The 57,671-nt window shown below is 63.6% G+C and carries 45 protein-coding genes (2 of these 45 cut by a window edge); 22 read left to right on the top strand and 23 right to left on the bottom strand.

Going from position 1 to position 57,671, the window contains the following annotated elements; all coding sequences use genetic code 11:
- Both pqqE and C2H86_RS14050 read left to right on the top strand, forming a co-directional pair.
- Positions 1-489, top strand: the 3' end of a protein-coding gene (pqqE, locus tag C2H86_RS14055; RefSeq protein ID WP_159408629.1) for a pyrroloquinoline quinone biosynthesis protein PqqE. Its footprint begins 660 nt before the window's first position; 489 of the gene's 1,149 nt are visible here — the last part of the coding sequence; the start codon falls outside the window, past its left edge; it ends in the stop codon at positions 487-489.
- The gene (locus C2H86_RS14050; RefSeq protein ID WP_159408628.1) at positions 455-2,278 is read left to right on the top strand and encodes a S9 family peptidase; all 1,824 of its coding nucleotides are present in this window, start codon (positions 455-457) and stop codon (positions 2,276-2,278) included. The genes pqqE and C2H86_RS14050 overlap by 35 nt, the downstream gene beginning before the upstream one ends.
- 33 nt (positions 2,279-2,311) lie before the next feature.
- On the opposite strand, the gene C2H86_RS14045 is transcribed toward C2H86_RS14050, so the two are convergent.
- Both C2H86_RS14045 and C2H86_RS14040 read right to left on the bottom strand, forming a co-directional pair.
- Positions 2,312-2,470, bottom strand: a complete 159-nt coding sequence (locus C2H86_RS14045; RefSeq protein ID WP_009681539.1) for a YqaE/Pmp3 family membrane protein — start codon at positions 2,468-2,470, stop codon at positions 2,312-2,314.
- Between the two features lie 140 nt (positions 2,471-2,610).
- Positions 2,611-3,891 carry an aspartate aminotransferase family protein gene (locus tag C2H86_RS14040; protein WP_159408627.1) on the bottom strand — a complete coding sequence of 427 codons (1,281 nt, stop codon included), beginning with the start codon at positions 3,889-3,891 and terminating at the stop codon, positions 2,611-2,613.
- A gap of 212 nt (positions 3,892-4,103) precedes the next feature.
- Here C2H86_RS14040 and C2H86_RS14035 point away from each other — a divergent pair, with 212 nt between their 5' ends.
- A complete protein-coding gene (locus tag C2H86_RS14035; protein ID WP_159408626.1) occupies positions 4,104-5,027 on the top strand; it encodes a LysR family transcriptional regulator in 924 nt (307 codons plus the stop codon).
- A gap of 239 nt (positions 5,028-5,266) precedes the next feature.
- Here the strand turns inward: C2H86_RS14035 and C2H86_RS14030 are convergent, their stop codons facing one another.
- The 10 genes from C2H86_RS14030 to bioB all read right to left on the bottom strand — a co-directional run bounded on the left by C2H86_RS14030 (position 5,267) and on the right by bioB (position 18,377).
- On the bottom strand, positions 5,267-7,045 hold the full coding sequence (locus C2H86_RS14030) for an acyl-CoA dehydrogenase C-terminal domain-containing protein (protein ID WP_159408625.1): 1,779 nt from the start codon (positions 7,043-7,045) through the stop codon (positions 5,267-5,269).
- Between the two features lie 122 nt (positions 7,046-7,167).
- Entirely contained in the window at positions 7,168-8,451 is a 1,284-nt protein-coding gene (locus C2H86_RS14025) for a GGDEF domain-containing protein (RefSeq protein ID WP_159408624.1), read from the bottom strand.
- 278 nt (positions 8,452-8,729) lie between these two features.
- Positions 8,730-10,859 (bottom strand): cytochrome-c peroxidase, encoded by a 2,130-nt coding sequence (locus C2H86_RS14020; protein WP_205524547.1) that lies wholly within the window; start codon positions 10,857-10,859, stop codon positions 8,730-8,732.
- A gap of 530 nt (positions 10,860-11,389) precedes the next feature.
- Positions 11,390-13,195 (bottom strand): phenylacyl-CoA dehydrogenase, encoded by a 1,806-nt coding sequence (locus tag C2H86_RS14015; RefSeq protein ID WP_110639226.1) that lies wholly within the window; start codon positions 13,193-13,195, stop codon positions 11,390-11,392.
- A 302-nt stretch (positions 13,196-13,497) separates the two neighbouring features.
- Positions 13,498-13,794: a pyrroloquinoline quinone biosynthesis protein PqqE gene (locus C2H86_RS14010; protein WP_103448697.1), complete on the bottom strand. Its 297-nt coding sequence runs from the start codon at positions 13,792-13,794 to the stop codon at positions 13,498-13,500.
- Between the two features lie 124 nt (positions 13,795-13,918).
- Positions 13,919-14,599, bottom strand: a complete 681-nt coding sequence (gene bioD / locus C2H86_RS14005; protein WP_159408623.1) for a dethiobiotin synthase — start codon at positions 14,597-14,599, stop codon at positions 13,919-13,921.
- Between the two features lie 10 nt (positions 14,600-14,609).
- Positions 14,610-15,428 carry a malonyl-ACP O-methyltransferase BioC gene (bioC, locus tag C2H86_RS14000; protein ID WP_159408622.1) on the bottom strand — a complete coding sequence of 273 codons (819 nt, stop codon included), beginning with the start codon at positions 15,426-15,428 and terminating at the stop codon, positions 14,610-14,612.
- Complete coding sequence (locus tag C2H86_RS13995; protein ID WP_159408621.1) at positions 15,421-16,152, bottom strand: alpha/beta fold hydrolase; 732 nt, start codon at positions 16,150-16,152, stop codon at positions 15,421-15,423. Before C2H86_RS13995 ends, bioC begins: the two co-directional genes overlap by 8 nt.
- Complete coding sequence (bioF, locus tag C2H86_RS13990) at positions 16,145-17,317, bottom strand: 8-amino-7-oxononanoate synthase (protein ID WP_159408620.1); 1,173 nt, start codon at positions 17,315-17,317, stop codon at positions 16,145-16,147. Before bioF ends, C2H86_RS13995 begins: the two co-directional genes overlap by 8 nt.
- 1 nt (position 17,318) lies before the next feature.
- Positions 17,319-18,377, bottom strand: coding sequence for a biotin synthase BioB (gene bioB / locus C2H86_RS13985; protein WP_159408619.1), 1,059 nt, complete (start codon positions 18,375-18,377; stop codon positions 17,319-17,321).
- Between the two features lie 89 nt (positions 18,378-18,466).
- On the opposite strand from bioB, the gene C2H86_RS13980 reads away from it, so the two are divergent.
- The 4 genes from C2H86_RS13980 (at position 18,467) to rarD (ending at position 22,040) form a co-directional block, all read left to right on the top strand.
- Positions 18,467-19,204 carry a ComF family protein gene (locus C2H86_RS13980; protein ID WP_159408618.1) on the top strand — a complete coding sequence of 246 codons (738 nt, stop codon included), beginning with the start codon at positions 18,467-18,469 and terminating at the stop codon, positions 19,202-19,204.
- Positions 19,205-19,230: 26 nt separating this feature from the next.
- Complete coding sequence (locus tag C2H86_RS13975; protein WP_159408617.1) at positions 19,231-19,995, top strand: TOBE domain-containing protein; 765 nt, start codon at positions 19,231-19,233, stop codon at positions 19,993-19,995.
- 118 nt (positions 19,996-20,113) lie between these two features.
- On the top strand, positions 20,114-21,088 hold the full coding sequence (locus C2H86_RS13970; protein WP_159408616.1) for a serine/threonine protein kinase: 975 nt from the start codon (positions 20,114-20,116) through the stop codon (positions 21,086-21,088).
- Positions 21,089-21,152: 64 nt separating this feature from the next.
- Positions 21,153-22,040, top strand: coding sequence for an EamA family transporter RarD (gene rarD / locus C2H86_RS13965; protein ID WP_159408615.1), 888 nt, complete (start codon positions 21,153-21,155; stop codon positions 22,038-22,040).
- A gap of 248 nt (positions 22,041-22,288) precedes the next feature.
- On the opposite strand, the gene C2H86_RS13960 is transcribed toward rarD, so the two are convergent.
- A complete protein-coding gene (locus C2H86_RS13960) occupies positions 22,289-22,807 on the bottom strand; it encodes a glycine cleavage system protein R (RefSeq protein WP_054885257.1) in 519 nt (172 codons plus the stop codon).
- A gap of 451 nt (positions 22,808-23,258) precedes the next feature.
- Between C2H86_RS13960 and C2H86_RS13955 the strand changes: the two genes are divergently transcribed.
- Positions 23,259-25,436 (top strand): malate synthase G, encoded by a 2,178-nt coding sequence (locus tag C2H86_RS13955; protein WP_159408614.1) that lies wholly within the window; start codon positions 23,259-23,261, stop codon positions 25,434-25,436.
- 42 nt (positions 25,437-25,478) lie between these two features.
- Here the strand turns inward: C2H86_RS13955 and C2H86_RS13950 are convergent, their stop codons facing one another.
- Positions 25,479-25,922 (bottom strand): response regulator, encoded by a 444-nt coding sequence (locus C2H86_RS13950; protein ID WP_159408613.1) that lies wholly within the window; start codon positions 25,920-25,922, stop codon positions 25,479-25,481.
- 213 nt (positions 25,923-26,135) lie between these two features.
- On the opposite strand from C2H86_RS13950, the gene C2H86_RS13945 reads away from it, so the two are divergent.
- The 8 genes from C2H86_RS13945 (at position 26,136) to C2H86_RS13910 (ending at position 37,331) form a co-directional block, all read left to right on the top strand.
- Complete coding sequence (locus tag C2H86_RS13945) at positions 26,136-28,073, top strand: DUF294 nucleotidyltransferase-like domain-containing protein (protein ID WP_159408612.1); 1,938 nt, start codon at positions 26,136-26,138, stop codon at positions 28,071-28,073.
- Positions 28,070-28,780 carry a 3'-5' exonuclease gene (locus C2H86_RS13940; RefSeq protein ID WP_159408611.1) on the top strand — a complete coding sequence of 237 codons (711 nt, stop codon included), beginning with the start codon at positions 28,070-28,072 and terminating at the stop codon, positions 28,778-28,780. Before C2H86_RS13945 ends, C2H86_RS13940 begins: the two co-directional genes overlap by 4 nt.
- A 140-nt stretch (positions 28,781-28,920) precedes the next feature.
- The gene (locus tag C2H86_RS13935; protein WP_159408610.1) at positions 28,921-29,439 is read left to right on the top strand and encodes an RNA polymerase sigma factor; all 519 of its coding nucleotides are present in this window, start codon (positions 28,921-28,923) and stop codon (positions 29,437-29,439) included.
- Positions 29,436-30,392: a FecR domain-containing protein gene (locus C2H86_RS13930; RefSeq protein ID WP_159408609.1), complete on the top strand. Its 957-nt coding sequence runs from the start codon at positions 29,436-29,438 to the stop codon at positions 30,390-30,392. The genes C2H86_RS13935 and C2H86_RS13930 overlap by 4 nt, the downstream gene beginning before the upstream one ends.
- 227 nt (positions 30,393-30,619) lie before the next feature.
- Positions 30,620-33,052 (top strand): TonB-dependent siderophore receptor, encoded by a 2,433-nt coding sequence (locus tag C2H86_RS13925; protein ID WP_159408608.1) that lies wholly within the window; start codon positions 30,620-30,622, stop codon positions 33,050-33,052.
- Between the two features lie 83 nt (positions 33,053-33,135).
- The gene (locus C2H86_RS13920; RefSeq protein ID WP_159408607.1) at positions 33,136-34,248 is read left to right on the top strand and encodes a PepSY-associated TM helix domain-containing protein; all 1,113 of its coding nucleotides are present in this window, start codon (positions 33,136-33,138) and stop codon (positions 34,246-34,248) included.
- Positions 34,245-34,430, top strand: coding sequence for a hypothetical protein (locus C2H86_RS13915; protein WP_159408606.1), 186 nt, complete (start codon positions 34,245-34,247; stop codon positions 34,428-34,430). Before C2H86_RS13920 ends, C2H86_RS13915 begins: the two co-directional genes overlap by 4 nt.
- A gap of 63 nt (positions 34,431-34,493) precedes the next feature.
- Positions 34,494-37,331, top strand: coding sequence for a dermonecrotic toxin domain-containing protein (locus C2H86_RS13910; RefSeq protein ID WP_159408605.1), 2,838 nt, complete (start codon positions 34,494-34,496; stop codon positions 37,329-37,331).
- Here C2H86_RS13910 and C2H86_RS13905 read toward each other — a convergent pair.
- From C2H86_RS13905 to glnE, 8 genes are all read right to left on the bottom strand, one after another.
- Positions 37,292-38,734 carry a lipopolysaccharide kinase InaA family protein gene (locus C2H86_RS13905; RefSeq protein WP_159408604.1) on the bottom strand — a complete coding sequence of 481 codons (1,443 nt, stop codon included), beginning with the start codon at positions 38,732-38,734 and terminating at the stop codon, positions 37,292-37,294. The genes C2H86_RS13910 and C2H86_RS13905 overlap by 40 nt on opposite strands.
- On the bottom strand, positions 38,734-39,486 hold the full coding sequence (locus C2H86_RS13900) for a lipopolysaccharide kinase InaA family protein (RefSeq protein WP_159408603.1): 753 nt from the start codon (positions 39,484-39,486) through the stop codon (positions 38,734-38,736). Before C2H86_RS13900 ends, C2H86_RS13905 begins: the two co-directional genes overlap by 1 nt.
- Positions 39,483-40,217, bottom strand: coding sequence for a lipopolysaccharide kinase InaA family protein (locus C2H86_RS13895; RefSeq protein ID WP_159408602.1), 735 nt, complete (start codon positions 40,215-40,217; stop codon positions 39,483-39,485). The genes C2H86_RS13900 and C2H86_RS13895 overlap by 4 nt, the downstream gene beginning before the upstream one ends.
- A complete protein-coding gene (gene rfaP / locus C2H86_RS13890) occupies positions 40,217-41,023 on the bottom strand; it encodes a lipopolysaccharide core heptose(I) kinase RfaP (RefSeq protein ID WP_159408601.1) in 807 nt (268 codons plus the stop codon). Before rfaP ends, C2H86_RS13895 begins: the two co-directional genes overlap by 1 nt.
- Positions 41,020-42,144 carry a glycosyltransferase family 4 protein gene (locus tag C2H86_RS13885; RefSeq protein ID WP_159408600.1) on the bottom strand — a complete coding sequence of 375 codons (1,125 nt, stop codon included), beginning with the start codon at positions 42,142-42,144 and terminating at the stop codon, positions 41,020-41,022. The genes rfaP and C2H86_RS13885 overlap by 4 nt, the downstream gene beginning before the upstream one ends.
- Entirely contained in the window at positions 42,144-43,202 is a 1,059-nt protein-coding gene (waaC, locus tag C2H86_RS13880) for a lipopolysaccharide heptosyltransferase I (protein WP_159408599.1), read from the bottom strand. The genes C2H86_RS13885 and waaC overlap by 1 nt, the downstream gene beginning before the upstream one ends.
- Positions 43,203-44,252: a lipopolysaccharide heptosyltransferase II gene (gene waaF / locus C2H86_RS13875; RefSeq protein WP_159408598.1), complete on the bottom strand. Its 1,050-nt coding sequence runs from the start codon at positions 44,250-44,252 to the stop codon at positions 43,203-43,205.
- Positions 44,253-44,363: 111 nt separating this feature from the next.
- Entirely contained in the window at positions 44,364-47,297 is a 2,934-nt protein-coding gene (glnE, locus tag C2H86_RS13870; protein ID WP_159408597.1) for a bifunctional [glutamate--ammonia ligase]-adenylyl-L-tyrosine phosphorylase/[glutamate--ammonia-ligase] adenylyltransferase, read from the bottom strand.
- Between the two features lie 383 nt (positions 47,298-47,680).
- Here glnE and aceE point away from each other — a divergent pair, with 383 nt between their 5' ends.
- The 5 genes from aceE (at position 47,681) to C2H86_RS13845 (ending at position 56,361) form a co-directional block, all read left to right on the top strand.
- The gene (gene aceE / locus C2H86_RS13865; RefSeq protein WP_060512192.1) at positions 47,681-50,326 is read left to right on the top strand and encodes a pyruvate dehydrogenase (acetyl-transferring), homodimeric type; all 2,646 of its coding nucleotides are present in this window, start codon (positions 47,681-47,683) and stop codon (positions 50,324-50,326) included.
- A gap of 13 nt (positions 50,327-50,339) precedes the next feature.
- A complete protein-coding gene (gene aceF / locus C2H86_RS13860) occupies positions 50,340-51,977 on the top strand; it encodes a dihydrolipoyllysine-residue acetyltransferase (protein WP_159408596.1) in 1,638 nt (545 codons plus the stop codon).
- A 259-nt stretch (positions 51,978-52,236) separates the two neighbouring features.
- A complete protein-coding gene (locus C2H86_RS13855; RefSeq protein ID WP_159408595.1) occupies positions 52,237-54,921 on the top strand; it encodes a putative bifunctional diguanylate cyclase/phosphodiesterase in 2,685 nt (894 codons plus the stop codon).
- Between the two features lie 144 nt (positions 54,922-55,065).
- A complete protein-coding gene (msrA, locus tag C2H86_RS13850) occupies positions 55,066-55,734 on the top strand; it encodes a peptide-methionine (S)-S-oxide reductase MsrA (protein WP_159408594.1) in 669 nt (222 codons plus the stop codon).
- 3 nt (positions 55,735-55,737) lie between these two features.
- The gene (locus C2H86_RS13845) at positions 55,738-56,361 is read left to right on the top strand and encodes a glutathione S-transferase (RefSeq protein ID WP_159408593.1); all 624 of its coding nucleotides are present in this window, start codon (positions 55,738-55,740) and stop codon (positions 56,359-56,361) included.
- Positions 56,362-56,459: 98 nt separating this feature from the next.
- On the opposite strand, the gene C2H86_RS13840 is transcribed toward C2H86_RS13845, so the two are convergent.
- A complete protein-coding gene (locus tag C2H86_RS13840) occupies positions 56,460-56,960 on the bottom strand; it encodes an ATP-dependent zinc protease family protein (protein ID WP_159408592.1) in 501 nt (166 codons plus the stop codon).
- A 182-nt stretch (positions 56,961-57,142) separates the two neighbouring features.
- On the opposite strand from C2H86_RS13840, the gene C2H86_RS13835 reads away from it, so the two are divergent.
- Positions 57,143-57,671: the 5' portion of an acyltransferase gene (locus C2H86_RS13835; protein ID WP_159408591.1), read on the top strand. Its footprint extends 359 nt past the window's final position; 529 of the gene's 888 nt are visible here — the first part of the coding sequence; its start codon is at positions 57,143-57,145; its stop codon lies beyond the right edge, outside the window.

The following is a 57,671-nucleotide window of genomic DNA, read 5'->3' as shown; positions in this document are numbered from 1 at the left end:
GAGTACCGGGCAAAGCTCAAGGCCGCGGGCAGCCCGTGCAAGCTGATTTTCGTCACCCCGGACTATTACGAGGAACGCCCCAAGGCCTGCATGAACGGCTGGGGCAGCCTGTTCCTGACCATCACACCGGACGGCACAGCCCTGCCCTGCCACGGCGCCCGGCAATTGCCGGTGCAGTTCCCCAACGTGCGCGACCATGACCTGCACCACATCTGGTACGACTCGTTCGGCTTCAACCGCTTCCGCGGTTACGACTGGATGCCCGAGCCGTGCCGTTCGTGCGACGAAAAGGAAAAGGACTTCGGCGGCTGCCGTTGCCAGGCCTTCATGCTGACCGGCGATGCCAGCAAGGCCGACCCGGTGTGCGCCAAGTCGGCCGACCACGGCATCATCCTCAAGGCCCGCGAAGAGGCGGAGACCGCCCAACTCGCCATCGAAGAGATGACCTTCCGCAATGAGCGCAACTCTCGTGTCATCGTCCGCGGCTGACTTCAGCGCTGCCCAGGCCGTTGCCGCCGGCACAGACTTTGCCGAACTCAAAGTCAGTGCCGAGGGGTTGTTCTGGAACGAATTCCGCCCGGCCGATGGTGCCTGCCGCATCTGGCAGTGGCGTGACCAGCAGGCGCGCTGCCTCACGCCCGATGGTTTCAGCGTGCGTAGCCGGGTTTACGAGTACGGTGGTGGCAGTTTCTGCCTGGGTGGCGATGGGCTGCTGTTCGTCAACGAAAAGGATCAGCAGGTCTATACCCAGCGCCTCGAAGGTGACGCACCACGCGCCCTGACCGACCAGGCCGATTGCCGCTATGGCGATGTGCAGTGGCACGACGGCAAGGTGCTGGCAGTCGAAGAACGTCATGGCGAAAGCGTCGAACATCGCCTGGTGGCACTGGACGGTACCACCCGCGAGGTGCTCGCCGAAGGCGCCGACTTCTATGCTTCACCTACGATCAGCGCGGATGGACAACGCCTGGCCTGGGTCGAATGGGACCGCCCGGCACAGCCCTGGACCATCACCCGGCTGATGTGCCGAGAACGCTGCCCCAGCGGCAACTGGGGAACGGTACGCTGCATGGCGGCCGATGACGAATCACTGCAACAGCCCCGCTTCGATGCTCAAGACCGGTTGTATTGCCTGTCCGACCGCAATGGCTTCTGGCAACCGTGGGGCGAAATCGACGGCCGCTGGCAAGCCCTGCCAGCAGAGCCTGCGGACCACGCCGCCGCGCCCTGGCAACTGGGCACCAGCACTTGGCTGCCCATGGGGCCGCAGAGCTACCTGGCCAGCTGGTTCGAAGGTGGCTTCGGGCAATTGGGCCTGCGCTCGGACGATGGACGGGTGGAGCGATTCGCCAGCGCCTATACCCGCTTCCGCAGTCTGGCCATGGATACCGAATACCTGTATGCCGTCGCGGCCTCGCCGATCAGCCCACCAGCAGTGATTGCCATTGCCCGGGCAAACCATGAGGTCATCGTGCTGGCCGGTGGCGCAGAAGTGCTTCCTGCGGCGCACATCAGCCTGCCGCAATCGATTCGTTACGAGAGCGGCGACGCGTTTGCCCATGGCTTCTTCTATCCAGCAAGCAGCACCAAAGGCCCTGCGCCTTTGCTGGTGTTCATCCACGGCGGCCCGACCTCGGCCTGCTACCCGGTGCTCGACCCGCGCATCCAGTACTGGACCCATCGCGGTTTCGCCGTGGCCGACCTGAACTATCGGGGCAGCACCGGTTATGGCCGGGCATACCGCCAGGCGCTGCACCTGCGTTGGGGCGAAAGCGATGTGCAGGATGCCTGTGCCGCCGTCGAGTATCTGGCCGGGCAAGGCCTGATCGACCCTGGCAAGGCCTTCATTCGCGGCGGCAGTGCCGGTGGCTACACCACGCTGTGCGCCCTGGCTTTCCACGAAGTGTTCCGCGCGGGTGCCAGCCTTTACGGGGTCAGTGATCCGATTGCCCTGGGCCAGGCCACGCACAAGTTCGAAAGTGATTACCTGGACTGGCTGATCGGTGACCCGCAGCAGGATGCCGAACGTTATCGCCAGCGCACGCCGCTGCTGCATGCCACGCAGATCAAGGTGCCAGTTATCTTCTTCCAGGGCGACCTGGATGCAGTGGTGGTGCCGGAGCAGACGCGCTCGATGCTGGCCGCGTTGCAAGCCAATGGCATTGAGGCTGAAGGGCATTTCTATGCAGGGGAACGGCACGGATTCCGCAAGGCCGAGAATCTGGCGCATGCGCTGGAGGAAGAGTGGAAATTCTATTGCCGTGTGTTGGAGAACTGACAGCCTGGGGCCGCCGTGCGGCCCCAGGCATCCTCAGCGCTTGGCGATGATATACACCGCATGCACGATCCCCGGGATGTAGCCCAACAGGGTCAGCAGTATGTTCAGCCAGAACGCCCCGCCAAACCCCACCTGCAGAAATACACCCAGCGGCGGCAGGATGATGGCGATGATGATGCGAATGAAGTCCATGCGGGTCTCTCCTGAAGGGGTTACAAGGAAGACCCGTTGCGCTTGCTGGAGGTTCCACAGGCAAAAAAAAACGCCCCGGGCCAAATGAAACAGGCACGGGGCGATGCGCAGAAACGCCAGACGGTTCGTAGAATTCTTGATCAGGCCGGCATTTCGCGGTGGGCCTGTTGTTGCGCATGCAAGCGGGCAAAGGCCCGGGTCAGGCGCAGGAGCATTTCGTCGATATTGCCCTTGCTCACGGTCAGCGCCGGCGAGAAGCGCACGACATCGGCCTGCGGCGCGTTCAGCAGCAAACCTTCATTCAAGGCAGCCTCGACCAGTTCCTTGGCCAGGTTTTCCTGCAACTGCAACGCCCACAGAAGCCCCTGGCCGCGCACTTCGCCCTGGCCATAGCGGCCGGCCAAGCGGCTCAGGCCATCACGCAGATGACGACCACTGTCCTGCACCTGCCCGAAGAAGCCCGGTTCCAGCACGGTTTCCAGTACGGCCAGACCCGCAGCGCTCATCAGTGCATTGCCGTGATGGCTGCCCTCCAGCTCGCCCGTTTCGGCGCAGCAGGCTGTCCCGCGGGCGAGCAGAGCCGCCAGGGGCACACCGCCACCCAGGCCCTTGCCCAGCGTGATGATGTCGGCACGTACACCGTAGGTCTCTTCCGCCAGCAATGCCCCACAACGGCCAATACCCGTCTGCACTTCGTCGAGAATCAGCAGGATGCCCAGTTCCCGGCAGAGCTTTTCCACACCCTGCAGGTACTCACGTGTCGCCGGGATCACCCCCGCCTCGCCCTGGATCGGCTCGAGCATGATCGCCACGGTGCGCGAATCGACCTCGGCATGCAGCGCCGCCAGGTCGTTGAACGGCACTTTGCTGAACCCCGGCAGGCCCGGCTCGCAGCGGTTGCACGGTAGCGGGTCGGAGGCCGACAGAGCGCCCAGGCTGCGGCCATGGCAGGCCTGACTGGCAGTAATGATGTGGTAGGCGCCGTTGCGGTGCAGCTGGCCCCACTTGCGCGCCAGCTTGATCGCCCCTTCGCAGGCCTCGGCACCGCTGTTGAGCAAGTAAGCCTGGTCGCTACCCGTGCTCTGGCACAGGCGGTTGACCAACGCCAGCAGGCCACGGCTGTGGTAGCCCGCACCCGGGTTGATCAGCGCCTGGGCCTGGTTGCCCAGCGCCTTGACCAGCGCCGTCGGGCTGTGCCCGAGGCTGTTGACCGCGCCGCCCTGGGTGAAGTCCAGATAGGCATGCCCTTCGTTATCCCACAACCAGGAGCCCTGGCCACGCACGAACACTTGCTCCGCACGTTCGGTGCTCGGCATCAGGCGCTCGCGCGACAACTGCGGCGCATCCGCCACGATCACCGGCGCACGCTTGGGCTCGGCAACCGCGGCAGGGGCCGAACGGCGCAGGTTGAACAGGTTCATCGGGGCTCCAACCAATCACGGTAAAGGGCGGCCAGGGGTCCGGTCTTGCTGCCGGCGCTGGATAATTTTGCCTTGCCTATCAAAAGTGTTTTTCAAACGCGGTAACAATGAGCTGATTGATCGCTGTAACCCGTTGGAATACGGCGATAGACTAGGCCTCGGCGGCGTTCGCGGCCATTTCGTTTTCCCAGCTTTTTCGATAAGTGTTACTTATGGATTTTCGCCAACTGCGTTATTTCGTCGCGGTGTATGAAGAAGGCCACGTTGGCCGCGCCGCCGAACGCCTGTCGCTGTCGCAACCGGCTCTGTCACAACAGATTCGCCAGCTTGAGCACAGCCTCGACCTCAGCCTGTTCGAACGCAGCAACAAGCGCCTGCTGCCGACCCTGGCGGCACACACCCTGTACAACCATGCCTTGCCGCTGCTGGATGGCCTGCAACGTGCCCATGAGGCCATGCGCAACTTCAAGGGCCAGTCACTGCGCACCTTGGCCATCGGGGTGCTGCAGACCGTGCGGCCAAGCCTGGTGCCACAGCTGCTGGAGCGTGTGCGCAAGGCCCAGCCGCATCTCGTGGTGCAGATCTACGAACTGTCGGGGCTGGAAATCGAACGGCGGCTGCTCAATGGCAATCTGGACATCGGCATCAGCTACCTGCCACCGCGCCAGCCAGGGCTGCACGGCTCGCTTCTGTACGAAGACGAATTGCAGGTTGTCATCCCGGATACCCACCCTCTGAAGGACTTCAAGAAAGTCTCCATTAAGCAGGCTGCCGAATTGCCCATGCTGATGCTCGGCGAGGAATTCCAGATCCGCCAAATCTGGAAGGAGCAGCTGGCCGCACAGGGCCGCAGGCCGCAGGTGCAAGCCGAGATGAACAACATGGCGGGGATTCTCGACAGCCTGGCGCACACCGCGCTGGCGACCATCCTGCCTGGGCGGGCCAAGGATGCTGCCGAGGATGACCAGGGTTTGCTGTGGAAACCCTTGAGTGAGCCGCGCGTGCCGCTCAAGGTCGGCCTGGTGTTCCGTGATGCCCAGCGCCAACAGGCGTCGGTGGAACTGCTGCGCACGTTGCTGGAGGAAGAGGCTGACGCCCGGCAATTGGGTGCCACGCCGCTGGATGTGCTTGGCTGAAAAACACGCAGACGAAGAAAACCCCGCCGAAGCGGGGTTCTCTAGACTGTTTCCCTGTGACATCCCTATCGCCCCGCCATCCTGGCAGGAAATCCTTCGTTGTCCCTGTTCTGTCCTTTGCGCTTCCTGCGCAACGTCCATGTAGAAAGATTAACTGTGGATCCAATCTGACGCCAGTGGCGAAAAGTCACCACGTCATGTAGGAAAAGGCTTACAAGAAGTAATATCTCGCAAACACTTCAAAACTGTTCGGCATCCAGCAGGTACAGCGACTCACTGCCCGCCTTCACCGAGGCCACCAACGAATTCACCCGTGGCAGCAAGCGCGCGAAGTAGAACCGCGCCGTGCCCAGCTTGGCTGCATAGAAGGCCTCGTCGCCCTCACCGGCCTTGGCCGCCCGCGCCATCAGTGCCCACATGTAGGCATAGGCCACATAGCCAAAGGCCTGCAGGTACTCGACCGAAGCGGCACCGATCTCATTCGGATTACCCTTGGCCTGCGCCAGCACCCACTCGGTCAACCCGTCGAGCTGATCCAGGTAGGCGCCCAGCGGCTTGGTAAATTCGCCCAGCTGGCCATCAGCACTGGCAATGAACTGGCGAATCTCGTCAGAGAAGAGCTTGTAGTACGCACCACCGCTGGCCACCACCTTGCGCCCCATGAGGTCCAGCGCCTGGATACCGTTGGTGCCTTCGTAGATCTGGGTGATACGCACATCGCGCACCAGTTGCTCCTGGCCCCACTCGCGAATGTAGCCGTGGCCACCGAATACCTGCTGCCCGTGCACCGTGCACTCAAGGCCAAGGTCGGTGAGGAAGGCCTTGGCCACCGGAGTCAGCAGTGCCACCAGCTCTTCGCTGCGTTTGCGCGTGACCGGGTCTTCGCTGTACTTGGCGCTGTCGAGCTGCATCGCCACATAAGTAGAGAAGGCACGACCGCCCTCGATCAGCGCCTTCATGGTCAGCAGCATGCGCCGCACATCAGGGTGGACGATGATCGGGTCGGCGGCCTTGTCCTTGGCTTGCGGCCCGGTCGGGGCGCGGCTCTGCAGGCGATCACGGGCATATTCCACAGCGTTCTGGTAGGAACGCTCGGCCGACGCCAGGCCCTGGATACCTACGCCCAGGCGTTCGTAGTTCATCATGGTGAACATGGCCGCCAGGCCCTTGTTCGGCTCGCCGACGATGTAGCCGACGGCCTCGTCGAAGTTCATCACGCAGGTCGCCGAAGCCTGGATGCCCATCTTGTGCTCGATCGAGCCACAGGTGGCCGGGTTGCGTGCGCCGAGGCTGCCATCTTGGTTGACCAGGAACTTCGGCACCAGGAACAGCGAGATGCCTTTGGGCCCCGCCGGTGCTTCCGGCAGCTTGGCCAGCACCAGGTGGACGATGTTCTCGGTCAGATCATGCTCACCGCCGGTAATGAAGATCTTGGTGCCGCTGACCTTATAGCTGCCATCGGCCTGGGGCTCGGCCTTGGTGCGGATGATGCCCAGGTCGGTACCGGCATGCGGTTCGGTCAGGCACATGGAGCCGGCCCAGACGCCGGCGTACATGTTCGGCAGGTACTGTTCCTTCAGCGCTTCACTGGCGTGGGCGTTGATCGACAGGCAGGCACCGGCGGTCAGCATCGGGTACAGGCCGAACGCCAGGCTCGAGGCGTTGACCATTTCCTCGACCTGGGCCGAGATTGCCTTGGGCATGCCCATGCCACCGAATTGCGGGTCACCGCCCACGCCCACCCAACCGCCTTCGGCGTAGGTGTTGTAGGCCTCGATGAAGCCGGCTGGCGTACGCACGGCACCATTGTCCCAGTGGCAGCCTTCTTCGTCGGCGGCGCGGCTGAGGGGGGCAATGGTCTTGCTGGTGACCTTGCCGGCTTCCTCCAGCACAGCCATGGCGGTATCCGCATCGACTGCCTCGGCCAGTTCGGGCAACTGCGCCCACAGCTCGGCCACGTTGAAGACTTCATTCAATACGAAGCGCATGTCGCGCAGGGGCGCTTTATAGTCAGCCATGACAACCTCTCGCTGGTCGGGTCGGGGCGGCTCGTGAAAAAGCAACCCGGGGTTGAATCCAGTGTAACCGAACAACTTTTGCGAGACATAGGGTCATCACGCGACCATGTAGTCTGTTCCAGTCACGCCATCCGCACTGCCCCGCGCTGAGATTGTTGACCATAAACCATGACACAGTTGCGCCCTGCACCCTTGGCGCTGTAAAGCGCCTGATCGGCGGACTTGAGCACTTCCTCCGGGTTGCGATGATCGACCAGCCGCTCGGCGACGCCGATGCTGATGGTTACCGAGACCGTACCACCGGCGCTGCCGCTACGGCGCTGACGCCCGGCGGAATCGTCCTGCGGGCGGCTGTTCTGGTCACGCAGGTGCATGGTGTAGTTGGCGATCAGCTCGCGTACCGCTTCCACGTGCGGTACGCACTCTTCGGCAGTCTTGCCGGCAAACACCAGGGCGAATTCTTCGCCACCGTAACGATAGGCGCGGCCACCGCCGGTGACCTTGGACAACCGGCTGGCGACCAGCCGCAGCACCTGGTCACCGACATCATGGCCGTGGGTGTCGTTGAATTTCTTGAAGTGGTCGACGTCGGTCATCGCGATCACGTAATTGCGACCCAGGCGTTGCATGCGCTCGTTCAACGCACGGCGCCCAGGCAAACCGGTCAGTTCGTCACGGAAGGCCATCTGATAGGCCTCGTGCGAGACCGCGGCGGCAATCATCAGCATCACCTGGCTGCACATGATGTTCAGGGTAAAGGGCAGGATGAAGGTCTTGGGCAGCATCCAGAAGATACCGACCAGGCCGATCAGCTGCGCCGCATGCAAGGGCCGGGGCTCGCGCAGGTATTGCACGACCAGCAAGACAAACACCACGAAGAACACCGGGTAGACCATCTGGATCAGGCTCATCCACTGGCCATGCAGCGACGGCCAGCGGATTTCCGCCAACCAGGCCAGCAGCGCTTGCGGGAAGCTTTGTTCCAGGGCCACGGCCACGCTGCCGACGGCAAACAGCACGGCGAAGCGGGCCAGCAGGTCCTGGGCCAGATGGGTACGTTCCTGCCAGGCGCCGAACAGCCCGTATAAGGCAGGTAACAACAGACACACCAGGTGGAAGATCACGGCCGCATCCTCGCGCACGCGGCCGTTGTCACGATAGAAGTCGGTCTGGGTATCGAGCAGGAAATAGGCGATGTACACCGTGACCATGAGGAACAGCTCACGCTGGCGGCGATACACGGCGCAGTAGGCACCGCCCAGCAGCAGGACCAGGGTGGGGAGGACGTTGAACAGTGATGTGAAGAAGACGCTGAGGTCTCTCACATAGGCCGCCGCAAGCCCAGCCAACAGCAAAAACAGCGAAGGCAGGAAATGGCTCGCGCGAACAGCGTTTAGACGAAACAAGGGCAATCTCCGACCCGGCAGATCAATAATAGCATTGTGCCTTCACTTCATCGGCAGCACACGTGAATAGATGAGTACACCGGTGGGGTTAACGGCAGCGGGGGTCGAAGGCTTGAGCTTTTCTTGTAACTGAAAGCCACCGCGATCGTTGTGTAGGAGCGGCCTTGCGTCGCGAAAGGGCTGCGTAGCAGCCCCAGCGATCTATGCATGCACTCTGAAACCTCGGGGCCGCTGTGCGGCCCTTTCGCGACACAAGGCCGCTCCCACAGGGGGTAGCGTTACAGGTCGTTGTTGAACGGCAGCAGTGCCCCCTGCGCAGTGGAGCGCCCTGAGGCACCCACGGCATTGAGCTGGAAATCGGCGTCCAACGCTTGCCGTGAGGTACTGCCCGGCTTTTGCGTAACCGCGTTCTCATCGCCCTTCTCACCCTGCGGCAGTATCAGTGACGGGTGATCGAACGGTGCCCGCTCCCAGGCGACGCGCGGGTCGGTCAAGCCGACTTCCATGAACTTGACCAGTGCATCCACTTCATCCGGGGTCAAGTTCAGCGCGGTCATGTCCGGATCAAGGTTGGAGCCGTTGTGCTGATTGACTGCCGGGTGCTCGAAGCCGCTGGTGTTGCTGGCGTCCTCGCCACGCCGGTCACCGCCGCGGTTGTAGAACTCCATCACCTGCTGCAGCGTTGCCCGGCTGCCGTTGTGGAAGTACGGCCCGGTCAAGGCAATGTTACGCAGGGTCGGGGTCTTGAAGGCGCCATCGACCGAGTCGCGGAAACCGACACTGGGCTTGAGGGTCGGGTCGCAGGGAACCGCTGCGCTCAGCGGCGCCTCGAAGGTGCACACATCGACTTCCAGTGGGTCAGGAATATTCCCACCTTGCAGCTGGGTGTTGTACTCGCGGGTGAAGGACAGAGGATTGCCCCAGGCGTCCGAGCCACCCAGCGCCAGGTCCTCGGAGGTCGGGCGCACACCGGTGTTGTAGAACCCGTTGTCGTAGAGCGTGGTCAGGCCGTCGGCCATGACCATGCGCTCGATGCGCTCATGAGGCTGGAACAACAGCCGGCTTCCCGCGTTGGTCAACTCGGCGCCCCCATGGCAGGCGACACACTTGCCCTTGCCCAGGAACAGCTCCATGCCCTGCACCTGCTGGGCATTCATGGCGGTGTGGTCGCCCTGCAAATAGGCATCGAGTGGCGCCTGGTCGGAGATCAGCGTGGCCTCGTACATCTGGATCGCCAGCCCGAAGAACAGCGGGAAGTTCGCTTCCATCTGGGAGTAGGGCTCACTGCCCAGCAGAACCTGCTGCGTGGCATTCCACAGGCGGGGCTGGAAGGCGTTCTTGATCAGCTCGCGATAGGTCGGCCGACGGGCACTGGAGACAGGCCCGAGTACCGAATCGGTCGGCGAGATCTTCTGCCCCTTGAGCATCATGGTGTCTAGCATGCGCCGGCCAATGTCGGCGAAGGTGCGCCCGCCACAGGACATTTCCACCGCACTGCCGGGAGGCCCGACGGCTTGCGAGGCGGCCGAGGCATCCTTGAGGGCCAGCCGCACCTTGGCCGCCACGCCACTGCCATCCTTGGTCACGAAGATCCCCGCGTCAGGGTCGCGATTACCGAACGGCGAGAAGCCGTTGAACACGTTGTTGGCCCGCCCATCCCAGAAGTTGCGTACGTTGAAGGCTGCATTGATCACCGACGGCGCATTGCGACCGGTGCTCCGGCGCACGTTGATGCCACCCACCTGGAAGATGCCGTCCGGTTGCTGGGTGCATTTGTCGTAGCGCGATTGACGGGGTTTGACGAAGTTGGCATCGAACACACCTTGCGAGCCGATGACGTCATCACTCGAATAGACGATCGCCGAGTTGCGATCCAGGGGGTTGGCCAGCACGTGGGTGGGGAAGTCGCCCTTTTTCAACGTGTAGTTCGGGCCGCCCTTGCCACCGGAACGCATGGCGTAGCTCGGCACGTCGCCGGGAATATCAGCGGCCGTGAACGGCTTGTTGAAGATCGACGCGACGTTGGCATTGGTATTGGCTTGGCCGGGGTTGATCTGGTTGGTGACCCGGTGATCGACACCCGCGTGGTAGTGGCAGGAAGCGCAGGCGGTGGCCCCGTCACTGCCGATCGCCATGTCCCAGAACAGGGCCTTGCCCAACAGCACCACCGCCCCGCGATTGATCACATAATCGGACATCAGGTCGACCTTGCGGCCACCTTCGGTACCCGAGGGGTCCGGCGGCGTCATGCCACGCAGTGACTGCAGGGTAGGCACTTCCGGCGTCACCGGCTCGGTCTCGGCCGGGTCCGCGGCCCGAGCGCAGGTCAAAGGAAGGCCGGCGGCGAGTGTCATCGCTATCGCACAGGCCAGACGAGGGATTCGCAAGTTACTCAGATAGTCGACCATGATGGACTTCCCGACGGCTCAGGTTTTTCAGGCTGATCGTTCACGCAACTAAGTGCGCTTAATGCCACCATAGCTGTAACAAAGTATTTCGGTGCGAAACATTCAGTGATTTTTTATATCGGTTTATTTACGTGTTCATACCAATAAATACTGATCACCCAACTTACTCAGTTCCGGTGCAAATTCGCCCCCACTAGTGGGTGGCATTCCCCATGTTGCGTTCACGAAGCGTTCACAGACGCCAGAATTCCCAGCTCGCAGGCATCCTGCGCTTAGGTAAAACCTGGCAACGTATTTGCTATCTCATACAGAACGGCTGACCAATAGTTGGAGAAGTGTGGAATAAAACCAAGCTAATACGTGAAGAAGAACGAAAGCAGCACGCGCACGAAAGTTGCGCTGCGCCAGCTATGCTTATTTAAACGTATTGAAACAATGCAGACAGGCCCGATTAGGTCTAATTAAAATTTAAAGCCAAAAAAAAACGCCGATCACTAGGAGCGGCGTTTTTTTCAGTACCTCACCCGGGCTTAGTAACCCAGCGAGAAGTCTTCTTCTTTCATGTCCATCAGGTTGTTGGCACCCGACAGCATGGTGGCCACGTGAGCACGGGTGCGCGGCAGGATGCGCTGGAAGTAGAAGCGCGCGGTCTGCAGCTTGGCGGTGTAGAAGCCTTCTTCGCTGGTGCCGGCTGCCAGTTTTTCAGCCGCCAGGCGGGCGATGTCAGCCCAGAAGTAGGCCAGGCACGCGTAACCGGAATACATCAGGTAATCCACCGATGCAGCACCGACTTCCTCGCGGTCCTTCATCGCGGCCATGCCCACTTTCATGGTCAGCTCGCCCCACTCCTTGTTCAGCGCAGCCAATGGCTCGACGAACTCCTTGACCGCGTCATTGCCTTCCTGCGCCTGGCAGAACTTGTGCACGATCTTGGTGAAGCCCTTGAGCGCTTCGCCCTGGGTCATCAGCACCTTGCGGCCCAGCAGGTCGAGGGCCTGGATGCCGGTGGTGCCTTCGTACAGCATGGAGATGCGGCTGTCGCGCACGTTCTGCTCCATGCCCCACTCGGCGATGAAGCCGTGGCCACCGTAGATCTGCACACCGTGGTTGGCAGCCTCGAAGCCGACCTCGGTCATGAATGCCTTGGCGATCGGGGTCAGGAACGCCAGCAGGGCGTCGGCCTTCTTGCGCTCTTCCTCGTCCTGGCTGTACTTGACGATGTCCACCTGCTTGGCGGTGAAGTACACCATCGCGCGGTTGCCTTCAGCGAAGGCCTTCATAGTCAGCAGCATGCGACGCACGTCCGGGTGGACGATGATCGGGTCAGCGGCTTTGTCCGGTGCTTTCGGGCCGGTCAGAGAACGCATCTGCAGGCGTTCACGGGCATATTTCAGGCCACCCTGGAAGGCCACTTCGGCGTGGGCCAGGCCCTGCAGCGCAGTACCCAGGCGTGCGGTGTTCATGAAGGTGAACATGCAGTTCAGGCCTTTGTTGGCCGGGCCGATCAGGTAGCCGGTGGCAGCGTCGAAGTTCATCACGCAGGTGGCGTTGCCGTGGATGCCCATCTTGTGCTCGATCGAGCCACAGCTCACGCCGTTGCGCTCACCCACGCCGCCTTCGGCGTTGGGCAGGAACTTCGGCACGATGAACAGCGAGATACCTTTGGTGCCAGCCGGAGCATCCGGCAGACGCGCCAGCACGATGTGGACGATGTTGTCGGCCATGTCGTGTTCGCCGGCCGAAATGAAGATCTTGGTGCCGGAGACTTTGTAGCTGCCGTCGGCCTGTGGCTCGGCCTTGGTGCGCAGCATGCCCAGGTCGGTACCGCAGTGTGGCTCGGTCAGGCACATGGTGCCGGTCCACTCGCCGGACACCAGTTTGGTCAGGTAGGTGTGCTGTTGCTCGGCGGTGCCGTGCGCGGAGATGGTGTTCATCGCGCCGTGGGACAGGCCTGGGTACATGCCCCACGACCAGTTGGAACCGCCGACCATTTCGCTCAGGGCCAGGCCCAGCGACTCTGGCAGGCCCTGGCCGCCGTGCTCGACGTCATGCGCCAGGCTCGGCCAGCCACCTTCCACGAACTGCTCGTAGGCAGCCTTGAAACCGGTCGGGGTCTTCACGCCCGACTCGCTCCAGGTGCAGCCTTCCTGGTCACCGACACGGTTCAGCGGCGACAGCACCTGCTCACAGAACTTCGCGCCTTCTTCCAGGATCGCGTCGACCATGTCCGGTGTGGCGTCCTGGCAACCCGGCAGGCTCTGATAGTGCGCCTCGTAGCCGAGCAGCTCGTCGCGAACGAAACGAATATCACGCAAGGGGGCTTTGTAATCAGGCATTGCGATGAACCTCTGTGATGAGTTCGGTAGGGGACCGCTGATACCGACCAGCTCTTGTCGGCTTTCGGTCAAACAGTTGTTTGAAACTTACGTTTAGGACCGCCCGATGTCAAGGAGGGACTATAGTGCCATTTACGCCGCGAAAGATGGCGTTTATGCCATTGTGCAAAAATGCCCTCAGAAACGACTGTGGGAGCGGGCTTGACCCGCGAAAGCGCCAGCCCAGACAGGATAGGTTGTCTGTTCTGCCGCATTCGCGGGGCAAGCCCGCTCCCACAGAGGTAGCTGTCGGTCTGTCGGAATCAGGCGTAGGTATCGATGAACCGCCCAAGCATTTCGTCGGAAGCCTTGGCCACCTTTGCACCGAGTTCGACCTCGGTCTTGCCCAGGTTCAATTGCACGGTGCTGGTTGCCAGGTCCATCTGCTGGCTGCGGTCGACCCCGCGCAGGCGCTCGGCCTGGAAGTCGCTGGACTGGCTGGTGGCGGCGCGCTCGACCGAGGCATTGGCGATCTGGCCGGCGGCCTGATCGACGCGGTTCTGGCCGTTGTAGATGGCGTTGAGGCCGGCGTAGTACGCGGTGCTGCCGGTGATTTCCATGTCAGAACTCCAATGACGCTGGATATGAACAGGGCTAATTAAAGCAGGCCAGGCGCGAAAAGGCCCGTTTAAATCCCTAATGGCCCAGTGCTACTTGATAGGCCCTGGGCATACCTGCCAGCTCTCAATCCAGCAAGTCGAGTTGCAGGTGCTCCGCCACGGCATCCGCCGTAGCCTGCTTGAGCTTCGGCACCCGCCCCAGGCACGGCGCAGGCAAACGCTCCGCCAGGCTGGCGAGGTTTTCCTCCAGCCGCGAAGTCCGCGGTTCGATGATGTTCGCCACCCAGCCCGCCAGCTGCAGCCCGTCCCGAGCAATGGCTTCAGCACTGAGCAGCGCGTGGTTGATGCAGCCCAGGCGCACCCCGACCACCAGAATCACCGGCAGCTTGAGGGCAATTGCCAGGTCCGACAGGTTGGCGTGGTTGGACAATGGTACCCGCCAACCGCCCGCACCTTCGACCAGGGTGAAGTCTGCCCCCTGGTCCAGCACATGGCGCATGGCCCTGGACAACACGGCGACTTCCAGCGCAACACCCGCCTCCCGGGCCGCCACGTGCGGTGCAATGGCCGGCTCGAAGGCATACGGGTTGACCTCTTCGTAGGCGAGCTTGACCGAGCTTTCGTCGATCAGCGCCTGGGCATCACTATTGCGCAGGCCCTTAGGCGTCATCGTGCAACCTGAAGCCACCGGCTTCGCGCCCAAGGTACTCAGCCCCTGCAACCGTGCCGCATGCAGCAGCCCCGCCGCGATGGTGGTCTTGCCGACATCGGTGTCGGTCCCGGCTATGAAATAGGCCTGGCTCATGTCGCTCCTCTCATGCCTGTGGCTTGCGCATCACACCATAGACCACCTGATAGGTGGCCGGCAGCCCCTGGGGCTGGCGAAACGCTTCATAGGCCTGCAACAGGCCTTGCATGCGCGCACGACCGGTCAGGCCAGAAGGCCGCCCAGGGTTGAGATTGTGAGCGCCGAGCGCCTTGAGTTCGTGAGTCAGGCTGCGCACATCGGGGTAGTGCAGCACATGGGCCTGACGCTGCAGGCTGACCTGGACGAGGCCACTGGCTGCACAAAGGCGCTGATAGTCTTCAAACCTGCGGAAACGGTTGACATGCACCATGCCATCCACCGCCTGCCAGCTGGCACGCAACTCATCGAGGGTGCCGACGCACAGGCTGCTGAAGGCCAGGACTCCACCCGGACGCAATACGCGTCGGGCTTCGTCCAGCACACTGGCGAACTTACCGCACCACTGCACCGCAAGGCTGGTGAACACCAGGTCGACACAGGCATCACGCAGCGGCAGGCGCTCGGCATCGCCGGCCACGTAATACCGCGCCCCAGCCGGTTCACCACGTGCGTGGCACAGCATGCCTTCGGCGATATCCACGGCAACACCGGCTGCCTGGGTAAAACGTTCGCCCAGCACCCGGCTGAAATGCCCCGTGCCACTGCCAAGGTCCAGCCAGCGCGTCGGTGCCATGTCGTCCGGCAACTGGTCCAGCAGGCTCACGCCTACCGCACGCTGCAGGGCCGCAACGCTGTCGTAGCTGGCGGCCGCACGGGAGAACGATGCGGCCACCTGGCGCTTGTCCGGTAGCGCGCCGGGCAGGGTTGGACGGGAAAGGTCAGTCATCGCCACTCTCATGCAGGAAACTCTTGATGCCCGCCGCCAACTCCTGTGGATATTCCAGCAGGAAGGCGTGGGAACTGTCTTCGACCAGGCCGACTTCCACGTCGGGCAGCAGCTCGCTCAGCGCTTTGGCCGCCTCGGCCGGCACCAGCGCATCGCTGCCGGCGAACAGGTGCAACTGCGGGCCGCCATAGGCCTGCAGCGCCTCACGGGTATCGAGCCTGGCCAGCACTTCCAGGCCGGTGGCCAGGTACAGCGGGTCGGTGTCCGGCACGCCGACACCCAGTTGACGCAGGAGTGTGCGAGGCTGCAGGGCACCATCGCTGCACAGGGTGCGGAAGCGCTTGAGGGTCACCGAGGTGTGGCTGCGGCAACCATCGAGAAACGTGCCGAACGTGTCCTCGGCCATGCCATGTGGCCAATCGGCGCGGACCACGAAACTGGGGTTGCTGCCCAACGTCAGCAGGCCGCAGCAGTGATCGCCACGCTTGCGCGCCAGTTCGCTGGCGAGCATGCCGCCGAGCGACCAGCCACCCAGCCAGGTATCGCTGGGCAATTTGCGGTCAAGGTAGTCCACCCAGGCTTGCACATCGGCATCGGCCAGTTCCGGCAGGGGCATCAGTTCGACCTGCAGACGTGCGTCCTGGGCCCGCAGGCTGGCGGCGAGCGGCTCAAGGGCGGCGGTGCCCAGCCCCCAGCCGGGAAGAAGGATCAAACGGTTACGCATCGGCGGCCTCCAGCTGTGGATAACACTCGGCCAATGCATTCAACAATAGCTGTACCTGCGCCTCGCTGTGTGCGGCACTCAGGGTGACCCGCAAGCGGGCGCTGCCAGCAGGCACAGTTGGCGGGCGGATCGCGGTTACCAACAGGCCGCGGTCACGCAGCATGCGCGACAGCTTGAGGGCCTGGGCACTGTCGCCGATCAGGATCGGCTGGATCGGTGTAGGGCTGTCCATCAACTGCAGGCCGATTTGCGAGGCGCCCTGACGGAACTGGCGGATCAGCGCAGCCAGGTGCTCGCGGCGCCAGGCTTCGCGGCGCAGCAGCTCCAGGCTCTTGAGCGTGGCGCAGGCCAGCGCTGGCGGCTGGCTGGTGGTGTAGATATAGGGCCGGGCGAACTGCACCAGTGCTTCGATCAGCTCTTCGCTGCCGGCGACGAAAGCGCCGGCGGTGCCACAGGCCTTGCCCAGGGTGCCGATCAGCACCGGCACGTCGTCGATGCCCAGGCCGAAGTGCTCGACGATGCCGCCCCCCTGAGCCCCCAAGGTCCCCAGGCCATGGGCGTCGTCGACCATCAGCCAGGCCCCGCGGGCGCGGGCCACGGCGGCCAACGCCGGCAGGTCGGCAAGGTCACCGTCCATGCTGAACACGCCGTCGGTGACCACCAGGGTGTTGCCAGTTGCCTTGCCCAGGCGGCTGGCCAGGCTGATAGCGTCGTTGTGCAGGTAGCGGCTGAAACGGGCACCACTGAGCAGCCCGCCATCTAGCAGCGACGCGTGGTTCAGGCGGTCCTGCAGCACGGTGTCGCCCTGCCCCACCAGTGCGGTGATGGCGCCAAGGTTGGCCATGTAGCCTGTGGAAAACAGCAGCGCGCGTGGGCGGCCGGTCAGTTCGGCCAGCGCCTCTTCGACAGCATGATGCGGCGCGCTGTGGCCAATCACCAGGTGCGAGGCTCCACCGCCGACACCCCAGCGCTCGGCGCCAGCCTGCCAGGCAGCGATCACTTCAGGGTGGTTGGCCAGCCCCAGGTAGTCATTGCTGCAGAAGGCCAGCAAGCGCTGGCCATCGACCACTACCTCAGGCGCCTGCGGGCTTTCCAGCAATGGCCGCTGCCGATACAGGTCTGCGGCGCGCCGTTCGGCCAGGCGCGCCGCCAGGTCAAAGGCCATCTCAGGCCGACGCGGCGTTATAGAACAGCTCGCTGCTGCGTTGCTCGACCAGGGCCTGCTCGATGGCCGCCTGGTGCACTTCGTCGGCATGCTCTTCGCGCGCTTCAGGCTTGATGCCCAGGCGGGCGAACAGCTGCATGTCCTTGTCAGCCTGCGGGTTGGCGGTGGTCAGCAGTTTCTCGCCGTAGAAGATCGAGTTGGCGCCAGCCATGAAGGCGAGGGCCTGCATCTGCTCGTTCATTTGCTCGCGGCCGGCGGACAGGCGCACGTGCGACTTGGGCATGAGAATACGGGCAACTGCCAGCATGCGGATGAAGTCGAACGGGTCGACGTCCTCCTCCTCGGCCAGCGGGGTGCCCGCGACCTTGACCAGCATGTTGATCGGCACCGATTCCGGGTGCTCGGGCAGGTTGGCCAGCTGGATCAGCAGGCCGGCACGGTCGTCCAGCGACTCGCCCATGCCCAGAATGCCGCCGGAGCAGATCTTCATCCCGGCATCGCGCACGTAGGCCAGGGTCTGCAGGCGTTCGCTGTAGGTACGGGTGGTGATGATGCTGCCGTAGAACTCAGGCGAGGTGTCGAGGTTGTGGTTGTAGTAGTCCAGGCCGGCCTGAGCCAGGGCCGCGGTCTGCTCCTGGTCGAGCTTGCCGAGGGTCATGCAGGTTTCCAGGCCCATGGCCTTCACGCCTTTGACCATCTCCAGCACGTAGGGCATGTCCTTGGCCGACGGGTGCTTCCAGGCCGCACCCATGCAGAAGCGGGTGGAACCGATGGCTTTGGCGCGGGCGGCTTCCTCGAGCACCTTTTGCACTTCCATCAACTTCTGTTTTTCCAGCCCGGTGTTGTAGTGGCCGGACTGCGGACAATATTTGCAATCTTCCGGGCAGGCACCGGTCTTGATCGACAGCAGCGTCGAAACCTGTACGCGGTTTGGGTCGAAATGCGCGCGGTGCACGGTCTGCGCGTGGAACAGCAGGTCATTGAATGGCTGCTGGAACAGCGCCTTGACCTCAGGCAGGGACCAGTCGTGACGTGTTGTTGCAGTTGTGCTGGCGCTCATCGGCGTTTCCTTGTTTAGGCTGTAGCTGGCGCCGAGGCACAAGTGCCCGCCAGCGCATCACGGTTAGCTCGCATAGTCATGGAAGGCCTATGAACTGTCAACCTTGGTTAAAATTACTGGTTTACAAGTGTATAAATATTGATCATAGCTGCTTACTGTGCGGTGAGCTCGCCGAACAGCGCTACCCGCTGTGTGTCGCCTGCGAGCAGGAACTACCGTGGCTCGATGAACATTGCCTGCGTTGCGCCCTGCCCTTGCCGATGGCCGGCCTGACCTGCGCCCAGTGCAGCCGCCGCCCGCCGGCTTTCGATCAGGTCATAGCGCCTTGGCACTATGGGTTCCCGCTGGACACACTGATCAGCCGTTTCAAGCACAACGGCCAATGGCCGCTGGGCCGATTGATGGCTGAAATGCTCGGCCTCAATTTGCACCATCGCTACCAGGATGGCCTGGCCAGGCCAGACCTGCTGTTGCCTGTTCCGCTGGCCCGGCGTCGGCTACGCGGGCGAGGTTTCAACCAGGCCGGCATGCTCGGGCGGTGGCTGTCGAAGGCCCTGGCCATCGAATGTGATGAGCGGTTGTTGCTGCGCACACGTGAAACACCGGCACAACAGAACCTGGATGCCCGGGCACGCCGAGGCAACCTGCGCCGGGCTTTCGCGCTGGCCAGCGCGGCATCGCTCAAGGGCAGCCACGTTGCCGTGGTCGATGATGTGCTGACCACCGGGGCCACCGCGCAGGCTATCGCGCAACTGCTGCGTGAGGCCGGCGTACGCAGGGTCGATGTGTATTGCCTGGCACGCACGGCAAAACCGGGGCAAGCTTGACGGGTCAGTTCCAGATAGGCGCCACCATGTCCCTCCCCGCACTCCTCACCCAGCATATCGCCCGCCGCCCGCAGCGCATCGCCCTGCTCCAGCACATCGCCGAACAAGGCTCGATCACCCGTGCGGCCAAGGCTGCCGGCATCAGCTACAAGGCTGCCTGGGATGCCATCGATGAACTCAACAACCTGGCCAGCCAGCCCTTGGTTGAGCGCAGCACGGGCGGACGTGGCGGGGGTGGCGCAAGGCTCTCGGTAGAAGGTGAGCGGGTGCTGCGCCTGTACCAGAAAGTGCAGGCACTGCAGGCAGAGATTCTCGAAGCGGCGGAAGAGTCCAGCGACCTTGACCTGCTTGGCCGCCTGATGCTGCGTACCAGCGCGCGCAATCAGCTGCAGGGGCAGGTCAGCGGGCTGCGCAGGGAGGGCCGGCATGACCGGGTCAGCCTGGCGCTGGGCGGCGGGCTGGAAATCGACGCATTGATTACCCATGACAGCACGGCGCGGCTGGAGCTGACACTGGGGGCCACAGTGATGGCCCTGCTCAAGGCCGGGTGGGTGCAGTTGCTGGGAGCGGAGGATGAAGCCGAGGCCGGCAGCAACTTGCTGAACGCTACCGTCGAAGAAGTCCTGGCGGATGCACAGGGCGACAGCGAGGTACGCTTGGCGCTGGGCAATGGGCAGACGTTGTGTGCGTTTGCCGAGGCGGGTTGGCTGGCCGGGCAGTCAGTGGGCGAAGGGAGCAAGGTACGGGTGCAGTTTCAACCGTCCTATGTGTTGCTCGGGGTACCGGTTTAAACCGCACCGGCCCCTTCGCGGGACAAGCCCGCTCCCACACGAAACGCGAGCAGGGCGTAATAAGGGTTCGCACTGGAATGCGATACCATACCCGCACGCCGCCCACCCCGGAGCTCCCATGTCTCACCCCTTCGATACCCTCACCCCCGACCTGGTCCTGGACGCAGTGGAAAGCCTGGGCTTTCTCAGCGATGCCCGGGTCCTGGCGCTGAACAGCTACGAGAACCGCGTCTATCAGGTGGGCATCGAAGATTCACAACCGTTGATTGCCAAGTTCTACCGCCCGGGCCGCTGGAGCGATGCGGCGATTCTCGAAGAGCACCAGTTCACCGCCGAACTCGCAGACTGCGAAGTGCCCGTGGTCGCGCCGCTGCAACACGGCGGCCAGACCCTGTTCGAGCACAAGGGCTTTCGCTTCACCCTGTTCCCGCGCCGAGGTGGCCACGCGCCGGAGCCCGGCAACCTCGACCAGCTCTACCGCCTCGGCCAGTTGCTCGGCCGTCTGCACGCGGTTGCCGCAACCCGCCCGTTCGAACATCGCGAAACATTGGCTGTGGACAACTTCGGCCACGCTTCACTGCAAACACTGCTGGAGGGCGATTTCGTCCCGCGTGAGTTGCTGCCTGCGTTCGAGTCCGTAGCCCGCGAACTGCTCAAACGGGTCGAGGATATCTACGCACGTACCCCGCATCAGGTGATGCGCCTGCACGGCGACCTGCACCCTGGCAACCTGATGCATCGCGACGACGTCTATCACGTCGTCGACCTGGACGACTGCCGTATGGGCCCGGCCGTGCAGGACCTATGGATGATGCTGGCTGGCAGCCGCGAAGAGCGCCTTGGCCAATTGGCCGAGCTGATCGACGGCTACAACGAGTTCCACGACTTCGACCCACGCGAACTGCCACTGATCGAGCCCTTGCGCGCCCTGCGCCAGCTGCACCACTGCGCCTGGCTGGCGCGGCGCTGGGATGATCCGGCATTCCCGCGTAGCTTCCCCTGGTTTGGCCAACCGCGTTACTGGGGTGACCAAATCCTCGCGCTGCGTGAGCAGACGGCGGCGCTGGACGAACAACCATTGAAATTGTTCTAGATAGCCGAGAGGGTCTGTCTACAATAGGCGTCGCTGTATTTAGCTACCTAAGCAAGGATTCTGCATGCACGCCGCAAACCCGCGTCGCGGGTACATACTTGGCCTGTCGGCCTATATTATCTGGGGTTTGTTCCCCCTGTACTTCAAAGCCATCCAGAGCGTCCCGGCGGTGGAGATCATCGTCCACCGGGTGCTTTGGTCCGCGTTGTTCGGCTCCCTGCTGCTGTTGGTGTGGAAACACCCAGGCTGGTGGCGCGAGCTGCGCGACAACCCCCGCCGCCTGGCGATTCTGGCCCTGAGCGGGACGCTGATCGCTGCCAACTGGCTGACCTACGTGTGGTCGGTGAACAGCGGTCGCATGCTCGAAGCCAGCCTGGGCTACTACATCAACCCCCTGGTCAATGTGCTGCTGGGCATGCTCCTGCTCGGAGAACGCCTGCGCCGCCTGCAATGGCTGGCCGTGGGCATGGCTGCAGTGGGCGTGGCACAACAAGTGTGGCAGGTGGGTAGCCTGCCGTGGGTGTCGCTGATGCTGGCATTGACCTTCGGCTTCTATGGGTTGATCCGCAAAAAGGCCCCTGTGGCAGCGCTCCCGGGGCTGGTGGTGGAAACCTGGATGCTGGTGCCACTGGCGCTAGGCTGGTTGCTGCTGAACCCTACTGCGGTCAGTGCCCAGGGTGCGTTCTATACCAGCAACGAAGCACTGTGGCTAATGGCAGCAGGGCCGGTGACACTGGTGCCGTTGGTCTGCTTCAACGCCGCCGCCCGACATTTGCCTTATACCACCCTGGGCTTCCTGCAATACCTGGCGCCGACACTGGTGCTGCTGCAGGCAGTGCTGCTTTTCGATGAGCATTTGTCTTCGAGCAGCCTGGTGGCCTTCATCTGTATCTGGGCGGGCCTGGCGCTCTACAGCGTCGATGCCTGGTTGAACCTGCGCAAACGCGCCTGATCAAAAAACGATCAAAACTGCACAGGCCACGTCGTTCGTGGCCTGCAGCAACCTCTCCAAAGGTTATCCACACCCTCGTCCCCGTGCTTTGTGCACAAACGACTGATTTTTGTACGTTTTTTGCTCAAACCTCGGGAAGGCTTGCCGTTCCTGGGCTAGCGAGGTGCGCCCCCAGGTTATCCACAGGGCCTTCCCCGTGAAATCGGGATAACCGTAGGGGGCCTCGAAGCGGCCCAGGCAATCTCGAATCAGTCCTCCGGCCGCAACTTCAACTCCACCATCAAGTCGTCCGCCAGGCTCTCCAGCTTCTGCTGCAGGTCATCCAGCGACAAGGTCAACGGCAGCGCCAGCAGCGCATCGGCATGGAACAGCGGCTCACTGCTCATCGGCGCCGGCCGCACTTCGGTGGTGAAGCGCTCCAGGTTCACCCCCTGGTCCGCCAGCAGGCGGGTGATATCGCGCACGATGCCAGGGCGGTCGTTGCCCACCAGTTCCATGGCAATGGGCTTCCAGGTACATGACGGCTCGATGCCACTCTCGGCGATGAGCACGCGAATATCGTATTGCCCCAGCGCCTGCAGCGACTTCACCAGCTCGTCGTAGTTTTCCGCCGGCACCGCCACCCGCAGGATCCCGGCAAACTGCCCGGCCATCCGCGACATGCGGCTCTCCAGCCAGTTGCCGTTATGATCGGCGATGCACTGGGCAATGCGCTCGACCTGGCCGGCCTTGTCCGGGGCAATCACGGTCAGTACAAGATGATCCACAGGCCCTTCCTCTGCGTCGGGCCGCCCTAGGCGGCGAAAATACGGGGGATCGACTCAGTATAGGCAAGGCGCGGCAACCTGCCGCAGGGCAATCCGCACAAGCAATCGTGTACTGTTTCAAGATTTATCTGGAACAATCCACCCATTTTTTGCGAACATACGTTCTCCCAGCGTGACCATACGCGACCAACCGGTCGCATAACGGCGCTTTTAGTCTGATTTTGCCTCGCCTACTGCTTCATGTAGTATCCCGTGGCGCGGACTACAAAACGTCGTTTGGATGTCTGCCAAGGCGCCTGTGAAAATACGCACACTGCCTGCCAGCCTGTCTGGCCGGCTGCACCCAGCCGCCTTCGGGTCTAGTTCGATGGCAAGCACTGGTACGTGTTTAGAGAAGCGCTACAGGCTTAATACAGAAGAGCGAAATAGCTGAGCAGAGGTGAGGCAAGCAATGACTGGATACGTTCAAGTCGGTGGCCTTCAGGTCGCCAAGGCCCTGTACGACTTCGTCAACAACGAAGCGATTCCTGGAACCGGCATCGAAGCCGAGAAGTTCTGGGCAGGGGCGGCAGAGATCATTAAAGACCTCGCTCCAAAGAACAAAGCCCTGCTCGCCAAGCGTGACGAGCTGCAAGCCAAGATCGACGCCTGGCACCAGGCACGCAAAGGCCAGGCACACGACGCCGTAGCCTACAAGGCATTCCTCCAGGAAATCGGCTACCTGCTGCCACAAGCCGAGGATTTCCAGGCCACCACCCAGAACGTGGACGAAGAAATCGCCCACATGGCCGGCCCACAGCTGGTCGTCCCGGTGATGAACGCCCGTTTCGCCCTGAACGCCGCCAACGCCCGTTGGGGTTCGCTGTACGACGCCCTGTACGGCACCGACGCCATCAGCGATGAAGGCGGCGCCGAGAAAGGCCAGGGTTACAACAAGCTGCGCGGCAACAAGGTGATTGCCTTCGCCCGCGCCTTCCTCGACGAAGCCGCACCACTGGCGGCCGGCTCGCACGTCGACTCCACCAGCTATCGCATCGAAGGTGGCAAGCTGGTCGTCGCCCTGAAAGGCGGCAGCAACAGCGGCCTGCGTGATGACGCCCAGCTGATCGGCTTCCATGGCGACGCCAAGGCGCCGACCGCCGTGCTGCTCAAGCACAACGGCCTGCACTTCGAGATTCAGGTCGACGCCAGCACCCCAGTCGGCAGCACCGATGCCGCCGGCGTCAAAGACATCCTGATGGAGTCGGCGCTGACCACCATCATGGACTGCGAAGACTCGGTCGCCGCCGTCGATGCCGATGACAAGGTCATCGTCTACCGCAACTGGCTGGGCCTGATGAAAGGCGACCTGGCCGAAAGCGTGAGCAAGGGTGGCAAGACCTTCACCCGCACCATGAACCCGGACCGCGAATACGCCGCGCCCAATGGCGGCAGCGTAACCCTGCACGGCCGTTCGCTGCTGTTCGTGCGCAACGTGGGCCACCTGATGACCAACCCGGCGATTCTCGATGCCCAGGGCAACGAAATCCCCGAAGGCATCCAGGACGGCCTGTTCACCAACCTGATCGCCCTGCACAACCTCAACGGCAACACCAGCCGCAAGAACACCCGCAGCGGCAGCGTGTACATCGTCAAGCCGAAGATGCACGGCCCGGAAGAAGTCGCCTTCGCCGCCGAGATCTTCAGCCGTGTCGAAGACCTGCTGGGCATGAAGCGCAACACCGTCAAGGTCGGCATCATGGACGAGGAGCGCCGTACCACGGTCAACCTGAAGTCCTGCATCAAGGCGGCCGCCGAGCGCGTGGTGTTCATCAACACCGGCTTCCTCGACCGCACCGGTGACGAAATCCACACCTCGATGGAAGCTGGCGCCGTGGTGCGCAAGGGCGCCATGAAGAACGAGAAGTGGATCGGCGCCTACGAGAACAACAACGTCGACGTGGGCCTTGCCACCGGCCTGCAAGGCCGTGCGCAGATCGGCAAGGGCATGTGGGCCATGCCTGACCTGATGGCCGCCATGCTCGAGCAGAAGATCGCTCACCCACTGGCCGGCGCCAACACCGCCTGGGTACCGTCGCCGACCGCCGCCACCCTGCACGCCCTGCACTACCACAAGGTCGACGTGCAGGCGCGTCAGCGCGAGCTGGCGTCGCGCACCCCGGCTTCGGTCGATGACATCCTGACCATCCCGCTGGCGGCCGACACCAACTGGTCGGCCGAAGAGATCCGCAACGAGCTGGACAACAACGCCCAGGGCATCCTCGGCTATGTGGTGCGCTGGATCGACCAGGGTGTGGGTTGCTCGAAGGTACCGGACATCAACGATGTCGGCCTGATGGAAGACCGCGCCACCCTGCGCATCTCGGCCCAGCTGCTGGCCAACTGGCTGCGCCATGGCGTGGTCAGCCAGGAGCAGGTGCTGGAAAGCCTCAAGCGCATGGCTGCAGTGGTCGACAAGCAGAACGCCGGTGACGCCCAGTACCGCCCGATGGCGCCGAACTTCGACGACAACGTCGCGTTCCAGGCGGCGATCGAGCTGGTGGTCGAAGGTGCCAAGCAGCCGAACGGCTACACCGAGCCAGTACTGCACCGCCGCCGTCGCGAGTTCAAGGCGCGTAACGGGCTGTAAGCAATATCAGTGAAAGGGCCGCTTTGCGGCCCCGATCCTGTGTCACTCAATCTTCAGCTCCTTCTTCACCAACCCCAGCAGTTTCCCCAGGTCCACCGGCTTCAGCAGAAAATCCACCACCCCCAGGTGCATCACGTCCACCGCCTCCTTCACATCGGTGTCGCCCGACACCACGATGATCGACAACGCTGCCCGCTCCGATTCGCGAATCTGCCTGATCAACTCCAGGCCATCGCTGGGCTGCATGCGCAGGTCGGTAATCATCAGCGCAATGCGCGGTTCATAATGCAGCTTGAATATCGCCTCCTGGGCCCCATCAGCAGTCATGCACTCGATGCCCCTGCTCTTCAGGTACCACTTCAGCGCCTCGCTGTTCACCGGATTGTCATCGACAATCAACACTACCGGACTGGGCGCAAGGGGCGCACTCACCACGGCCAATGCTTCGCGTTCGGCGTCACTCAGGATGTCGTCATGCTCAGCCATGGTCATCTCGTCAAAAAAATCCCGCTCAGTGGTTAGGACCGCAAAAGCCCTGTAACCCGGCTCGCCTTTCGTCGGGTCTTTGACAGCAGCGGCTCACTAGACTTACGTCCAATGGGCACCACCCCGCTGCCAGCCGACCATGGGGACCGAGAACAACAAGGCCGCTCCTATATATAGATATATATAGTTCGGCGTAGCTATACGGTCAGTGTCATGAGCAAAAAGGACGCCTACAGTCAGGCGGGAAGAACGGCAGTACTGCAGAACATCCAGGGCACTTTGCAGTTTCTGCAGCGTTTCCCGCCGTTCAACCAGATGGAGCAGAGCCACCTGGCCTTCCTGGTGGAACAATGCCAGCTGCGCTTCTATGCCAGCGGCGAAAGCATCATCAAACCCACGGACGGGCCCGTCGAGCACTTCTACATCGTCAAGCAGGGCCGGGTCGTCGGCGAGCGCCAGCACATGGTCAAGCCTGGGGTGGAAACCACCTTCGAGATCACCGGCGGCGAATGCTTCCCGCTGGCAGCGCTGCTCGGCGAGCGGGCGACGCGCACCGAACATTTGGCCGGCGAAGACACTTTCTGCCTGCAGCTGAACAAGGCCGCGTTCATCCGCGTGTTCTCGATGTCGGAAGTGTTTCGAGATTTTGCGCTGCGTGGCGTCAGTAGCCTGCTCGACCAGGTCAACCAGCAGGTCCGCCAGCGCGCGGTGGAAACCCTCGGCACCCAGTACTCGCTGAATACCCCGCTGGGCGAACTGGCCATGCGTCACCCAGTGGTCTGCGCGCCGGATACAACGCTGCGCGAGGCGGTGCGCCTGATGCATGAACAGCAGGTCGGCAGCATCGTCGTGGTCGACCCGCAACGCTGCCCGCTGGGCATCTTCACCCTGCGTGACTTGCGCCAGGTGGTGGCCGCCGCCGATGCCGACCTCGGCGCGCCAATCGAGCAGCACATGACCGCCAGGCCGTTTTACCTCAGCCCCAAGGCCAGCGCCTTCGATGCGGCCATGGCGATGACCGAGCGGCATATCGCCCATGTCTGCCTGGTGGACAACCAGCGCCTGTGTGGCGTGGTGTCCGAACGTGACCTGTTTTCCCTGCAGCGGGTCGACTTGGTGCACCTGGCGCGTACCATCCGCCATGCGCCACGCCTCGATTCGCTGGTGCAGTTGCGCGGCGAGATCGGCCAGTTGGTCGAGCGCATGCTCGCCCACGGTGCCTCCTCGACGCAGATCACCCAGATCATCACCCTGCTCAACGACCACACGGTATGCCGGGTGATCGAGCTGGCCATTGCCGAACGTGGCGACCCCGGTGTGCCGTTCAGCTGGCTGTGCTTCGGCAGCGAAGGGCGCCGCGAGCAGACCCTGCACACAGACCAGGACAACGGCATTCTTTTCGAAGCCACCGACGACGCCGAAGCCGAGGCCATTCGCGCACGCCTGCTGCCCTTGGCGCAGTACATCAACCAGTGCCTGGCCCAGTGCGGTTTTACCCTGTGCAAGGGCAATGTCATGGCCGGCAACCCCGAGCTGTGCCTGTCACGCGCGCAGTGGGCACGGCGCTTTGCCAGCTTCGTGCGCGAGGCCAGCCCGGAGAACCTGCTGGGCTCGAGCATCTACTTCGACCTGCGTGTGGTCTGGGGCGATGAGCAGGGTTGTGAACAACTGCGCCGGCAGCTGCTGGAGCAGGTGGCAGACAACCGCATCTTCCAGCGCATGCTGGCCGACAACGCCCTGCGCCAGCGCCCTCCGGTGGGCCGCCTGCGCGAGTTCGTGCTGACCCGCCAGGGCAACGACAAGGCCGCCACCCTCGACCTCAAGGTCCAGGGCCTGACACCTTTCGTCGATGGCGCCCGCCTGCTGGCCCTGGCCAACGGCATAGGTGCCTGCAACACCTTGGAGCGCCTGCGCCAGCTGGTCGACAAAGGGGTCATCGAAGCGCTCGACGGCGCCGCTTACGAAGAGGCCTACCACTTCATCCAGCAAACCCGCATGCAGCAGCACCAGCGCCAGACCCGCGACAACCTGCCGTACTCCAACCGCCTCGACCCAGACAGCCTCAACCATCTGGACCGGCGCATCCTGCGCGAATCCCTGCGTCAGGCCCAGCGCCTGCAAAGCAGCCTGGCCCTGCGGTATCAGTTATGAGCCTGTTCGCCTGGCTGCGCCCCGCTGCCCCGCTGCTGGACGATGCCTTGCGCCAGCGCCTGGCACGGCTGCCCAAGGCCAGGCCACTGGGGGTGTGCCCGTTGCGCGAGCAGCGCTGGGTGGTGCTCGACCTGGAGACCAGTGGCCTGAACCCGAACCGCGACCAGGTGCTGTCGATCGGCGCGGTGGCCATCGAGGATGGCGCCATTGATTTCGCCCAGCAGTTCGAACGCACCCTGCACCGCCCTGAACAGAAAACCAACGCCAGCGTGCTGATCCATGGCCTTGGGCCAAGTGCCCTGGCCGCTGGCTGTGACCCGGCCGAAGCCTTGCTCGACCTGCTCGAATTCATCGGCGACAGCCCGGTGCTGGCGTTCCATGCACCTTTCGACCAGCGCATGCTTGCCCGGGCCCTGAAGGATAGCCTGGGCCATCGGCTGCAGTTGCCCTTCCTCGACGTGGCAGAACTGGCGCCGATGCTCAACCCCGACACCGTGTTGCGCGAGGCTGGGCTGGATGACTGGGTGGCACGCTTCGGCCTGCAAGTGGATGAACGTCACCATGCCAGCGCCGATGCGCAGGTCACGGCGGAGCTGGCGCTGATCCTGTTCAGCCAGGCCCGCCGCCAGCAGCTCGACAGCCCATTGCAGCTGGAGCAGCGGCTGCGGGGTTGGCGCAGGCGCGCAGTGCATAACCACGGCCTTTGAATAGGCTTGTCCCGCGAAGAGGCCATCAGCCTTTTCCATGATGGCAATCCGATAAGCGTACATTGCACCCTACCCCCTGCCTCTGTAACAATCGCGAATAATTATCGTTAGTTAATGCATTCGTTCCAGGGGGACGCTGCGTGTCTTCTGTCCACAGCCCACACGCCGAACTGGTTGGCTCGCTGTACCGCGACCACCGCAGCTGGCTGCTCGCCTGGCTGCAGCGCAGCATGGCCTGCCGCCAGCGTGCCGAAGACCTGAGCCAGGACACCTTCGTGCGCCTGCTCGGGCGCGAGCAACTCGACACCCCGCGCGAACCGCGTGCCTTCCTCGCGGCCGTGGCAAAGGGCCTGATGTTCGACCACTTCCGCCGCGCGGCGCTGGAACAAGCCTACCTGGCCGAGCTGGCGCTGATCCCCGAAGCCGAACACCCGTCCCCGGAAACCCAGCACCTGATCCTCGAAGACCTCAAAGCCATCGACCGCCTGCTCGGCAAGCTGTCGAGCAAGGCCCGCGCAGCCTTCCTGCACAACCGCCTGGACGGCATGGGCCACGCCGAAATTGCCGAACGCCTGGGCGTTTCGGTGTCACGCGTGCGCCAGTACATCGCCCAGGGCATGCGCCAGTGCTATGTGGCCCTGTACGGGGAACCGACGTGAACAACACACCGGTTTCGTCGCGGGTACTAGAAGCCGCCATTGCCTGGAAAATGAGCCTGGACGATGGCAGCGGCACACCTGACGAGCGCAACGAATTCATCCGCTGGCATGCCGCCAGCGAGGAACATGCCCGTGCCTGGCGCCAGCTCGGCGCCCTCGACCACCGCGTCAGCGTCGCTGCCGGCCCGGCTCGCCAGGCCCTGCTGCAATCGCGCGTCAGCCTGCGACGCCGGATCGGCAAGGCCGGCAGCGGGCTTGCCGGCCTGTTCCTGCTCGGCGCTGTGCTGGCCGGGGTCGGCACACCGTCGTTGGCGCCCAGTTACTGGCTGGCGGATCAACGCACCGCCACCGGTGAACTGCGGACATTGCGCCTGGCCGACGGCACGCTGCTGAGCCTCAATACCCACACCGCCGTGGACATCGACTACGCCGGCGACCAGCGGGTGCTGGTGCTGCATCAAGGCGAAATATCGGTGGAAACCGGCCACGACGACCCACGCCCGTTGCTGGTGCGTACCGACGATGGCCGCCTGCGGCCGCTGGGTACGCGTTTCCTGGTGCGCCGCGAAGACAGTGGCACGCGCCTGGAAGTCCTGCAGTCGTCAGTAGCCGCCATGCCGCACAACAGCGGAGACGAACAGGTCCTGCACGAAGGCCAGCAAGTGCTGATGAACAGCAACGGCCTGGGCCGGATAGGCCCGGTGCAGGCCGGGGCCGATGCCTGGACCCGCGGCATGCTGGTGGTCGACAACGTGCGCCTGGCCGACCTGCTGAAACAGCTGGGCCACTACCGCAGCGGTCACCTGGGCGTGGCCGATGAAGTGGCCGACCTGCGCGTGACCGGCAGCTTCCCGCTGACCGACACCGACCTGGCCCTGGCTTCGCTGGTGCCGGCGCTGCCAGTGAAGATCGAGCGGCATACGCCGTGGTGGGTGACCGTAGTACCCAAGTAAATCTGTACCGGCCTCTTCGCGGCGGTTCGGCGCCCCGACAAGCCCGCTCCTACAGCGTTTCTGAAACCTGCATGGTCCTTGTAGGAGCGGGCTTGCCCCGCGAAGGGGCCGGTGCAGGCAAAAGCCAGATTCAAATAATTCTCACTTTTTTTCCGATTCCCCCTGTCACTTCTGGAATCTCGCTCGGCAAGGAAGCAGTTAGCACTTATCCGTCGAGGAGCCGCTGCATGTCCCGTGCCGTTGATCGTATCCTGCGTCCTAGCCTGATGGCCCTGGCCATCGCCGTGGCCACGCCATTGTCCAGCACCGCCCTGTTCGCCGCCGAGCAGTCCGCGCCGCGCGTCTACAACCTGCCCGCCGCACCGCTGGCCAGCACCCTGAACCAGATCGCCAGCCAGTCGGGCATCGCCCTGGCCATCGACCCGGCGCTGGTCAGCGGCCGTACCTCGGCCCCGGTCAATGGCCAGTACAATGGCCTTGGCGCCCTGCAAGCCGCCCTGCAGGGCACTGGACTTCAACTGCAGCAGAGCAGCGTCGGCAGCTACAGCCTGGTCGCCGTACCCGATGGTGCCTTGGCCCTGCCGGAAACCACCGTGAATGCCGCCAGCGCTTCCGAGAGTGCCTGGGGCCCGGTCGATGGCTACCTGGCCAAGCGCACCGCCGCCGGCACCAAGACCGATACCGCGCTGGTCGAAGTCCCGCGTTCGATCTCCGTGGCGACCCGTCAGCAGATGAGCGACCGCGGCGTGCACAGCCTGGACGACGCGGTGAAATACATGCCGGGTATCGTCTCCGCCAGCTTCGGCAGCGACACCCGCTACGACTGGATGCGCGTGCGTGGTTTCGAACCAACCCAGTTCCTCGACGGCCTGCCGCTGCCACGGGGCGTATATGCCAACCCGAAGGCCGAAACCTGGAACCTCGACCGCCTGGCCCTGCTGCGTGGCCCAGCCTCGTCGCTGTATGGCCAGACCCCGCCCGGCGGCCTGCTGGACATGGTCAGCCGCCGCCCGCAGCCTGAAAGCGCCCACGAGATCGAACTGCAGTACGGCAGTGACAACCACCGCCAGATCAACTTCGCCAGCACCGGCAAGATTGATGACGAAGGTCGCTTTCTTTACGGCGTCAGTGGTGTGATTCGCGATGGGGGGACGCAGATCGACCATATTGATGACAAGCGCTACAACATCGCCCCGAGTCTGACCTGGAACATCGACGACGATACCTCGCTGACCCTGCTGACCCAGTTCACCCGCGACGATACCGGTGCCACCAGCCAGTTCCGGCCGATCCAGGGCACTAAGATCGACATGCCGTTCGGCAAGATCTCTCACCACAAGAACCTGGGTGACCCGGACTACGAGTTCTACGACCGCACCTACTACGCGCTGGGCTACGCCTTCGAACACCGCATCAACGATGTCTGGCAGTTCCGGCAGAACCTGCGCTACACCAAGACGGACCTGGCATTCCAGACCATCACCCCTGGCAGCTATTACCAGCCAGGTGGCCCGGTGAAGGACGATGGCACCGTCAGCCGCATGTCCACCAACACTGATGAAGACATCAGCCAGTTCGCGGTGGACAACAACTTCCAGGCCGACTTCGCCACCGGCGACGTGACCCACACCCTGCTGCTGGGGCTGGACCACCAGCGCGTGAACACCAACTACTTGTCGATCTTCGGCTTCAACGTGCCGGACAGCAACGTGATCAACCCGGTCTACGGGGTGCCGATCACCCGTCCGGACCGCTCCACGGCGTTCTACGACTATGACCAGAAAACCCGTCAGACCGGCGTGTATGTTCAGGACCAGATGGCCCTCGGTAACTGGCGCCTGACCCTGGGCGGTCGTGAAGACTGGGTGCACACCAGCACCAAGTACTTCAACCAGGGTGATGCCACCAATACCCAGCGGGACAAGCAGTTCAGCGGCAACGCCGCCATCAGCTACGTGTTCGATTCGGGTTTCGTGCCTTACCTGTCCTATGCCGAGTCGTTCCAGCCGGCCGCCAATGCGTCCGCGTCCGCCACCGAATCGTTCAAGCCGACCGAAGGCAAGCAGTGGGAGCTGGGTATCAAGTACCAGCCACCGGGTTCCAACACCCTGCTCTCGGCAGCCGTGTATGACCTGACGCAGAAAAACGTCTCGGTCACCAACAACGAAGGCGGCGTGACCTTTACCAGCCAGACCGGCGAAGTGAAAGTCCATGGCCTGGAGCTGGAAGCGGTTTCCGACGTCACCGAAAACCTCAAGCTGACCGCCGCCTACACCCTGGCCAAGTCGGAAGTGCAGGATGGCCTTTACAAGGGTAACCGCCTGCAGCTGATGCCCAACCAGCAAGCCTCGCTGTGGGCCGACTACACCTGGCACAGCGGCGTGCTCGACGGCTTCGGCATCGGCGGCGGCGCGCGCTATACCGGCAACACCTACGGCGACCAGGCCAACACCTACCTGGGCAAGGCCAACGCCTACACCGTGTTCGACGCCACCGTGCACTACGACCTGGGGCGCCTGAGCAACAGTCTCAAAGGCGCGTCGGTGGCGGTCAATGCCACCAACCTGTTCAACAAGGACTACCTCTCCACCTGCGATAGCTACTACTGCTACTACGGCGACGAACGTAGCGTCGTGGCCAGTGCTTCCTACAAGTGGTGATGACCTGACTGGCTGAGCATGTCGACCAAGCCGTCCCCCTGGGGGCGGCTTTGGTCTTTCTGGACATCGAGAAACATAATGCAATGAAAAGCCCAACCATCCGCCGCTGGTCGGTGATCCACACCTGGAGCAGCCTGGTCTGCACCCTGTTCCTGCTGTTGCTGGCACTCACCGGCCTGCCGCTGATCTTCCACCACGAACTCGAACACCTGCTCGGCGATGCCGCAGAACTGCGCGAGATGCCAGCCGGCACCCCGCACCTGGACCTGCAACAGCTGGTACTGAAAGCTGAGCAGCACCGCCCCGGTGAGGTTGTGCAGTACTTCGGCTTCGACAAGGACGAGCCCAACGGCGTACTCGCGATCACCGCTGCCACAGCCGGCACCGAACCCAATTCGTCCCATACCTTCATGCTCGACGCCCGCACCGGCGAAGCCGTGGCCATGCCGGCCGCCAATGGCGGCTTCATGATGCTCATGTTGCGCCTGCACGTAGACATGTTCGCCGGCCTGCCCGGCAAGCTGCTGCTGGCCTTCATGGGCGTGCTGTTCATCGTCGCCATCGTCTCCGGCACGGTGCTGTATGCGCCCTTCATGCGCCGCCTCGACTTCGCCAGGGTCCGCCATGACAAATCGCGCCGCCTGCGCTGGCTCGACCTGCACAACTTGATTGGCATAGTCACCCTGGCCTGGGCGCTCACTGTCGGCGTTACCGGGGTGATCAGCGCGCTCTCCGACCTGGTCATCGCTGCCTGGCGCAACGACAGCCTGGCCACCATGGTCGCCCCCTACCGTGACGCCCCGCCACTCACCAAGCAAGCGCCAGCCACACGCTTGCTGGAGATTGCCGAGCAAGCCGCCCCTGGGATGCGTCCAGACTTCATCGCCTTCCCCGGCACGCGATTCTCCAGCGAGCACCACTACGCCGTATTCATGAACGGCGCCACACACTTGAGCTCACACCTGTTCACACCGGTGCTGATCGATGCCCGCACCCTGAAAGTGACCGCCGTCGGCGAGCGCCCCTGGTACATGGACGCCATGGGCCTGTCGCAACCGCTGCACTTCGGTGACTACGGCGGGCGGCCGATGCAGATCCTCTGGGCGCTGCTCGATGTGCTGACCCTCATCGTGCTCGGCAGCGGCCTGTACCTGTGGTGGGGCAAACAGCGCAGATCGAAGGCAACAACCTCATGAGCCACCACTCGCAACCTACCTGGCGGGTCATCATCTGGCCCACGCTGATAGCGCTACTCACTATCAGCGGCTTGTTCGCCGCCTTGCTGGGCGACGGTGTCTGGGACAGCCTGAGCTGGCTCAGCCTGGGCTTCAGCGCCGCAGTGAGCCTGTCCGGCTTCTGGCCACGAACGCGGCGATAACGGGCTAGCACCTGCCATCCTCATGGCATTGCCACGGTGGGCTCCCCCCTGCGGAGCCTACCCATGAGCCCATTGCAAAACCTCGAAGCCCTTGATGCACGTATCGCTGAATTGCAGCAAGGCCAACCGCAACTGCAAGAATCGATCGCTCCTGATCGCCAGCGCCAGGACTTTTTTGCTCAACTCGCCGACTTCTGGAGCGCCCCCGTAGAGGCCGGGGAGAGCCGCCTGGAGCAGCTCGGCCAACTGCGACGCGCGCAGCTGCTGGCCGAACTGGAACTGCGCCTGGCCGACCACACGCTCGACGCCGACGCCGCCGCGCTCTTGCGCACCTGCCTGTCGCTCCCTCTTGCCTGGCAACGGCAAAACCCGCCCCTGGCCCAGGTCTTGCGCCCAGTGTTCAGCACACTGTCGCCCAGCCGCCGCTGCCATTTGCCTGGTGCGCTGGTCATCGTGACAGCGACGCCAGGGCAAGCGGTGGCCCCCGGCGACAGTACCGGCAACGCCCTGCTTTGCACCTTTTCACATGGCATCGAGGCGTTTGCCGACCTGAACCAGCTGCACATCGAGCTGTGCGAGCGTCTGGACGACCCCCTGCAATCGCAGCCCTTGCTGGCACTGCTGGCGCACCCCGAAGAGCGCTTGCTCGTTCAGCAGGCCGACCGGCTGCGCTATGAATGGTATGCCGACGACCCATTCGCCTATCAGGCCCAGTGCCTGATCGACCTGCAGCGGCTGCGCCTGACCGAGGTGTGGCGCTCGCAGGGCAAGTACGCAACGGGACAATTGCACGCCCATCTGGACCGAGCGATGGACCTCACGCCCCTGATCGGCAGTGAACAGCCGCTGAGCACCCGCTATGCCCTGCTGCTGGAAAAGCACCTGCCGCCGTGGTTGCGCAAAACTTCAGCCCAGGGCTTGGCGCACATCATGCAAACCATGCAAGACCTCGCCGGCGCCATCGCCTTGGCAAGCGGGCCGGGGATACTCTCATTCGAAGCCTTCACACAGCGGCACAACCTGATCGAGTGGGTGCGGGAACGGCTGAGCGAAAAGCTGCGCAATGGCTTCGGCATTACCACCCCTGCGCATGCCATCCAAGTCAGCGTCACACTGGCGCGCCGCAAGGGGGCACTGGTCAATCCACTTCACCCTTCAAGCTATATTCCAGTGGCCAGCCGTCCACAGGTGGGCGATACCGTCGAGCTGGTAACGATCACCTACCGGCTGGACGAGTTGGCGCTGCTCAATATCGAGTGGTTCGATATCAACTACTGGTTGACTGCCAGGGTCCACGGGGATGAGACCCTGCACCTCGAAGGGCTGACGCCCGAAAAGCTCAAGCAGATGGTGCGTGACCTGGATGCCGGCACCAGCTATCAGCGTTTTCTGAAAAAGCACCTGCTTCACTCTCCCACGGCAAACTGGCGCATGGAAGCGCATGGGCGCATCAACCGAGCACGCATGATGGCTGAGGCGGTGAAGGCGCGTCACGCAGGGCATTTTCTCGCCGATTCGAGAGAATGGGGTTACCGCTGGGCGCGCACGATCATCCGTTACCCCAACAGCAACTGGCGCGCCACTGTCGATGAGCACCGCATCAGCGTGCGCCAGCTTTTGATCAAAGGCGAAACCTTGCAGGGCGTGCTGCTGCTCAACGCAGAGGTAAAGGCTGTGACCACGATAGTGGTGTATGCACCGGACGCTCCAGACCGGCGACCCTGGCGCGAATACCGCAATGCCCGGGAACTGTTGCGCGAACTGCGCGGCAATGTGCAAATACGCGAGTACGTCCGGGACCGCTTGCCGCTGTCGAAACCCGGAAAAGTCGAAAAACTGCTGCTCAGCGGCAAACTTGCACCGCATCTCCAGCGGCTGGTAGTCGACGAGAACCTGTTCGAAGCCCAATACAAAGCCGAAGTTCGCGCCCTGATGGCTCAGGTGGATGCCAGCACCCGCAGCAATGCAGAGTTACTGGGCAGGTTCTCAGTCAATGCCCTTCGCCTGCTGCTTGACCTGGTCAGCCTGGTCCTGCCGTTCCCCGCGTCCATTGCCCTGGCGTTTGGCAGAGCCGCAATATCGATCTGGGAGGGTTTCGAAGCACTTGAGGAAGGTGACCGGTATGGCGCCCTGCACCATGCCTTCGCCACATTCAGCCACCTGCTGGACGGCTTCCACGGCAGCTTGGAAGGGCTTGAACCCACACCCGCTGGGCTCAAGGGATTCAGTGGCGCACCCTTGCTGCGCCGGGTGCTGCGAGGCATGCCTGCGCCAAGGCCCTTGCCGCTTCCTGCAACTCAGGCAGTGGCGCAGGAGGTCAGTAAGCTGCGCTACCTGATCGATGGCATCTACAAAGAAGGTATCTATGAAAAGACCGGCAGCAATCCCGGGCTCAGTCAGTACTACATAAAAGACCAGCAGGGCCGTGTGTACCATGTCAACTTCGACGGCCACCGCTGGCGGGCGACGGACCCGCGCCAGCCGGACGCCTTTATCAAACTGCCACTCAAACGCCTGCTGAACGGCAACTGGGTCGTCGATTCCCCAGTCCTGTGGCATGACGGTTTGCCTGACTTGCAGGCCCTGCTCGAGAGCTGCCGGCTGGCACCGCAACGCGAGGGGTCAGAGCTAGCTCTGGAGCCAGGCCTTTTCGAAGCCGATGGCCAGTTGTACTTGCAACTGCAGGGCCATCAATTACCCGTGCGTCGTCATCTACTGACCGACCATTACCATCTGCAAGTACCCGCGTCAGCACTGGGGGCTGTTCATGCGTGGGCGGTGCTCAGACGCACCGATCAGCAATGGCGCATCCGCGTACGCCAGCCAGGGCGCAGCAGCGACTGGCTGGCACTGCCGGCGGACTACTCGGCCAGCCTGGGCAGCAACCTGTCCAGCCGCTGACGCAAGGCGCTGCCGCTCGGCCAGTTGCGCAGCAGCCGCGCCCGGTCTCGGGCGTAGGCCGGGGCGAAGCTGAGCTGGGTGGCGTGCTGCTGCATGGCGTCCAGGTCGATCAGCGACCACTGGTCGTTATCCCAAAACAGGTTGTGGCCCTTGAAGTCACCGTGGCTGATGCGCTCGCGAATCAGCTGCTGCATGACGTGCACCAGGGCATCGACCTGTTCTTCCGGCGCATCGCCGTTGTCCACGTAGGGCGCGAAACACGCAGCCAGGTCCGGCCCATCGACATATTCGGTGACCAGGTAGGCGCGGCTGCGCAGGCCCATCACCCGTTGCTCCAGCACCGCCAGCGGGCGGGGCGTGCCGATGCCGAGGAACTCCAGGCGGTGCCCTTCTATCCACGAATGCCAGGCGCGGCTCGGGCGCCAGAAACGCTTGAACCAATGCGCGGTGTTCTTGATGTTGTAACGCTTGAGCACCAGCTTGCGACCGTTCACTTCGATGCGCGCCACGCTGGCCGCACCACCGGTCTTGTACAGGTGGCCCTTGTCGATTAGCGCGTCGGCTTGTTCCAGCACCGGCAGCATGGCGTCCACTTCGCTGCGGCGAATCGCGCGCAAGCCCGAAAGGCTGCGCTCGACGCTGAACAGGCTGCACTCGCGACCGGCCTTTTCCAGGTAATCCTTCTGCCGCCAGCTGCGCACCTTGTCCACCTGCTTCTGCAGCGCTTCCATCGGCAGCGCATGCTCGGCGTTGGCCAGCAGGTAGTGCACCAGCAACTCTTCGATGAACGGTTCCAGGCGCTTGGGCAACTGGGCAAAGAACACCCCGAGGTTTTCCAGCACACGTGGGCGCGACAGCTGTTGCCCGGGCGTCTCGGCCTTGATGCCGGCGCCGTCGATCAGGTACAGCTTGCCGCCGTGGCGCAGCAGGTTGTCCAGGTGCAAGTCTTCCTGCCACAGGCCTTGGGCATGCATCTGTGCCACGACCGTGAGGGCTTCGCCCAGGACCAGGTGCTGCTCGTCGGCCAGTACCGGCAGGTTTTCCACCGCAGCCCAGGCATCGGCCAGGCTTTCAGCACCCTCGAGGAACTCGAACAGCAACCAGCCGCCCTCGCCTTCCTTGAGGCCGTCGGCGAGCAGTTGCGGTGTGGTCAGGCCTTCTTTGGCCAACAGCTTCACGCCATCCAGTTCGCGCTGGAAATGCCGTGCGGCATTGCTGCCGACCAGCAGCTTGGCCAGCACCGGGGTGCCGCGCCAGATGCCGGCGCCGACATAGCGCTGGCCAGGCAACACCCGCAGCAGGCTGAGCAGTTGCAGGTCAGCCGTGCCAGCAGCATCGGCCAGGGTGATGCTCAAGGGCAGCGTCGGGCTGCGCCCGGCGTCTTTGAGTTCGGACAAACGCATCAGCGGGCCTCTTTTTCACGACGGCGTTGCGTCAGGCGTTGCAGCCAGGTGCCGACCAGGGCGCTGTCGGCAGGCTGCTGCAGGTAGGCGGCCAGCAACTGGCGCACGTCCGCCTCGCTCCAGGCACCGGCACGGCGCAGCAGCGGCTCCAGATCGCGCAAGCGGTCGCGCATGCCGAACAGCAGCGGCCGGGTCTTTTCCAGGTCGATCAGCTGCGCTTCCCAGCCTTCGCGGCGCTGGCGCAAGAAGATGTGCTTGGGATAGAAGCAGCCGTGTACCTGGCCGGCACCGTGCAGCGTACGCGCCAGCTGGCCGCAGGCCTTGAGGATGCCCACCCGGGCGTCATCGGCAAGCTGCGGCCACTGCGCCAGCAGGCCCTCCAGGTCGCTCCATTCGTCCAGAGCACGGGTCATCAGGATCGCCCGGTGCTGGCCGTTCTGCTTGCGCTCGCCGTAGAACACGGCCTGCAAGGCCGGGATGCGCAGTTTCTGGTAGCGGCTGATATTGCGGAATTCGCGGGCGAAAGTCGGTTCGCCAAACGGCCGGTGCAAGGTGCGGGTCAGGTAGTCGCTCTGGCGCTTGAGGTAATAGCCTTTGCCTTCAAGCTCCAGGCGGTAGACGCTGCTCCAGCCGCCACGGCCGGTGTTGGGTTCGTCCACGGCATCGAGCTGCAGCGCCCACAGCGCTTCGAAGTCGTTCAAGCCATGGCGTTTGAGCAGCGCGAGGTCCGCGCTGGCCAGGTAATCGGTCATTCCCTTCCCTCGAAGAAGCTCAGCACCTGACGAATACGCCGCTTGTCGCGTGCATTCAGGCGCTGACGCCCACGGTACTGCAGGTAGAAGCGCAGGCGCTGGGTCGCCGTCAGGTGATATTTGGCCACCTTGTCCAGGCATGCCAGGTCTTTGATCATGCGGTGGCGCCACATGAAGCCGCGCCAGAAGTCGCCGGTCGGGCAGTCGATGAAGAACAGCGTGCCCAGGTCGTCGACCAGCAGGTTGCGCCATTTCAGGTCGTTGTGGGCGAAACGGTGCTCATGCATCACCCGGGTGTGGCGCGCCAGCTGACGGCTCAGCTTGTCGACCCAGACCCGGTCGGCCAGGCGCGGGTCGTTGCGCTCGGCCAAGGCCGAGAGGTCTTCGGTGTGCGGCAGTTCACGGGTGATCATCGCGCCACGGCCAAAGGCCAGGCCTTTGCGTTCCAGGCCCCAGGCCACCACTTCGGCCGTGGGAATCTCCCACTTGGCGAACTGCTTGAGGTTCTGCCATTCGGCCTTGATGCGTGGCCGGCCCAGATAGCGACGCATGTGCTTGCCAGCGCCGGTATAGCGCTTGACGTAGTAGTTGACCCCGTCACGCTCGACGCGGATGACCTCGCTGAGCGGGTCACGCGTGAGGTGTTCGCCCTTGAGGGCAAAGACCGCATCGAGGCTGCCGAAGTCCGACGCCAGATGTTCGTAGCCTGGCGCCAGTGTCCAACCCGCCATCAGAGTGCATCCCCATAGCGTTGCTTGCGATCGTAGAGCTTCTGCGCCTTGCGTTCGAGCCAGGCGAGCAGCGCCGCTTCCTCGGCCAGAATCTGCCGCAACGGTTGCTGGAAATAACCGCGCAGGAAGCGCAGCTTGTCGCGCCGGGTCAAGCCGATGTCCAGCGCCGAGAAATACAGCGCGGCCAGGTCCTTGTCACGCCAGCGGCGGCTGATTTTCGCCCGGGTCTGGGCGCGGTGCAGGTCGATGACCGACAGTTTGAAGTCTTCCGGCGTCACCGGGCGGTCTGTGTGCAGCAGGAAGTGGCAGATGTAACAGTCGCGGTGGTTGACCCCGGCGCGGTGCATGCCGCCGGTCATCTTCGCCACTTCAGCGATCAGCGCGCGCTTCAGACGCGGCTCTGGTGGGTTCTTCACCCAGTCGATGCTGAAGTCTTCCAGGCTGATGGTCGGTGCCAGCTCTTCGGTGACAATGAACGAATGCTGCCTTGCCGGGTTGCTGCCGCGCTCGCCATAGGCCACAGCGGTCATGGTCGGCACGCCCACTTCATGCAGGCGCTGGATGGCCTGCCATTCCTGGCCGGCACCCAGCACAGGCAGCTTGGCGGTGAGCAGGTTCTTGAAGATCTCGCCCCAGCCGATGCCACGGTGGATCTTTACGAAGAAGCCTTCGCCCTCGACTTCGGTACGCAACGTGCGGCGGCCTTCCAGCTCGCGATAGACCTCGCCTTGCAGCGCTTCCACGGCATCGAAGGCATCACGCCCGGCCCACAGGCGCTTGAAGGGTTCGGCCACTATCAGCTTCATGCGTTCTCCTGCCCCAGGATCACATCGGCAGCATGCTGCGGCATGCTGTACAGGTCGGCGCTGTCGGCGAAGGCCAGGCCATTGCGCGACCAGTCGGCGCGGGCCTGCCCGTCTTCCAGCATGCGCTGCAGGTATGCATTGAGCTGCTCCTGTTCGAACGGCTCGTCCAGCACCAGGCCACTGTCGGCCTCGTCGATGTAGTGGGCGTAGCCGCAGACCTTGGACACCAGCACCGGCAGGCCGGCCACCAGGGCCTCAAGCAGCACCGTGCCGGTGTTCTCGTTGTACGCCGGGTGGATCAGCAGGTCGGCGCCAAGCAGGAAGCGCGGGATGTCGCTGCGGCCCTTGAGGAACTGCACCTGTTCGCCCAGGCCCAGGGTCGCGCTCTGCAGCTGAAACACCTTGGGGTCGTCCTGGCCGATGACCATCAGTTTGGTGCGCTTGCGCAGCGCCGATGGCAGCGCGGCCAAGGCCTTGAGGCTGCGGTCGACGCCCTTGGTCTTGAAGCCCGACCCGATCTGCACCAGCAGCAGGTCATCATCGCCCAGGTTGAATTCCTTGCGGAACTCGGCGCGGATCTCGGCGGCATTGGCCGGCGCGCGGCGGTCCTGGGAAATACCCGGTGGCAGCAGGTGGAAGCGCTCCACGGGGGTGCCGTAGTGCTTGATGAACAGCGGCTGCTGCACTTCGGAAATCATCAGCACTTCGGTACGGGCGTCCTTGGCGAACACCGCACGCTCGTACTCGGCGAAGTGCCGGTAGCGGCCCCAGCGGCGGTACAGGCCACCGCGCAGGGTCTGCGCCTTGTCCTCGAAGCAGCCGTCGGCGGCGTAGTAGACGTCCAGCCCCGGCATCTTGTTGAAGCCGATCAGGCGGTCGACCGGACGCTTGGCCAGGTCCGCTTCCATCCAGGCGCTGAGCTTCTCGTTGCGGCGGTGGTTGAAGATCGCCTTGACCGGCGCCACCAGCACCTCGAAGCCCGGCGGAATGTCACCCTCCCAGATCAGCGTGTACACGCGGATCTGGTGGCCCCGCTTCTGGCATTCCAGGGCAATGCGCATGAAATCGCGCTGCAGCCCGCCGAAGGGGAAATATTTGTAAAGCACGAAAGCCAGTTGCATCAACGAACATCCTCAGCCAGCAGCAGCGCGCTCAGGCGGCTCGCTACATGCTCGGGATTCAGGCGAGTGAAGCACAGCGGCCACTCGCGTTTCAGATCGAACCGGCGCAGGTCGTCTGCGCTCGGTTTGTAGGTGCACTTCTTCTGCAGGCACGGTGCGCATGGGAAATCGCTGGCCTGGTGAACCTGCACGCGCCCGTAGGCGCCGGTCAGGCCCGGGTTGGTCGGGCCGAACAGCGAAATGGTCGGCACGTCCAGCGCTGCGGCCAGGTGACCGAGGCCGGTATCCACCGCCACACAGGCCTTGGCCGCCGCGAGCACGCGGGCGACGCCGGCAAGGTTCAATTTGGGGAGCACCTGGCAGTTGTTCAAGCCTTGGGCGATACGCTCGGCGCGGGCCTTCTCGGCTGGGTTGCCCCACGGCAGGCGCACTTGCAGCTTGCGCCGGCCCAGGCGCTCGGCCAGTTCACGCCAGTAGGCTTCGGGCCAGTGCTTGGTCGCCCAGGTCGTGCCGTGCAGAAACACTACGTAGGGCGCAGCCGGCGGCAGTTGCAGGCGGTCAAGGTCGAGGCCGTAGTGGCCGATGCCTTCCGGCAGGTCATAGGCCAGGGCCATGGCGAACAGCTGGCGCACACGCTCCACGGCATGCTGGCCGACGGCAACCGACAGCGGCCGGTCGTAGAAGCGGCTGGCCCAGCCTTCACGGGCCGAGAAGCGGTCCAGGCCGGCGACCGGGGCCTTGACGTAGCGGGTCAGCCAGGCCGACTTGACCAGGCCCTGGGCATCGATCACCAGGTCATACTTGCGCTCGCGAACGCGCTGCTTGAACGCCTTCCACTCGCCGCTCTTGATCGTCTGCCAGATGTTCTTGCGCCAGCGGCGGATCGCCACCGGTATGACCTGGTCGACCGCCGGGTGCCAGCTGGGAATTTCGGCGAAGCCTTCTTCCACCACCCAGTCGAAACGGATGCCCGGGATGGCATGGGCGGCGTCAGTCAGCGCCGGCAGGGTGTGGATCACATCACCCAGCGACGAGGTCTTGATGATCAGTACCCGCACTTAGTCGACCTCGGCCACGGTATCGATCAGGTTCGGACCGCCCAGGCTGTGCAGGGCAGCGATGACTTTGCCAGGCTCCAGCAGGCGCAGGCAGTTGTAGTGGCCGAAGCGGCAGGTGCGGTCGAAGCACGGGCTGCACTCGATGCCGGTGCGCACCACTTCCACCTGTTCGGCCAGCGGCGGCGTGAAGCCTGGCGAAGTGGAACCGTACACCGCGACCAGCGGGCGATTCAGCGCGGCGGCCACGTGCATCAGGCCGGAGTCGTTGGACACCACGGCATCGGCGCAGGACATCAGGTCGATCGCCTCGGCCAGCGAGGTCTCGCCGGCCAGGTTGTACGACTCTTCACGGAAGCCCGGAATCAGGCGGTCGCGAATCTGCTCGCCGACCGGGTGATCGTTCTTCGAGCCAAACAACCACACCTGCCAGCCCTGGCGGATCATCGCGTCAGCGACTTGGGCGTAGTGCTCGGCCGGCCAGCGCTTGGCCTCGCCAAACTCGGCCCCAGGGCACAGCGCCAGCACCGGGCGGTCCAGCGCCAGGCCAAACTTGGCCATGGCGGCTTCACGGCTCTGCGCTTCGATCTGCAGGTTCGGCCGCGGATACGGCTGCGGCAGCTCGGCGCCGGGCGCGTAGGCCAGGGCCATGAAACGCTCGATCATCAGTGGGTAGCGGGCCTTGTCCAGCTTGCGCACGTCGTTGAGCAGACCGAAACGCATTTCGCCACGCCAGCCGGTGCGCTTGGGGATGCCGGCAAAGAACGGCACCAGCGCTGACTTCAGCGAGTTGGGCAGCAGGATGGCCTGGTCGTACTGGCCGGCCAGGGACTTGCCGATGCGCCGACGCGTGGCCAGCTCCAGCGCGCCGTGGCCGAGCGGAAAGCTCAAGGCCTGGCGCACTTCGGGCATGCGTTCGAGGATCGGCCGGCTCCACTCGGGCGCCAGCACGTCGATCACGCAGTCGGGGTGCTGCTGTTTCAGGCACTGGAACAGGGTCTGCGCCATCACCATGTCGCCGACCCAGCTGGGGCCAATGATCAGTATTCTCATGCTTAGTCCAGAAACGCTCGGGGAGGCTACAGGCTGCATACAGCCTGGCCTCCCCTCTTTATATTCAGGCTATGTGGCGGACAGTGTACCACTCAGACCCTTTCAGGGCCTTCAGGTCAGCCCCAGCTCACCCCAGATCCGCCGCACTTCGCGGCGCTCATCGGCAAACTGCGCCGCATCGATCACCCCGGCCTGCTTCTGCAGGGCCTGGCGGTGCGACGCCGAGCGGAACGCCTTGTACACCTCACGCAACAGCACCGCGTCACTGGCCGGCATCAAACCTGCCTGCTCCAGCTCTTCCAGAATGCGGATGTTATCGGTCCATCGGAGTATGGCCGGGTGCTCGTGAGACCAGGCCAAAGCGGCGTATTGCACCATAAATTCGATATCGACGATACCGCCTGCATCCTGCTTGATATCGAACGCCACACCGGCATCGAAGGCATTGGCCGCGGTACCGGCAAGCGTGGCCTTGGTGCCGAGGTTGTCGCGCATCTTGGCGCGCATCTCGCTCACTTCGCTGCGCAACTTGCCCAGGTCGCGGGCCTGGCCCAGGACCTTGGCGCGTACGCCCTCGAACGCCGTCGCCACCTGCTTGCAGCCCACCAGCACACGGGCGCGCACCAGGGCCTGATGCTCCCAGGTCCAGGCCTCGCTCTGCTGGTAACGTTCGAACGCCCCCAGTGAGCTGACCAGCAGCCCCGCCGCGCCGGACGGGCGCAGGCGCATGTCGACGTCGTACAGCTGGCCGGAGTTGGTCTGGGTGGTCAGCAGGTGGATGATGCGCTGGCCCAGGCGGGTGAAGAACTGCGCGCTGTCGATCGGTTTGGCGCCGTCGGTTTCCGCTTGCGGGTCGCCGTCGTGAATGAACACCAGGTCGAGGTCCGAACCATGGCCCAGCTCCAGGCCGCCGACCTTGCCATAGCCGATGATGATGAACCCTGGGTCGCACAGGCTGCCGTCACTGCGCTTGGGCTGGCCATGGCGGGCCACGGTCTGGCGCCAGGCCAGGGCCAGCACCTGGTCGAGAATGGCTTCGGCCAGCCAGGTCAGGTAGTCGCTGACTTTCATCAACGGCAGGTTGCCGCTGATTTCCGACGCGGCCACGCGCAGGCTGTGGGCCAGCTTGAAGTGGCGCAACGCCTCCATCTGCTGTTCCAGGTCGTCCTCGGGGATGCGCGTCAAGCGCTCGCGCAGCTCGGCGGCCAGCTCCGGCGCCAGTGGCGGGCTGAACAGGCGGCCTTCGTTGAGCAGCTCATCGAGCAGCAACGGGTACCGAGCGATCTGCTCGGCAATCCACGGGCTGGCAGCACACAGGGTCAGCAAGCGCCGCAGCGCACCCGGGTTTTCGGTGAGCAACACCAGATAGGCCGAACGCCGCGCCACGGCTTCGACCAGCGGCAGCACGCGCTCCAGCACCAGGTCCGGGTTGTCATGCTCCACGGCCTGGGCCAGCAAACGTGGGATGAAAGCATCCAGGCGCTCGCGGCCGATGCGCTGCATCGAGCGCAGCTGCGGGCTGGCGCGCAGTGCGGCCAGGCGGCGCAGCGCTTCGGCCGGCTGCTCGAAGCCCGCCTCCTCCAGCTGGCGGCCGGCAGCCTCTTCATCTTGTGCCTGTTCCCACAGTGGCGACCACTCGCCGCCCACCACCAGCTCACCTTCGCCTTCGTCTTCATCCGGGTCGGCGATGACCTGGCGGAAGTGCCAGTCGACCCGACCCCGCCAGTACATCAACTGATCGTGGAAGCTTTGCCAGTCGGCAAAGCCAAGGATATAGGCGACCCGCTCACGATCCAGCTCGCTGTCCGGCAGCATCTGCGTCTGGCGGTCGGCGATGGCCTGGATGGCGTGCTCGGTATATCGCAGGAATTCATAACCTTCGCGCAGCTCCGCCACCACAGCTGGCGGCAGGTAACCCTGGCCTTCCAGGGTCGCCAGCACCTTGAGCAGCGGCCGCTGCTGCAGGCTCAGGTCACGCCCGCCGTGAATCAGCTGGAAGGCCTGGGCGATGAACTCGACCTCGCGGATGCCGCCAGCACCAAGCTTGATATTGTCGGCCATGCCTTTGCGCCGTACTTCCTGCTGGATCAGCTGCTTCATGGTGCGCAGCGCTTCGATCGCCGAGAAGTCCAGGTAACGCCGATACACGAATGGCCGCAGCATGTCCTGCAGCTGCGCGCCGGCGGCCTGGTCACCAGCCACCACCCGCGCCTTGATCATCGCGTATCGTTCCCAGTCGCGGCCCTGGTCCTGGTAGTACTGCTCCAGCGCATTGAAGCTGAGCACCAACGCGCCGGCCGAGCCATAGGGGCGCAGGCGCATGTCGACGCGGAACACGAAACCGTCGACGGTCACCGGGTCGAGCGCCTTGATCAGGCGCTGGCCCAGGCGGGTGAAGAATTCCTGGTTTTCCAGCGAGCGTTTGACGCCTTCTGTTTCGCCACCTTCGGGGAAGGCGAAGATCAGGTCGATATCCGACGACAGGTTCAGCTCCACTGCGCCCAGCTTGCCCATGCCCAGCACCACCATGTGCTGCGGCTGGCCGCTGCGGTTGCCGATCGGCGTGCCGAACTGCTGGCAATGGCGCGGGTACAACCACTGGTAGGCTTCGTCGATAGCCGCATCGGCGAGGTCTGACAGGTCGCGGCAGGTCTCGCCCAGCTCGGCCTGGCGGGTAATGTCGCGCCAGATGATCCGCAGCTGCTGGCGGTTGCGCTCGCGGCGCAGGTTGCGCGCCAGTTCGTCCTCGCTCTGCGCGGCCTGGGCCGCAGCGGCGATTTGCCCGCGCAGCTCGCCCGGGGCGTAGCGGCGGTCCAGCTCACCGCTGGCGATCAGGGCGAACAACATGGCCGGCTCGCGCTGGGCCACGCCAAGGACGAAGTCGCTGGCAGCGGCAACCTGATCGAACTGTTGCCGGTGCAATGGGGTCCAGGTGTGCAGGTCGAGGTCAGCGTGGCCTGCCACGGCATCGCTCAGAAACTGCTGGTTGCGGACGACCAGCGGTTGCAGCGAAGCAGGCAGTTCGAGCGGCAAAGGTAGGCGCATGGTCTATCCTTGATCGGCGTGAAATGAAGGGGAAAAAGCGGCCAAGAGGAAGCCGGACCTCGGTTGGACTGTCATACAAAAGTTGGAAATAGCTGAAAAAAACGAATCATTGGCAAGAAACATCAAGATTCACCTGCTCGCGACACACCGCCAACCAACATGAACGTTTTTCCTCACAAGCCGAGGTGCGACCAAACGTCGCATTTGTGTAGTTTTACTACTACCCATGGCGTGCAAAAGCATGAAATGCCGAAGCAAATGTAGTAAAACTACACGGCGCCGGGAGACACCCCGGTAATCCAAGAATTCACGACGTCTGCCCATAAGGCCAGTCGCAAACTCAGGCCCCCGATTCTGGTGGCCTTTCCGCCCTGGAGCAAGCCATGCAAGACCTCGATCCAATCGAAACCCAGGAATGGCTGGATGCCCTGGAGTCGGTCCTCGACAAAGAAGGCGAAGACCGCGCTCATTACCTGATGACCCGCATGGGCGAGCTGGCCACCCGCAGTGGCTCCCAGCTGCCGTACGCAATCACCACGCCATACCGCAACACCATCCCTGTCACCCACGAAGCACGCATGCCTGGCGACCTGTTCATGGAACGCCGCATTCGCTCGATGGTGCGTTGGAACGCGCTGGCCATGGTGATGCGCACCAACCTGAAGGACTCGGACCTGGGCGGCCACATCTCCAGCTTCGCTTCCAGTGCCACCCTGTACGACATCGGCTTCAACTACTTCTTCCAGGCGCCGACCGAAGAACATGGCGGCGACCTGATCTTCTTCCAGGGCCACGCATCGCCAGGCGTCTACGCCCGTGCCTTCATGGAAGGCCGCATCAACGAAGACCAGATGAACAACTTCCGTCAGGAAGTGGACGGCAATGGCCTGTCTTCGTACCCGCACCCATGGCTGATGCCTGACTTCTGGCAGTTCCCGACCGTTTCGATGGGTCTGGGCCCGATCCAGGCTATCTACCAGGCACGCTTCATGAAATACCTGGAAGCCCGTGGCTTCATCCCGGCCGGCAAGCAGAAGGTCTGGTGCTTCATGGGCGACGGCGAGTGCGACGAGCCGGAATCCCTGGGCGCAATCGCCCTGGCCGGCCGCGAGAAGCTGGACAACCTGATCTTCGTCATCAACTGCAACCTGCAGCGCCTCGACGGCCCGGTTCGCGGCAACGGCAAGATCATCCAGGAACTCGAAGGCGTGTTCCGTGGCGGTGGCTGGAACGTCAACAAGGTGGTCTGGGGCCGCTTCTGGGACCCACTGTTCGCCAAGGACACCAACGGTGCCCTGCAGCGCCGCATGGACGAAGTCATCGACGGCGAGTACCAGAACTACAAAGCCAAAGACGGCGCGTACGTTCGTGAGAACTTCTTCAACACCCCAGAGCTCAAGGCCATGGTCGAAGACCTGTCCGACGACGAGATCTGGAAGCTCAACCGTGGCGGCCACGACCCGTACAAGGTCTACGCGGCTTACCACCAGGCTGTGAACCACAAGGACCAGCCGACCGTCATCCTGGCCAAGACCATCAAGGGTTACGGTACCGGTGCCGGCGAAGCCAAGAACACCGCGCACAACACCAAGAAGGTCGACGTCGACAGCCTGCGTCACTTCCGCGACCGCTTCGACATCCCGGTCAAGGATGCCGACCTTGAGAACCTGCCGTTCTTCAAGCCGGAAGAAGGTTCTGCCGAAGCCAAGTACCTGGCCGAGCGTCGCAATGCCCTGGGTGGCTTCGTGCCTCAGCGCCGCGCCAAGAGCTTCAGCGTGCCGACCCCGCCACTGGAAACGCTGAAAGCGATCCTGGACGGCTCGGGCGACCGCGAAATTTCCACCACCATGGCCTTCGTGCGCATCCTGGCGCAGCTGGTCAAGGACAAGGACATCGGCCAGCGCATCGTCCCGATCATCCCGGACGAAGCCCGTACCTTCGGTATGGAAGGCATGTTCCGCCAGCTGGGCATCTACTCGTCGGTCGGCCAGCTCTACGAGCCAGTCGATAAAGACCAGGTGATGTTCTACCGCGAAGACAAGAAGGGCCAGATCCTCGAGGAAGGCATCAACGAAGCCGGCGCCATGTCGTCGTTCATCGCTGCCGGTACCTCGTACAGCTGCCACAACCAGCCGATGCTGCCGTTCTACATCTTCTACTCGATGTTCGGCTTCCAGCGCATTGGCGACCTGGCCTGGGCTGCCGGCGACAGCCGCACCCGTGGCTTCCTGATCGGCGGTACCGCCGGCCGTACCACCCTCAACGGTGAAGGCCTGCAGCACGAAGACGGTCACAGCCACATGATGGCGGGCACCATCCCGAACTGCCGCACCTATGATCCGACCTACGGCTACGAGCTGGCGGTGATCATCCAGGACGGCATGAAGAAGATGACCGAAGAGCAACAGGACATCTTCTACTACATCACCGTGATGAACGAATCCTACCAGCAGCCAGCCATGCCGGCCGGTGTCGAGGAAGGCATCATCAAGGGCATGTACCTGCTGGAAGAAGATACCCGCGAAGCCGCGCACCACGTACAGCTGATGGGCTCCGGCACCATCCTGCGCGAAGTCCGCGAAGCGGCGAAGATCCTGCGTGAAGAGTTCAACGTCGGCGCCGACGTGTGGAGCGTCACCAGCTTCAACGAACTGCGTCGCGACGGCCTGGCCGTGGAACGCGCCAACCGCCTGAAGCCTGGCCAGAAGCCACAGCAGACCTACGTCGAGCAGTGCCTGAACGGTCGCAAAGGTCCGGTCATCGCTTCCACCGACTACATGAAACTGTTCGCCGAGCAGATTCGCCAGTGGGTGCCGAGCAAAGAGTTCAAGGTCCTGGGTACCGACGGTTACGGTCGCAGCGACAGCCGCAAGAAGCTGCGTCACTTCTTCGAAGTCGACCGCCACTTCGTGGTGCTGGCTGCCCTGGAAGCCTTGGCTGACCGCGGCGAGATCGAACCCAAGGTTGTGGCTGACGCCATCGTCAAGTTCGGCATCGACCCGGACAAGCGCAACCCACTGGACTGCTGAGGAGTATTTTTAAGTGAGCGAACTCATTCGCGTACCTGACATCGGCAGCGGTGAAGGTGAAATCATCGAGCTGTTCGTCAAGGTCGGTGATCGTATCGAGGCTGACCAGAGCCTGCTGACCCTGGAGTCCGACAAGGCCTCCATGGAAATCCCGGCGCCAAAGGCCGGTGTGATCAAGGAACTGAAGGTCAAGCTGGGCGACCGCCTGAAAGAAGGCGACGAGCTGCTGGTCCTGGAAGCCGAGGGCGCCGCTGCTGCGGCCCCTGAGGCTCCGGCTGCCGCAGCTGCTCCAGCCCAGGCAGCTGCGCCGGCTCCAGCCGCCGAAGCCGCCCCTGCTCCGGCCTCAGCCCCGGCTGCCGCCAGCGTGCAGGACATCCACGTGCCGGACATCGGTTCGTCGGGCAAGGCCAAGATCATCGAAGTCCTGGTCAAGGTCGGCGACACCGTCGAAGCCGACCAGTCGCTGATTACCCTGGAGTCCGACAAGGCCTCCATGGAAATCCCGTCGCCGGCTGCCGGCGTGGTCGAAGAAGTCCTGTGCAAGCTGGAAGACGAAGTCGGCACTGGCGACCTGATCTTCAAGCTCAAGGTTGCTGGCGCAGGGCCAGCTGCTGCCCCGGCTCCAGCCGCTGCTGCACCTGCCCCGGCTGCCGCGCCTGCCGCTGCCGCTCCAGCAGCTGCTCCGGCCGTAGCTCCAGCGCCGGTCGCTACCGCACCGGCTGCCGGCAGCAACGCCAAGGTTCACGCAGGCCCCGCAGTTCGCCAGCTGGCCCGTGAATTCGGTGTCGACCTGGGCGCAGTTGCCGCCACCGGTCCGCACGGTCGCATTCTGAAAGAAGACGTGCAGGTCTACGTCAAGGCGATGATGCAGAAGGCCAAGGAAGCTCCAGCCGCCGCTGGCGCAACCGGTGGCGCTGGCATCCCGCCGATCCCGGCCGTGGACTTCAGCAAGTTCGGTGAAGTAGAAGAAGTCGCCCTGACCCGCCTGATGCAGGTCGGTGCCACCAACCTGCATCGCAGCTGGCTGAACGTGCCGCACGTGACCCAGTTCGACTCCGCCGACATCACCGAGCTGGAAGCCTTCCGCGTTGCGCAGAAGGCCGTGGCCGAGAAGGCTGGCGTCAAGCTGACCGTGCTGCCACTGCTGCTCAAGGCCTGCGCCTTCCTGCTCAAGGAACTGCCGGACTTCAACAGCTCGCTGGCGCCAAGCGGCAAGGCCATCATCCGCAAGAAGTACGTGCACATCGGCTTCGCCGTGGACACCCCGGACGGCCTGTTGGTCCCTGTGATCAAGAACGTCGACCAGAAGAGCCTGCTGCAACTGGCTGCCGAAGCCGCTGCACTGGCCGAGAAGGCGCGCACCAAAAAGCTGTCGGCTGACGACATGCAAGGTGCCTGCTTCACCATCTCCAGCCTCGGCCACATTGGCGGCACCGGCTTCACGCCGATCGTCAACGCGCCGGAAGTGGCGATCCTGGGCGTCTCCAAGGCGACCATGCAGCCAGTCTGGGATGGCAAGGCCTTCCAGCCGAAGCTGATGCTGCCGCTGTCGCTGTCCTACGATCACCGTGTGATCAACGGCGCTGCCGCCGCGCGCTTCACCAAGCGCCTGGGCGACGTGCTGGGCGATATCCGCACCATGCTGCTGTAACACGCAGCCCGCCTGCCTCTCCTCGGGGAGGCAGGTACCCTTTTCGAGCTGCCACGCTCGTACCTCAACCCCGCCAGATGGCGGGGCTTTTTTTTGCCTGCCAGCCCCCAAATCCTCAAGCCAAACTAAGGATTTCAGCCCGCCGGCCGAAAACATATACATGACAGCCCTCATGGCCGCTTGCCAGCCTCAGGGACATGATGCAACCTTGCCAGATGCGCCGCCGCCCAGGCCGCGTCCCCCTTCAAGCGAGTCTTCGATGAAAAGCCAACCCGATGCCGCCAGCCGTGTGGCGGCCGAGGTCGTCACGCAGCTCCCCGTGCCCTCGCGGCTCGGCATGCTGCGTTTCGAAAGGCTGAACGAAGCCAACTGGGCGATGCTCTACCTGGACCCGGCCTGCGACCGCCAGTTCGGCCTGCCCGCCTCCGAGCTGTGCGCACTCATCGATTCGCCCTACGCCAGCCTGATGGAACCCGAAGCACGCTATCGGCTGCACGATGAGATCCAGCTGCAACTGAGCAACCGTGGCTACTACCGCGTGCGCTATACCCTGCATACCCAGGCCCGTGCGCTGCGCCTGCTGGAAGCCGGCGAAGCGTTCAAGCAGCACAACCGCCAGCTGCTGCGCGGCTTCCTGACGGTGCTCGATGACGAAGACGACAGCGACCTCGACACCAACGACCTGGAATCGCGCAACAACCGCCTGCAACTGGCCCTGCAGATCAACCAGCGTGCCCAGCAGGAGCAACTTGAGCACCTGGAGCGCGTGCGCGCCCAGCAAGACCTCATCCTGCGCCTTGCCCGCCAGCGTTACAGCGCCGAAAATTCACTGCTCGAGGCCGCCCAGCTGATCACCCGCAGCGCCTGCGAAATCTACAAGGTCGACAGCGCCAGCATCTGGCACCTGGACGACCAGCGCCTGGAGCCGATCAGTGCCTGGCTGCGCAACGAGCAAGTGCACCGCCTGCCCGAGCCGATCGATGCCAGCCGCTTCCCCGACTACCTGGAAGCCCTGCACGCCAGCCGCGCCATCGACGCCCACAACGCCAACCACGACCCTCGGACCCGTGAGTTGGCCCAGAGCCTGTATGCCGACAACAACGCCATGCTCGACGCCAGCATTCGCGTCGATGGCCAGGTGGTCGGCGTGTTGTGCCTGGAGCAGACCGGCCAGCCGCGGGCCTGGCAGTCCGATGAAATCGCTTTTGCCGGTGAGCTGGCCGACCAGTTCGCCCAGGTCATCACCAACCACAACCGGCGCACCGCCGCCAGCGCCCTGCACCTGTTCCAGCGGGCCGTGGAACAGAGTGCCAGTGCCTTCCTGCTGGTCAACCGCGATGGCGTGGTGGAGTACGTCAACCCAAGCTTCACGGCGATCACCCAGTACAGCACCGAGGAGGTCCAGGGCCACCACCTGGCCGAGCTGCCAGCCCTGGAGAACCTCAGCGAGCTGCTGTTCGACTCGCCGTCGAGCCTGGCCATGGGCAACAGCTGGCAGGGTGAATTCAAGAGCCGACGCAAAAACCTCGAACCCTACTGGGGCCAGCTGTCGATCTCCAAGGTGTACGGCGACAACCGTGAGCTGACCCACTACATCGGCATCTACGAAGACGTCACCCAGACCAAGCTGGCCCAGCAGCGCATCGAGCGCCTGGCCTACACCGACAACCTGACCAACCTCGGCAATCGCCCGGCGTTCATCCGCAAGCTCGACGAGCGCTTCGCCCGCGACAGCGAGAACCCGATCTGCCTGCTGCTGGTGGACATCGACAACTTCAAGCGGATCAACGACAGCCTCGGCCACCAGACCGGCGACAAGCTGCTGATCAGCCTGGCCCGGCGCCTGCGCAACAGCCTGAGCGCCAACGGCGTGCTCGCCCGTTTCGCCAGCAACGAGTTCGCCGTGCTGCTCGACGACACCAGCCTGGAGGACGGCCAAGGTGTCGCCCTGCAGTTGCTTCGCACCCTCGACAAGCCGATGTTCGTCGACAACCAGCTGATCAACGTCACCGCCTCGGTAGGCCTGGCCTGCGCGCCGCTGCACGGCAGCGACCCGACCACCCTGATGAAGAACGCCGGCCTCGCCCTGCACAAGGCCAAGGCCAACGGCAAGCACCAGGTGCAGGTGTTCACCGAAGTGCTCAACGCCGAAGCGAGCTACAAGCTGTTCGTCGAGAACAACCTGCGCCGCGCCCTGACCCAGAACGAGCTGGAGGTGTTCTACCAGCCCAAGCTGTGCCTGCGCAGCGGCCGCCTGCTGGGCCTTGAGGCCTTGCTGCGCTGGAACCACCCCGAGCGCGGCATGATCCGCCCGGACCAGTTCATCAGCGTGGCCGAGGAAACCGGCCTGATTATCCCCATCGGCAAATGGGTGGTGCGCCAGTCGTGCCGCATGAGCCAGCAGCTGCAGGAAGCCGGCATGGGCTGCCTGCACGTGGCCATCAACCTGTCGCCCAAGCAGTTCTCCGACCCCGACCTGGTGGCCTCGATCGCCTCCATCCTCAAGGAAGAAGGCCTGCCAGCGCACTTGCTCGAGCTGGAGCTGACCGAAGGCCTGCTGCTGGAAGCCTCGGAAGACACCCATCGCCAGCTCGACGAGCTCAAGGCCCTGGGCCTGACCCTGGCCATGGATGACTTCGGCACCGGTTATTCGTCGTTGAGCTACCTGAAGAAGTTTCCGATCGACATCATCAAGATCGACCGCAGCTTCATCAACGAGATCCCCGACAACCAGGACGACATGGAAATCACCTCGGCGGTGGTGGCCATGGCCCACAACCTCAAGCTCAAGGTAGTGGCCGAGGGCATCGAGACACCAGAACAACTGGCGTTTCTGCGTAGGCACCGCTGCGACGTCGGTCAGGGCTACCTGTTCGACAGGCCGATCCCAGGCCGCGAGCTTGCAGAAAAACTCAAGCGCTATCCGCGCGGTCCAATGGCCTGACAGCTGCCTCAAGCTCGGGCACACTAGAACCCATTCGGGCCCTTTCGCGGGACAAGCCCGCTCCTACACGATCCCTGTAGGAGCGGGCTTGTCCCGCGAATGGCCCCAACACCTATCCAACTGAATTAACACAGAGGAACGGCCATGGTCCTGCGTTCGGAAATCCTGGTGAACAAAAACGTCATGCCTACTGCGGAGCAGGCCCTGCCTGGCCGCGAAGCGCCAATGTCCCTGCCCGAATTCCACTACGTGTTCGAAGGCACGCCACTGCTTGGCCCGTTCTTCGAAGGCGCCATCGACTTCGCCATCTTCGGCCTGGGCTGTTTCTGGGGCGCCGAGCGCCGCTTCTGGCAGCGTGAAGGCGTGGTGAGCACCGTTGTCGGCTACGCCGGTGGCTTCACCCCGAACCCGACCTACGAAGAAGTCTGCTCGGGCCTGACCGGCCACACCGAAGTAGTGCTGGTGGTGTTCGACAAGGACAAGGTCAGCTACCGCGAACTGCTGGCGATGTTCTGGGAACTGCACAACCCGACCCAGGGCATGCGCCAGGGCAACGACGTCGGCACCCAGTACCGTTCGGCCATCTACTGCACCAGCCCTGAGCAGCTGGAGCAGGCCAAGGCCAGCCGCGACGCCTTCCAGGCCGAACTGAGCAAGGCCGGCTTCGGCGAGATCACCACCGAGATCGACCAGGCGCCGACCGTGTACTTCGCCGAGGCCTACCACCAGCAGTACCTGGCCAAGAACCCGGACGGCTACTGCGGCATAGGCGGCACTGGCGTGTGCCTGCCACCGAGCCTGCAGGGCAACTGAACCATGAGCACGATGACCCTGTTCCACTCGCCGCTGTCGCCGTTCGTACGCAAGGTCATGGTGGTGCTGCACGAAACCGGCCAGCTGCAGCGCGTCAGCCTGCAGCCGGTGAACATCAGCCCGGTGAGCGGCGACGAGCAGCTCAACCAAGACAACCCGATCGGCAAGATCCCGGCCCTGCGCCTGGAAGACGGCACCGTGCTGCAGGACAGCCGGGTGATCTGCGAGTACCTCGACCTGCAGCATGTCGGCATGCCACTGCTGCCGCGCGAGGGCTCGGCGCGCTGGCGGCGCATGACCTTGGCTTCGCAGGCGGACGCGATCATGGATGCGGCGGTGTCGAGCCGCTACGAGAGCTTCCTGCGGCCTGAAGAGAAGCGCTGGGAGGGCTGGCTCGAAGCGCAGGGCGAGAAAATGCGTCGCAGCCTGGCGAACCTGGAGCAGGAGCACCTGGCTGAATTGGCTAGCGGTTTCGATCTCGCGGCGATTGGCGTGGCGTGTGCGCTAGGGTATCTGGACCTGCGTCAGCCTGAATTCGGTTGGCGTGAGCGCCAGCCTGGCTTGGCGGCATGGTATGCCGACGTGGCCAAACGGCCGTCGATGGTTGCCACGGCTCCGGTGGCCTGAAGGGCCTATTCGCGGGACAAGCCCGCTCCTACAAGTTCACGCAATGCCTGTAGGAGCGGGCTTGCCCCGCGAAAGGGCCGGCAAGACCGACATCATATTCAGCAATCAGGATTGCCCGCAGTAAACTTCTTGGCCGGGTTCACTGCCGCCTTGAACTGGCGCAGCGCCTTGGAACCTATCAGCAACGGGTAGTTGAAGTGGCTGCGGTCCACCAGGTTGACCTCCATGGTGCGCTTCACGCCACCCAGGCACATCTCAAGGTCAACCACCGGCCGCTTGGAGATGTCCGGTCCATCACCCTCATCCTCTTCATCGGCACGGCCCTTGATCTTGCTGATGCGCGAGACCTGGTGCTCATAGACCTTGCCGTCGGAGTCCTTGGTTGCCAGGCGGAAACGTACCCACTCCTCGCCATCGCGGGTGAACAGCTCGATGTCCTTGGCCGACAGGGAGGCCGTCCAGGCACCGGTGTCCATCTTGGCCTTCAGGGTCTGGCCAAGCTCGGGCAACTTGATGTTCTCGTAACGGCCATACAGCGTGGGTTCGGCGGCCATGACCGGCAACGCCAGCAGCGATAACAGGGCAAGCAGAGATTTCACAGGCAGGCTTCCTTGAAAAGGGTCAGTGCTTAGACTGCACTGGCAGGATAGGTTCGCTGTCACAAGCCTAACCAACATGTTGTGAAACATTTGTCCCCGCCGTCGGGCATTGGACATTTGGCGTAGACCCCAGCGCTGCTTATCATTGCGCCCTGCCAACTTCCCACAACAAGAGTTTCCTTATGCGTCGCCTGTTTACCGGCATTCTCACAACCACCCTGCTGCTACTCAACACCGTGGTGATGATCTGCCCGCTGATGGTCTTCGCCCTGCTCAAGCTGGTGTTGCAGGGGCGCTGGCGCGACTACGCCTCCGCTGCCGTGATGTGGGTCGCTGAAGCCTGGTCAGAGGTCGACAAGGCCATCTTCGCCCTGTGCATCCCCACCAGATGGGACATCCGTGGCGTCGAGAACCTGCGCAAGGACACGTCCTACCTGGCCGTCAGCAACCACCAGACCTGGGTCGACATCCCGGCGCTGATCGAAAGCCTCAACCGCCGCACGCCGTTCTTCAAGTTCTTCCTCAAGAAAGAGCTGATCTGGGTACCGCTGCTGGGCCTGGCCTGGTGGGGCCTCGACTACCCGTTCATGAAGCGCTACAGCAAAGCGTTCCTGGAAAAGCACCCGGAGCTCAAGGGCAAGGACCTGGAGATCACCAAGGCCGCCTGCGAGCTGTTCAAGCGCCAGCCGGTGACCGTGGTCAACTACCTCG

The sequence above is a fragment of the Pseudomonas putida genome (assembly GCF_009883635.2).
Lineage (GTDB): Bacteria > Pseudomonadota > Gammaproteobacteria > Pseudomonadales > Pseudomonadaceae > Aquipseudomonas > Aquipseudomonas putida_W.
Note: the sequence above shows the minus strand (reverse complement) of the source record. Positions and strands in the feature narration are given on the sequence as shown.

Excerpts from the sequence above, each read along its gene's own strand:
- msrA (WP_159408594.1), top strand. The coding sequence starts at position 55,066 with ATGGTCCTGCGTTCGGAAATCCTGGTGAACAAAAACGTCATGCCTACT.
- rarD (WP_159408615.1), top strand. The coding sequence starts at position 21,153 with ATGCACGCCGCAAACCCGCGTCGCGGGTACATACTTGGCCTGTCGGCC.
- glnE (WP_159408597.1), bottom strand. The coding sequence starts at position 47,297 with ATGCGCCTACCTTTGCCGCTCGAACTGCCTGCTTCGCTGCAACCGCTG.
- C2H86_RS13920 (WP_159408607.1), top strand. The coding sequence starts at position 33,136 with ATGAAAAGCCCAACCATCCGCCGCTGGTCGGTGATCCACACCTGGAGC.
- C2H86_RS14035 (WP_159408626.1), top strand. The coding sequence starts at position 4,104 with ATGGATTTTCGCCAACTGCGTTATTTCGTCGCGGTGTATGAAGAAGGC.
- C2H86_RS14050 (WP_159408628.1), top strand. The coding sequence starts at position 455 with ATGAGCGCAACTCTCGTGTCATCGTCCGCGGCTGACTTCAGCGCTGCC.
- C2H86_RS13925 (WP_159408608.1), top strand. The coding sequence starts at position 30,620 with ATGTCCCGTGCCGTTGATCGTATCCTGCGTCCTAGCCTGATGGCCCTG.
- C2H86_RS13855 (WP_159408595.1), top strand. The coding sequence starts at position 52,237 with ATGAAAAGCCAACCCGATGCCGCCAGCCGTGTGGCGGCCGAGGTCGTC.
- C2H86_RS14020 (WP_205524547.1), bottom strand. The coding sequence starts at position 10,859 with ATGGTCGACTATCTGAGTAACTTGCGAATCCCTCGTCTGGCCTGTGCG.
- C2H86_RS13950 (WP_159408613.1), bottom strand. The coding sequence starts at position 25,922 with ATGGCTGAGCATGACGACATCCTGAGTGACGCCGAACGCGAAGCATTG.
- C2H86_RS14030 (WP_159408625.1), bottom strand. The coding sequence starts at position 7,045 with ATGGCTGACTATAAAGCGCCCCTGCGCGACATGCGCTTCGTATTGAAT.
- bioB (WP_159408619.1), bottom strand. The coding sequence starts at position 18,377 with ATGAGCGCCAGCACAACTGCAACAACACGTCACGACTGGTCCCTGCCT.
- aceE (WP_060512192.1), top strand. The coding sequence starts at position 47,681 with ATGCAAGACCTCGATCCAATCGAAACCCAGGAATGGCTGGATGCCCTG.
- C2H86_RS13995 (WP_159408621.1), bottom strand. The coding sequence starts at position 16,152 with ATGCGTAACCGTTTGATCCTTCTTCCCGGCTGGGGGCTGGGCACCGCC.
- bioF (WP_159408620.1), bottom strand. The coding sequence starts at position 17,317 with ATGGCCTTTGACCTGGCGGCGCGCCTGGCCGAACGGCGCGCCGCAGAC.
- C2H86_RS13895 (WP_159408602.1), bottom strand. The coding sequence starts at position 40,217 with ATGGCGGGTTGGACACTGGCGCCAGGCTACGAACATCTGGCGTCGGAC.
- bioD (WP_159408623.1), bottom strand. The coding sequence starts at position 14,599 with ATGAGCCAGGCCTATTTCATAGCCGGGACCGACACCGATGTCGGCAAG.
- C2H86_RS13910 (WP_159408605.1), top strand. The coding sequence starts at position 34,494 with ATGAGCCCATTGCAAAACCTCGAAGCCCTTGATGCACGTATCGCTGAA.
- bioC (WP_159408622.1), bottom strand. The coding sequence starts at position 15,428 with ATGACTGACCTTTCCCGTCCAACCCTGCCCGGCGCGCTACCGGACAAG.
- C2H86_RS13970 (WP_159408616.1), top strand. The coding sequence starts at position 20,114 with ATGTCTCACCCCTTCGATACCCTCACCCCCGACCTGGTCCTGGACGCA.
- C2H86_RS13845 (WP_159408593.1), top strand. The coding sequence starts at position 55,738 with ATGAGCACGATGACCCTGTTCCACTCGCCGCTGTCGCCGTTCGTACGC.
- C2H86_RS13955 (WP_159408614.1), top strand. The coding sequence starts at position 23,259 with ATGACTGGATACGTTCAAGTCGGTGGCCTTCAGGTCGCCAAGGCCCTG.
- C2H86_RS14040 (WP_159408627.1), bottom strand. The coding sequence starts at position 3,891 with ATGAACCTGTTCAACCTGCGCCGTTCGGCCCCTGCCGCGGTTGCCGAG.
- C2H86_RS13915 (WP_159408606.1), top strand. The coding sequence starts at position 34,245 with ATGAGCCACCACTCGCAACCTACCTGGCGGGTCATCATCTGGCCCACG.
- C2H86_RS13945 (WP_159408612.1), top strand. The coding sequence starts at position 26,136 with ATGAGCAAAAAGGACGCCTACAGTCAGGCGGGAAGAACGGCAGTACTG.
- C2H86_RS13900 (WP_159408603.1), bottom strand. The coding sequence starts at position 39,486 with ATGACCGATTACCTGGCCAGCGCGGACCTCGCGCTGCTCAAACGCCAT.
- C2H86_RS13975 (WP_159408617.1), top strand. The coding sequence starts at position 19,231 with ATGTCCCTCCCCGCACTCCTCACCCAGCATATCGCCCGCCGCCCGCAG.
- waaF (WP_159408598.1), bottom strand. The coding sequence starts at position 44,252 with ATGAGAATACTGATCATTGGCCCCAGCTGGGTCGGCGACATGGTGATG.
- C2H86_RS14010 (WP_103448697.1), bottom strand. The coding sequence starts at position 13,794 with ATGGAAATCACCGGCAGCACCGCGTACTACGCCGGCCTCAACGCCATC.
- C2H86_RS13885 (WP_159408600.1), bottom strand. The coding sequence starts at position 42,144 with ATGCAACTGGCTTTCGTGCTTTACAAATATTTCCCCTTCGGCGGGCTG.
- C2H86_RS13940 (WP_159408611.1), top strand. The coding sequence starts at position 28,070 with ATGAGCCTGTTCGCCTGGCTGCGCCCCGCTGCCCCGCTGCTGGACGAT.
- C2H86_RS13905 (WP_159408604.1), bottom strand. The coding sequence starts at position 38,734 with ATGCGTTTGTCCGAACTCAAAGACGCCGGGCGCAGCCCGACGCTGCCC.
- C2H86_RS14015 (WP_110639226.1), bottom strand. The coding sequence starts at position 13,195 with ATGCCTGATTACAAAGCCCCCTTGCGTGATATTCGTTTCGTTCGCGAC.
- C2H86_RS14045 (WP_009681539.1), bottom strand. The coding sequence starts at position 2,470 with ATGGACTTCATTCGCATCATCATCGCCATCATCCTGCCGCCGCTGGGT.
- C2H86_RS13980 (WP_159408618.1), top strand. The coding sequence starts at position 18,467 with ATGAACTGTCAACCTTGGTTAAAATTACTGGTTTACAAGTGTATAAAT.
- rfaP (WP_159408601.1), bottom strand. The coding sequence starts at position 41,023 with ATGAAGCTGATAGTGGCCGAACCCTTCAAGCGCCTGTGGGCCGGGCGT.